Source organism: Paenibacillus sp. NPDC058367, assembly GCF_042723305.1.
In the GTDB taxonomy this organism is placed as follows: Bacteria; Bacillota; Bacilli; order Paenibacillales; family Paenibacillaceae; genus Paenibacillus_AQ.
Map to the genome: position 1 here is coordinate 788,152 of NZ_JBHXIZ010000003.1, position 57,671 is coordinate 845,822.

General features: G+C 44.8%; 53 protein-coding genes (2 of these 53 only partly in view). 9 read left to right on the top strand and 44 right to left on the bottom strand.

All coding sequences use genetic code 11. The features are described from left to right. On the top strand, positions 1 to 352 hold the end of the coding sequence (comER, locus tag ACFWMP_RS20355) for a late competence protein ComER (RefSeq protein ID WP_379424572.1). It extends 500 nt beyond the left edge of the window; only the last 352 of its 852 coding nucleotides appear in the window; the start codon falls outside the window, past its left edge; the stop codon is at positions 350 to 352. Between the two features lie 59 nt (positions 353 to 411). Here the strand turns inward: comER and leuS are convergent, their stop codons facing one another. The 6 genes from leuS to ACFWMP_RS20385 all read right to left on the bottom strand — a co-directional run bounded on the left by leuS (position 412) and on the right by ACFWMP_RS20385 (position 7,363). Further along, on the bottom strand, positions 412 to 2,862 hold the full coding sequence (gene leuS / locus ACFWMP_RS20360; RefSeq protein WP_379424573.1) for a leucine--tRNA ligase: 2,451 nt from the start codon (positions 2,860 to 2,862) through the stop codon (positions 412 to 414). A 516-nt stretch (positions 2,863 to 3,378) separates the two neighbouring features. After that, positions 3,379 to 4,446: an AI-2E family transporter gene (locus ACFWMP_RS20365; RefSeq protein WP_042191048.1), complete on the bottom strand. Its 1,068-nt coding sequence runs from the start codon at positions 4,444 to 4,446 to the stop codon at positions 3,379 to 3,381. 246 nt (positions 4,447 to 4,692) lie between these two features. Continuing rightward, a complete protein-coding gene (locus ACFWMP_RS20370; protein ID WP_036677557.1) occupies positions 4,693 to 4,902 on the bottom strand; it encodes a hypothetical protein in 210 nt (69 codons plus the stop codon). Between the two features lie 14 nt (positions 4,903 to 4,916). Beyond that, positions 4,917 to 5,438, bottom strand: coding sequence for a PRC-barrel domain-containing protein (locus tag ACFWMP_RS20375; protein WP_042191050.1), 522 nt, complete (start codon positions 5,436 to 5,438; stop codon positions 4,917 to 4,919). Between the two features lie 99 nt (positions 5,439 to 5,537). Next, positions 5,538 to 6,683 (bottom strand): cysteine desulfurase family protein, encoded by a 1,146-nt coding sequence (locus ACFWMP_RS20380; RefSeq protein ID WP_379424574.1) that lies wholly within the window; start codon positions 6,681 to 6,683, stop codon positions 5,538 to 5,540. A gap of 230 nt (positions 6,684 to 6,913) precedes the next feature. Beyond that, on the bottom strand, positions 6,914 to 7,363 hold the full coding sequence (locus tag ACFWMP_RS20385) for a 2-thiouracil desulfurase family protein (protein WP_341129594.1): 450 nt from the start codon (positions 7,361 to 7,363) through the stop codon (positions 6,914 to 6,916). 125 nt (positions 7,364 to 7,488) lie between these two features. Between ACFWMP_RS20385 and ACFWMP_RS20390 the strand changes: the two genes are divergently transcribed. Then, complete coding sequence (locus tag ACFWMP_RS20390) at positions 7,489 to 8,163, top strand: SOS response-associated peptidase (RefSeq protein ID WP_379424575.1); 675 nt, start codon at positions 7,489 to 7,491, stop codon at positions 8,161 to 8,163. A gap of 74 nt (positions 8,164 to 8,237) precedes the next feature. Here ACFWMP_RS20390 and ACFWMP_RS20395 read toward each other — a convergent pair whose 3' ends face one another. The 3 genes from ACFWMP_RS20395 to ACFWMP_RS20405 all read right to left on the bottom strand — a co-directional run bounded on the left by ACFWMP_RS20395 (position 8,238) and on the right by ACFWMP_RS20405 (position 11,103). After that, positions 8,238 to 9,335, bottom strand: coding sequence for a glycosyltransferase family 4 protein (locus tag ACFWMP_RS20395; RefSeq protein ID WP_379424576.1), 1,098 nt, complete (start codon positions 9,333 to 9,335; stop codon positions 8,238 to 8,240). Positions 9,336 to 9,360: 25 nt separating this feature from the next. Beyond that, on the bottom strand, positions 9,361 to 10,569 hold the full coding sequence (locus ACFWMP_RS20400) for a glycosyltransferase family 2 protein (protein WP_379424577.1): 1,209 nt from the start codon (positions 10,567 to 10,569) through the stop codon (positions 9,361 to 9,363). Between the two features lie 159 nt (positions 10,570 to 10,728). Further along, positions 10,729 to 11,103 carry a hypothetical protein gene (locus tag ACFWMP_RS20405; protein ID WP_379424578.1) on the bottom strand — a complete coding sequence of 125 codons (375 nt, stop codon included), beginning with the start codon at positions 11,101 to 11,103 and terminating at the stop codon, positions 10,729 to 10,731. Positions 11,104 to 11,302: 199 nt separating this feature from the next. On the opposite strand from ACFWMP_RS20405, the gene ACFWMP_RS20410 reads away from it, so the two are divergent. Both ACFWMP_RS20410 and ACFWMP_RS20415 read left to right on the top strand, forming a co-directional pair. Beyond that, on the top strand, positions 11,303 to 11,668 hold the full coding sequence (locus ACFWMP_RS20410) for a hypothetical protein (protein WP_042191062.1): 366 nt from the start codon (positions 11,303 to 11,305) through the stop codon (positions 11,666 to 11,668). Between the two features lie 33 nt (positions 11,669 to 11,701). Beyond that, positions 11,702 to 12,919 (top strand): sialidase family protein, encoded by a 1,218-nt coding sequence (locus tag ACFWMP_RS20415; protein ID WP_379424579.1) that lies wholly within the window; start codon positions 11,702 to 11,704, stop codon positions 12,917 to 12,919. Positions 12,920 to 13,131: 212 nt separating this feature from the next. Here the strand turns inward: ACFWMP_RS20415 and cymR are convergent, their stop codons facing one another. Then, complete coding sequence (gene cymR, locus ACFWMP_RS20420) at positions 13,132 to 13,551, bottom strand: cysteine metabolism transcriptional regulator CymR (RefSeq protein WP_042191066.1); 420 nt, start codon at positions 13,549 to 13,551, stop codon at positions 13,132 to 13,134. Between the two features lie 292 nt (positions 13,552 to 13,843). On the opposite strand from cymR, the gene mnmA reads away from it, so the two are divergent. Continuing rightward, positions 13,844 to 14,965, top strand: a complete 1,122-nt coding sequence (gene mnmA / locus ACFWMP_RS20425) for a tRNA 2-thiouridine(34) synthase MnmA (protein ID WP_042194388.1) — start codon at positions 13,844 to 13,846, stop codon at positions 14,963 to 14,965. Positions 14,966 to 15,193: 228 nt separating this feature from the next. Here mnmA and ACFWMP_RS20430 read toward each other — a convergent pair whose 3' ends face one another. The 18 genes from ACFWMP_RS20430 to ACFWMP_RS20515 form a co-directional block, all read right to left on the bottom strand. Further along, on the bottom strand, positions 15,194 to 17,041 hold the full coding sequence (locus ACFWMP_RS20430) for an oligopeptide ABC transporter substrate-binding protein (RefSeq protein ID WP_379424580.1): 1,848 nt from the start codon (positions 17,039 to 17,041) through the stop codon (positions 15,194 to 15,196). A gap of 19 nt (positions 17,042 to 17,060) precedes the next feature. Beyond that, the gene (locus ACFWMP_RS20435) at positions 17,061 to 17,966 is read right to left on the bottom strand and encodes an ABC transporter permease (protein WP_042191070.1); all 906 of its coding nucleotides are present in this window, start codon (positions 17,964 to 17,966) and stop codon (positions 17,061 to 17,063) included. A gap of 27 nt (positions 17,967 to 17,993) precedes the next feature. Then, the gene (opp4B, locus tag ACFWMP_RS20440; RefSeq protein WP_042191072.1) at positions 17,994 to 18,956 is read right to left on the bottom strand and encodes an oligopeptide ABC transporter permease; all 963 of its coding nucleotides are present in this window, start codon (positions 18,954 to 18,956) and stop codon (positions 17,994 to 17,996) included. A gap of 4 nt (positions 18,957 to 18,960) precedes the next feature. Next, a complete protein-coding gene (locus ACFWMP_RS20445) occupies positions 18,961 to 19,896 on the bottom strand; it encodes an ABC transporter ATP-binding protein (protein ID WP_379424581.1) in 936 nt (311 codons plus the stop codon). Beyond that, positions 19,883 to 20,899 carry an ABC transporter ATP-binding protein gene (locus tag ACFWMP_RS20450; RefSeq protein ID WP_042191077.1) on the bottom strand — a complete coding sequence of 339 codons (1,017 nt, stop codon included), beginning with the start codon at positions 20,897 to 20,899 and terminating at the stop codon, positions 19,883 to 19,885. Before ACFWMP_RS20450 ends, ACFWMP_RS20445 begins: the two co-directional genes overlap by 14 nt. A gap of 375 nt (positions 20,900 to 21,274) precedes the next feature. Beyond that, on the bottom strand, positions 21,275 to 22,579 hold the full coding sequence (locus ACFWMP_RS20455; RefSeq protein WP_076284834.1) for a replication-associated recombination protein A: 1,305 nt from the start codon (positions 22,577 to 22,579) through the stop codon (positions 21,275 to 21,277). A 245-nt stretch (positions 22,580 to 22,824) separates the two neighbouring features. Then, positions 22,825 to 23,106, bottom strand: a complete 282-nt coding sequence (locus ACFWMP_RS20460) for a CD3324 family protein (RefSeq protein WP_042191081.1) — start codon at positions 23,104 to 23,106, stop codon at positions 22,825 to 22,827. A gap of 395 nt (positions 23,107 to 23,501) precedes the next feature. Further along, positions 23,502 to 25,685: a HelD family protein gene (locus tag ACFWMP_RS20465; protein ID WP_379424582.1), complete on the bottom strand. Its 2,184-nt coding sequence runs from the start codon at positions 25,683 to 25,685 to the stop codon at positions 23,502 to 23,504. Positions 25,686 to 25,815: 130 nt separating this feature from the next. Next, entirely contained in the window at positions 25,816 to 27,114 is a 1,299-nt protein-coding gene (locus ACFWMP_RS20470) for an NCS2 family permease (RefSeq protein WP_379424583.1), read from the bottom strand. A gap of 238 nt (positions 27,115 to 27,352) precedes the next feature. Continuing rightward, entirely contained in the window at positions 27,353 to 28,108 is a 756-nt protein-coding gene (locus tag ACFWMP_RS20475; RefSeq protein WP_042191088.1) for a tRNA threonylcarbamoyladenosine dehydratase, read from the bottom strand. A 66-nt stretch (positions 28,109 to 28,174) separates the two neighbouring features. After that, positions 28,175 to 29,953, bottom strand: a complete 1,779-nt coding sequence (aspS, locus tag ACFWMP_RS20480; protein ID WP_042191089.1) for an aspartate--tRNA ligase — start codon at positions 29,951 to 29,953, stop codon at positions 28,175 to 28,177. A gap of 81 nt (positions 29,954 to 30,034) precedes the next feature. Continuing rightward, positions 30,035 to 31,288 (bottom strand): histidine--tRNA ligase, encoded by a 1,254-nt coding sequence (gene hisS, locus ACFWMP_RS20485; protein ID WP_042191091.1) that lies wholly within the window; start codon positions 31,286 to 31,288, stop codon positions 30,035 to 30,037. Positions 31,289 to 31,485: 197 nt separating this feature from the next. After that, positions 31,486 to 31,611: a hypothetical protein gene (locus ACFWMP_RS20490; protein ID WP_256716317.1), complete on the bottom strand. Its 126-nt coding sequence runs from the start codon at positions 31,609 to 31,611 to the stop codon at positions 31,486 to 31,488. Between the two features lie 366 nt (positions 31,612 to 31,977). Beyond that, the gene (locus tag ACFWMP_RS20495) at positions 31,978 to 32,427 is read right to left on the bottom strand and encodes a hypothetical protein (RefSeq protein WP_042191093.1); all 450 of its coding nucleotides are present in this window, start codon (positions 32,425 to 32,427) and stop codon (positions 31,978 to 31,980) included. A 44-nt stretch (positions 32,428 to 32,471) separates the two neighbouring features. Beyond that, positions 32,472 to 32,981, bottom strand: coding sequence for a type 1 glutamine amidotransferase domain-containing protein (locus tag ACFWMP_RS20500; protein WP_379424584.1), 510 nt, complete (start codon positions 32,979 to 32,981; stop codon positions 32,472 to 32,474). A gap of 148 nt (positions 32,982 to 33,129) precedes the next feature. Further along, the gene (locus ACFWMP_RS20505; RefSeq protein WP_379424585.1) at positions 33,130 to 33,285 is read right to left on the bottom strand and encodes a hypothetical protein; all 156 of its coding nucleotides are present in this window, start codon (positions 33,283 to 33,285) and stop codon (positions 33,130 to 33,132) included. A gap of 160 nt (positions 33,286 to 33,445) precedes the next feature. Continuing rightward, positions 33,446 to 33,889, bottom strand: a complete 444-nt coding sequence (dtd, locus tag ACFWMP_RS20510) for a D-aminoacyl-tRNA deacylase (protein ID WP_379424586.1) — start codon at positions 33,887 to 33,889, stop codon at positions 33,446 to 33,448. 21 nt (positions 33,890 to 33,910) lie between these two features. Continuing rightward, positions 33,911 to 36,091, bottom strand: a complete 2,181-nt coding sequence (locus ACFWMP_RS20515; protein ID WP_042194390.1) for a RelA/SpoT family protein — start codon at positions 36,089 to 36,091, stop codon at positions 33,911 to 33,913. Between the two features lie 306 nt (positions 36,092 to 36,397). Here ACFWMP_RS20515 and uraA point away from each other — a divergent pair, with 306 nt between their 5' ends. After that, a complete protein-coding gene (uraA, locus tag ACFWMP_RS20520; RefSeq protein ID WP_340972374.1) occupies positions 36,398 to 37,711 on the top strand; it encodes a uracil permease in 1,314 nt (437 codons plus the stop codon). A gap of 207 nt (positions 37,712 to 37,918) precedes the next feature. Here uraA and ACFWMP_RS20525 read toward each other — a convergent pair whose 3' ends face one another. The 6 genes from ACFWMP_RS20525 to ACFWMP_RS20550 all read right to left on the bottom strand — a co-directional run bounded on the left by ACFWMP_RS20525 (position 37,919) and on the right by ACFWMP_RS20550 (position 44,827). Beyond that, entirely contained in the window at positions 37,919 to 38,437 is a 519-nt protein-coding gene (locus ACFWMP_RS20525; protein WP_042191103.1) for an adenine phosphoribosyltransferase, read from the bottom strand. Between the two features lie 223 nt (positions 38,438 to 38,660). Next, positions 38,661 to 41,063: a single-stranded-DNA-specific exonuclease RecJ gene (gene recJ, locus ACFWMP_RS20530; RefSeq protein WP_340972377.1), complete on the bottom strand. Its 2,403-nt coding sequence runs from the start codon at positions 41,061 to 41,063 to the stop codon at positions 38,661 to 38,663. Between the two features lie 29 nt (positions 41,064 to 41,092). Then, positions 41,093 to 42,043, bottom strand: a complete 951-nt coding sequence (locus ACFWMP_RS20535; protein WP_042191108.1) for a cation diffusion facilitator family transporter — start codon at positions 42,041 to 42,043, stop codon at positions 41,093 to 41,095. Between the two features lie 165 nt (positions 42,044 to 42,208). Next, positions 42,209 to 43,108 carry a protein translocase subunit SecF gene (gene secF / locus ACFWMP_RS20540; protein ID WP_042191110.1) on the bottom strand — a complete coding sequence of 300 codons (900 nt, stop codon included), beginning with the start codon at positions 43,106 to 43,108 and terminating at the stop codon, positions 42,209 to 42,211. Further along, positions 43,098 to 44,348 carry a protein translocase subunit SecD gene (gene secD, locus ACFWMP_RS20545; protein ID WP_042191112.1) on the bottom strand — a complete coding sequence of 417 codons (1,251 nt, stop codon included), beginning with the start codon at positions 44,346 to 44,348 and terminating at the stop codon, positions 43,098 to 43,100. The genes secF and secD overlap by 11 nt, the downstream gene beginning before the upstream one ends. A gap of 227 nt (positions 44,349 to 44,575) precedes the next feature. Next, on the bottom strand, positions 44,576 to 44,827 hold the full coding sequence (locus ACFWMP_RS20550) for a post-transcriptional regulator (RefSeq protein ID WP_042191115.1): 252 nt from the start codon (positions 44,825 to 44,827) through the stop codon (positions 44,576 to 44,578). 196 nt (positions 44,828 to 45,023) lie between these two features. Between ACFWMP_RS20550 and spoVB the strand changes: the two genes are divergently transcribed. Beyond that, positions 45,024 to 46,619, top strand: a complete 1,596-nt coding sequence (spoVB, locus tag ACFWMP_RS20555; protein ID WP_042191117.1) for a stage V sporulation protein B — start codon at positions 45,024 to 45,026, stop codon at positions 46,617 to 46,619. Positions 46,620 to 46,624: 5 nt separating this feature from the next. On the opposite strand, the gene ACFWMP_RS20560 is transcribed toward spoVB, so the two are convergent. Next, entirely contained in the window at positions 46,625 to 47,389 is a 765-nt protein-coding gene (locus tag ACFWMP_RS20560; RefSeq protein ID WP_042191118.1) for a YetF domain-containing protein, read from the bottom strand. Between the two features lie 225 nt (positions 47,390 to 47,614). Between ACFWMP_RS20560 and ACFWMP_RS20565 the strand changes: the two genes are divergently transcribed. After that, complete coding sequence (locus ACFWMP_RS20565; RefSeq protein WP_042191121.1) at positions 47,615 to 48,007, top strand: TIGR04086 family membrane protein; 393 nt, start codon at positions 47,615 to 47,617, stop codon at positions 48,005 to 48,007. 95 nt (positions 48,008 to 48,102) lie between these two features. Beyond that, positions 48,103 to 48,942, top strand: coding sequence for a phosphatase PAP2 family protein (locus tag ACFWMP_RS20570; protein WP_256990033.1), 840 nt, complete (start codon positions 48,103 to 48,105; stop codon positions 48,940 to 48,942). Positions 48,943 to 49,036: 94 nt separating this feature from the next. Here ACFWMP_RS20570 and yajC read toward each other — a convergent pair whose 3' ends face one another. The 9 genes from yajC to ACFWMP_RS20615 form a co-directional block, all read right to left on the bottom strand. Continuing rightward, entirely contained in the window at positions 49,037 to 49,345 is a 309-nt protein-coding gene (yajC, locus tag ACFWMP_RS20575) for a preprotein translocase subunit YajC (protein WP_042191123.1), read from the bottom strand. Positions 49,346 to 49,394: 49 nt separating this feature from the next. Then, entirely contained in the window at positions 49,395 to 50,531 is a 1,137-nt protein-coding gene (gene tgt, locus ACFWMP_RS20580) for a tRNA guanosine(34) transglycosylase Tgt (RefSeq protein ID WP_042130504.1), read from the bottom strand. A gap of 21 nt (positions 50,532 to 50,552) precedes the next feature. Then, positions 50,553 to 51,581 carry a tRNA preQ1(34) S-adenosylmethionine ribosyltransferase-isomerase QueA gene (gene queA, locus ACFWMP_RS20585; RefSeq protein ID WP_042191125.1) on the bottom strand — a complete coding sequence of 343 codons (1,029 nt, stop codon included), beginning with the start codon at positions 51,579 to 51,581 and terminating at the stop codon, positions 50,553 to 50,555. 9 nt (positions 51,582 to 51,590) lie between these two features. Then, complete coding sequence (locus ACFWMP_RS20590) at positions 51,591 to 53,693, bottom strand: SpoIID/LytB domain-containing protein (protein WP_379424587.1); 2,103 nt, start codon at positions 53,691 to 53,693, stop codon at positions 51,591 to 51,593. Positions 53,694 to 53,725: 32 nt separating this feature from the next. Beyond that, entirely contained in the window at positions 53,726 to 54,733 is a 1,008-nt protein-coding gene (ruvB, locus tag ACFWMP_RS20595; protein WP_042191128.1) for a Holliday junction branch migration DNA helicase RuvB, read from the bottom strand. A 35-nt stretch (positions 54,734 to 54,768) separates the two neighbouring features. After that, positions 54,769 to 55,386 carry a Holliday junction branch migration protein RuvA gene (gene ruvA / locus ACFWMP_RS20600; protein ID WP_379424588.1) on the bottom strand — a complete coding sequence of 206 codons (618 nt, stop codon included), beginning with the start codon at positions 55,384 to 55,386 and terminating at the stop codon, positions 54,769 to 54,771. Continuing rightward, positions 55,383 to 55,886, bottom strand: coding sequence for a crossover junction endodeoxyribonuclease RuvC (gene ruvC / locus ACFWMP_RS20605; RefSeq protein ID WP_036677679.1), 504 nt, complete (start codon positions 55,884 to 55,886; stop codon positions 55,383 to 55,385). Before ruvC ends, ruvA begins: the two co-directional genes overlap by 4 nt. A 254-nt stretch (positions 55,887 to 56,140) precedes the next feature. Beyond that, a complete protein-coding gene (locus tag ACFWMP_RS20610; RefSeq protein WP_379424589.1) occupies positions 56,141 to 56,860 on the bottom strand; it encodes a BofC C-terminal domain-containing protein in 720 nt (239 codons plus the stop codon). 116 nt (positions 56,861 to 56,976) lie between these two features. After that, positions 56,977 to 57,671: the 3' end of a CocE/NonD family hydrolase gene (locus ACFWMP_RS20615; protein WP_379424590.1), read on the bottom strand. It continues 1,432 nt past the right edge of the window; the window shows 695 of its 2,127 coding nt (coding positions 1,433-2,127); the start codon falls outside the window, past its right edge; its stop codon occupies positions 56,977 to 56,979.

The following is a 57,671-nucleotide window of genomic DNA, read 5'->3' on the forward strand; positions in this document are numbered from 1 at the left end:
TTTCTCCAGCTGTGGACCTGCGTTCTTAAGCTATTTCATTGAGCGCTGGATAGAAGCAGCCGTTGAGGCCACTGGAATTGAAGAGACATTAATCAGCCGACTCGCTGGTGAAATGCTGCTTGGAACAGGCAAATTACTGACAGAAGGGGAGTTTACCCCGCAAGAGCTTCAAGAACGGGTCGCTGTTCGCGGTGGCATTACCGCAGAAGCGTTAAACCACTTACGTACCAGTCTAGATGGTGTATTTGAACGCCTCATCACGACAACGCATGATAAATATGATGAGGATGTTATTAAGCTTGATGAGCTATTCAGACACGACACTATTAATCAGGGTCCTAAAGAACGTTAGAACAACAAAGCCCGCAGCACGGATTTCTCCGATGCTGCGGGCAGAATTGCGTTCTTCGCTTAACCCACTACAATATTTACAAGCTTGCCAGGAACCGCAATAATCTTGCGTACGGTTTTACCTTCTACAGCTGCACTCACATTAGGAAGTGACAGTGCATGAGCTTGCATTTCTTCCTGACCCATATCCAGCGGAATCAGGGCGCGTTGTACGATTTTACCATTAACTTGAATAACGATTTCAACCTCAGCATCGACTGTCCATGCTTCATCATAAGCTGGCCAAGCCACGTAGCTGATGCTTCCTTCATGACCAAGCAGTTGCCACAGCTCTTCAGCAATATGCGGCGCCAGTGGTGACAACATTTGCACAAAGTGTTCGGCAGCTTCATGGGACAAGGTTTCTTGCTTGTAGGCATCGTTAATGAAAATCATCAACTGGCTAATCGCCGTATTGAAACGCAGATGTTCGAAATCCTCAGTGACTTTCTTAATCGTTTTGTGCCAAGTACGTTTGAACTCTTCCGTACCGCCATCTGCTGTGATTTTGGCATTGAGCTTACCTTCCTCATTCACGAACAGGCGCCATACACGGGACAAGAACCGGTGAACCCCTTCAACACCCTTTTCATTCCAAGGTTTGGTTGCTTCCAGAGGGCCCATAAACATTTCATAGACACGCAGTGTATCCGCACCGAAAGCTTCAACAATTTCATCTGGGTTGATGACATTTCCGCGTGATTTACTCATTTTTTCATTATTATTTCCAAGAATCATGCCTTGGTTAACCAGCTTATGGAACGGTTCTTTCGTTTCCACTACGCCGATATCATAAAGCACCTTGTGCCAGAAACGTGCATAGAGCAAGTGAAGTACGGCATGCTCCGCTCCGCCAATGTACAGATCCACTGGAAGCCATGCTTTTTGCTTCTCAGGGGAGCACAGCTCTTGATCGTTTTTCGGATCAATATAACGCAGGTAGTACCAGCAGCTGCCCGCCCATTGCGGCATGGTGTTGGTCTCACGGCGAGCCTTCATACCAGTCTCAGGATCGATCGTTTCCACCCACTCTGTTACATTCGCAAGTGGAGACTCCCCAGTACCTGATGGTTTGATCGCATCTACATCAGGCAGTACCAGCGGCAGCTGATCAACCAGAACAGTCTTCATTGTACCGTCTTCCAAATGCAGAATTGGAATCGGCTCTCCCCAGTAGCGTTGACGGCTGAACAGCCAATCACGCAGACGATAGGTTACTTTACCTTTACCTACGCCCTTCTCTTCAAGCCAAGCAATCATCTTCGCAATCGCTTCTTCATTCTTAAGTCCATTCAAGAAATCAGAATTGACATGCGGTCCGTCTCCGGAATACGCCTCTTCTTCAACGTTGCCACCTTGTACGACTTCCACGATATTCAGGCCGAATTGTTTAGCAAATTCCCAGTCGCGAGTATCGTGACCTGGAACCGCCATGATCGCACCCGTTCCATATCCGGCAAGTACATAATCTGCAATCCAGATCGGTGCCTTGGCACCATTCACAGGATTGATTGCATACGCACCCGTGAATACACCGCTCTTCTCTTTAGCCAAATCTGTACGTTCCAGATCGCTCTTATGAGAAGCTTTCACACGATATTCTGCAATCGCTGCACGTTGTGCTTCTGTTGTAATGGCATCAACCAGTTCATGCTCTGGTGCTAATACACAGTAGCTAGCTCCGAACAATGTATCTGGACGTGTTGTAAACACGGTCAGGCTAGCATCGTGACCTTCAATTTCAAAGTTCACTTCTGCACCTGTGGATTTGCCAATCCAGTTGCGCTGCATATCCTTGATGCTTTCAGACCAATCCAGCTCTTCCAGATCTTCAAGCAGACGCTCAGCATATTCAGTAATTCTCAGAATCCACTGACGCATCGGTTTGCGGACAACCGGATGTCCTCCGCGCTCACTTTTACCATCAATAACTTCTTCGTTGGCAAGTACTGTACCCAGTGCCTCGCACCAGTTAACAGGTACTTCTGCTACATAAGCCAAGCCTTTGTTGTACAGCTGGATGAAAATCCACTGCGTCCATTTGTAATAATCTGGATTTGTAGTGCTGATCTCGCGATCCCAGTCGTAGGAGAAACCCAGCGATTTGATCTGACGACGGAAATTATCGATGTTCTTATCTGTAAAATCACGTGGATGCTGACCTGTATCCATTGCATACTGCTCTGCAGGAAGTCCAAAAGCATCCCAGCCCATTGGGTGCAGCACGTTAAAACCACGCATCCGTTTGTAACGGGATACGATGTCCGTTGCTGTGTAGCCTTCTGGATGACCTACGTGCAGTCCTGCACCTGAAGGGTACGGGAACATATCCAGTGCATAGAAATTCGGTTTGGTTGGATCTTCACCTGTCTTAAAACTTTTGTTCTCATCCCAGAACTTTTGCCATTTGGGCTCAATAGCCTGCGCCCGGTAACCGCCGGCAGGTATACTGTTTGTTTGATTGTCGCTCATTGTCTGCTCCTCCTTGGAGTATTACTACTTAGATTTCTTAACCAAGCATAAACGCCATCGGCATCCTTATAAGGACGGTAAGCGTTTATGCGAGAAATATAAGACATGAAGTATTTCGTGAAACCTATACCCTCTTATATTTACAAAAAAACCTCCCATCCCTAGCGTATTATCGCTAGGGACGAGAGGTTATAATTCCCGTGGTACCACCCTAGTTAGCGGCTGAATATACTTTATTCTGCCACTCACTTTGCACCCTTTAGCGGGGGTGAGGCGACGGCGGTTCACCTAGGACATCCATTATGTCTAGTGGATATCCTGAAACTTGCGCCGTTACTCCGAGGTGAGTTCACTCCGTTCCGTTAACCGGCTCGCACCTTAGTGCCGGCTCTCTGCAATAACGGTATAGAATTAATACTCCTCATCATCGATCAACTATATATACCGACTGTTCATCAGTAATATTCCCCAACATTATATACAAAACTGTTGTCTATAGTCAATGTTTTACCCTATTTACACGGGCTTTCGTTTGATTAAATACGTCATAAAGTGTTGAATAACGACTTTTGCAGCTGCGAAGAACGGTACAGCAAGGATAAGTCCGATCATTCCCGCCAATTCACCGCCAACCAGAAGCGCAAAAATAATGAGCAGCGGATGCAAATGCAGCTTCTTTCCCACCACCTGTGGTGAAATAATGTTACTTTCCACGATTTGGCACACTGTGTTAACCACTGCAACCAACAGCACTAAACGAAAAGAAACAGTCGAAGCCATCACAATGGCTGGTGCAGCCCCCAAAAAAGGACCCATATACGGAACAATATTGAACACTGCCACCACACTGGCAAACAGTAAAGCATACGGCATTCCGATAATGGCATACCCGATATAAGCAAGCACACCTATAATAATGCAGACCAGAAACTGTCCACGAATGTAGTTGCCGAGTGCATCATCGATATCTTTTAACAAAGTTACAATAGACTTGCGGCGTGCGCGGGGCAGGCAAGACACCACCGTCCGCTCAAACACATCAAAATCCTTCAGAATATAGAACACTAGAAACGGTACGATGAAAGCATTGAACAGCACATTAATCGTTGTCCCTATATTATCGAGAAAATTAGAAATCCCTTCAGCGAGACGACTTTCCAGTTGAAAAAACCAGTTATTCATCCCCATCTCGACCCCGGGCGGGATTAGTCTAGAATTCATATGTCGCATCAGCCCCTGGGCTTGCAGCGTCATCTCTGGCAAATGTTCATTCAACTCTTCAAGCTGCTCGATAAACATCGGGATAAGGTTAATTGCGATCACTGCAATCGCCGTTAGGAATACTGCATATATAAGTAGAACAGCTACACTACGCGGCATCTTCCGTCCAGCCAGCATACTAACGACGGGATTCAGCACGTAGGAAATAATCATAGCTGCCAGAAATGGAGCGAGGATTGCCTTCAAAAATACAAATATCCCCTGCAGCATCGGACGAAGCAACCAAACAAAATACAAAATGATCAGGGAGAGCAGCACTCCGATCATCCAGCGGAACCACTTACTTTGGGACCATTGCTCCATGAGTGTACCCTCCTGCGACTGTAGCCTGGACTAGCTTCGTAAATAAGTATATGTATGGCCGCAGCAAAATAACCATCAAGCACACAAAATAACCCCACAAAGTGAGGCTTTTGCTTCGATGCTGAATCAGGTACTTTGCGGGGAGCCCCAAAAAAAGCGCCAATAACCCTGCAGCTGATTTCAACTGAAAGGAGATTGACGCTTTAAGTACATAGATCATTCTTGCTTACAAAGCAAGATTCATAGTTAAGACGACGCATGAATTTGCGGGAAATCCTGAGTCATATCATCCCCGGAGAAGAGATCGTCCAGCGAGCTGAGTGTGCCATCTTCTTCAACTTGATACACCGACATTTTCTCGCCGTTTACCGTCAATTCAATGAAACAGCCCCAGCAATAGAACTGGTGGGAACCAATCTTTCCGATATCTTTGGAGTTACAGTTTGGACACTTCATATAATACATTCCACCTATCCGTTAACAATATTAATGGCTTTTTGTAGCCGTTCTTCGCTCATTGCAGGAACCATTAGAGCATTCTCACCAATGGACATCTCATCAGAACAAGGCAGCCATTTGCGGCCTTCGATCAAATCAGTCACAAGCCCGTCACTGATTTCCAGCGCTCCTATTGTGTTTCCCAACTTTTGGTCAAAATAAACATCCGATATTCGTCCAAGTATAGTTCCAGTTGTAGTCAGTACTTTCAAATCCTTAAGTTTGTTCTTTCCTAGTAGAAAAGTACAAGGTATATGATCAGCATCTGTCTTATCAATCGACTCTTTACTACGAATCATGACAGCATCCTCGCCGTAGGCCACAATATCTTTCCATGCCACAAATTTCACATGGCCACCAAAAAAAGATTTGCTTTCCAGTTCAATACCCGTAATATTCCAGTTTGAATCGAGTAGGATATCGACAATCTTGCCGATTTCATTCCCCTCTTCAACTTCAAATACAGCCAAGCCGATCAGATCTTGTAGTCTCATGGCTGCCTCGGTCCCCTCACTTTGAGTGTACTTACGAGTTCTCAGAAAGCCAAAAGCCCGAATCGCCTCGATACAGATCGAAACCTAGAGTAACTAGTCTCATTTACGTAGGCGATTCAAAATGGTTTCAACTTTTCGAGCAACGTACTCGATTTCTTCAGTAGTATTACCCAAACCGATACTAAATCGAATCGCAGACTCTAAAATATTTTGGGGAAGTCCCATTGCTTTCAGAACATGAGATATTTCCAGGGATCCTGAGGTGCAAGCCGAACCACTTGCTGCCGCAATCCCCTCCATATCCAGGTTCATCAGCATAACATCTGTCCCAGCCCCTGGGAAGCTCAAATTCAGAATACTAGGCAAAAACTCCTCGGTATTACCGTTAAGCGAGTAACGCTCCCGTCCAATCAGAGTATCCAACTCCTCGAGTAGTCTACTGCGTAGGAGCTTCATATTCTGTTGACGTTCTGACAGATCCTTAACCGCTATTTCAACGGCTTTGGCAAACCCAGCTGCTCCTGCTAGATTCTCTGTTCCGGCACGTCTGCCGCGCTCCTGAAGGCCGCCATGAAGTCTTGGATGCAGTGGCGCTCCGCTTCGAACGTATAAACCACCGATCCCTTGAGGCCCATTGATCTTATGAGCAGTAAAGCTCATGTAATCTACTGGAAGCTCTCGGAGTGTAATAGGGAGTGCACCTAGAGCTTGTACAGCATCTACATGGAACAGAATTCCCCGTTCTCTAGCAAGCTGACCGATCTCCTGGATAGGCTGAACGGTGCCGACTTCATTATTGGCATACATTACGCTGATCAACACCGTGTCTTCCTGCAATGCAGCCTCTACGTCTGTAACAGATACCCTACCCGTCGAATCCACAGGGAGATAGGTAACTTTGAAGCCTTCCTTCTCTAGCTCTTCGCAGGTATGTAACACTGCATGATGCTCGATCTGGGTGGTGATAATATGTTTTCCTTTATGGGAAACTGCAGCTGCTGCTCCATAGAGTGCTAAATTGTCACTCTCGGTGCCGCCTCCAGTGAACACCCACTCGTCAGGTGAACAGCCCAAAAAGGCGGCGATATTATCGCGCGCCCCGTTCAATATTCTTTTAGCTGAACGCCCGAACTGATGTACACTCGATGCATTTCCGTATTGTTCTGTCATTATATTCAGCATGACCTTAGCCACCTCGGGATGAACCGGGGTTGATGCGGCGTGGTCCAAATAGATGGATTTCATATTCATTTCTCCGCTTCTAGAGTATAGGAAACTAGTTCTTCTAAAAATATAAGAAGGTATAAGTTTCACATTATACATTATCCTTATATTTCTCGCTTAAACGCTAACCGTCCTAAAAAGGACGCCGAAGGCGTTTATACTTGGAACTATTAAATTATACCGCGCGAGAAGTGAGTTTTCCACAAGCGAAAGAACACAATATTGTAATCATTTCCCTATGAAAGCTAGGATTATAGTAGCCAGTTCTCTTCAGAGGTTACCTCAATGCCATTTTTTCTAAGTAAAGCTGTAGTAACGCCGTTTCCGGCTATTTTCTTCCCTTTGAATTCCCCATTATAAATCATACTGCTGCCGCAAGAAGGACTGTTTTCTTTAAGCACTACCATCGTAGCTGATACCTCTTGGGCTTTTGCAAGCGTAATATAAGCACCCTCTAAATACATATCTGTAACATCTGTACCTGATCGATCCACTACTTTAGCCGTCCCTGCCAGCACATCCTCGCCATTCCCACCAATGATTTCGGCTGGTTCTCTAGGCGTTGAGAATCCCCCCAGCAACTCTGGACACACAGCAATCGCTTGATTCTCATTCAAAAGCTTCTGAATTTTCTCATCCAAACAATCCGTACCATTATATCTCACCTTCATGCCAGCTAGACAAGAGCTTACCAAAATCACCAATGAGCACCTCTTTCTTCATTCATTCCGCTTCGTTTATAATAAGAAATATTCCGAGCATAACATGATGAAATTAAGCTGTAAACGGAGTGAACTTCTAATCTACTGACTGGGGAGTGTAAATAATGTGCGGACGCTATACAATAACCGTCACTATGGAAGAGTTGATGGTCAGATATTTTGCGAATGATTCAACCATTATCCACTATTCCCCTAAATATAACGCCGCGCCCATGCAGCAAATTCCGGCAGTCATTAATACAGGTTCCAGCAATAAGCTCGGGGAACTGCGTTGGGGCCTGGTTCCTTCATGGGCAAAGGATGACAAAATCGGCAATAAAATGATCAATGCCCGGGCAGAATCGCTGCTGGAGAAACCTTCTTTCAAGCGCTTAGTAAGCTCACGCCGCTGCATCATCCCATCTGACGGCTTCTACGAATGGAAGGTGCAGGGCAGCAGCAAACAACCCATGCGGATCATGATGCGCGATGGAGGTATTTTCTCTATGGCCGGATTATATGATATTTGGATGGACCCTGAGGGTAATAAACTAAGTACCTGCACGATTATAACGACTACTCCGAACGAGCTTATGGCTGAAATCCATAATCGCATGCCGGTTATTTTGAAGCCTGAGGATGAGACAGAATGGCTGGATCGGGGCAATCAGGACACCACTTCTCTAATAAAGCTCCTGAAACCGTATGATCAACAACTAATGCGAGCCTATCCAGTTTCCACGGCTGTCGGAAATGTTCGGAATGATGCAAAGGAATTAATTGAAGAGGCACAGAAATAGAAGGATAATTTATAACGTAAGCATATAAATTCTTATATTAAAAAACATCTTAACCCTGCGGCATAACCGCAGAGTTAAGACCATCGACGCTCGATCTTAGACCGGCGTCTCATCAATTGATGAGACATCTGGAGAAATCTATCCGCATACAGCCCGGAGGAAAGATTGTTTCGAATATGCCATTCGCCATTCATCCTAATTCTGTCCCGCAGTGCTGGATCATGCATTAAAGATAAAGCAGCATTCACAGCTTCATCCAGCTGCCCTCTTGTGTATATTTTTCCAGTATGATTATTAATGACAAGTCTCCGAATGCCATCCGAATCCGTAGTAAGAACAGGACAACGACACAACATTGCCTCGGCTACGGCGTACCCAAATCCCTCGAGAATAGAGGTGGAACAGAGTAGACCACCCGAATCACCAATAATGCTCATATAATCTGCCATTTGCCCGTGAGGAACATTGGAATGCGAAATCAAACGTGAGGAAATCCCAGTCTCGGCTACAAATTGTTCGAAGCTCTCTTTTTGCTCCGGCTCAAACAAAGTATCGTCCTGAAAAATCCATAAATAAAGCTCAGGATGGATCGCCAGCAGCCGTTGTCCGATTTGTAGAAATTCTCTCCAGTTCTTATTCGTTTGAATTCGTCCCACCCAGCCGAGGATGGGAAAGCTTTTTGCGGGATAATTGGTATATCCAAACTGATCGCAATCGATCGGATTGTCAAAGCAATATTGAGGAATAGATGGAAATCCACCTTTAAAAAGCGTCTGCAAATGGGTGGTTTCTGGATAGAGCAGTGCATCGGTTAGCTTGTGAATCCGCTCATTAAAATTACTAATAACTTGCTCCGCTTCATCTAAGGTCCCCAATCCCTGCACCTCAAAAACAAGCGGCCCCTTGTAACCAAACCCTCTGAACCGCTCCGCTAAGTAAATATCCGTACACACTACAATCAAGTCAAAAGCTTCCCGAGTGAGCAGTCCCCTGATCTCGTCATCATTATTGGTAATATAGGTTTGAATATTAGGGATATTTTGCTGCCCTTTTCCAGGGTGTGTGTACAGCAAATGACACTCTACACCGCGATCATGTAATGCTTGGCAGCGCACTCGGTTCAGGGTCTGCATGCCGCCGCTCGGGTTGAAGAAGGTGAACAAAATCTTCATTACGATCACTCATTCACATATTATTTTAGGAAAAATAGATCTTCAACAAATCATACAAGTCTGTGCTTCGAAACAGCTCATTATAGTAGTGATTTTTAGTCGATGGGACATGTCTATGCCGGAATCCAATCAAGCTATGATCATCTGTATAATAATTGGAGATCGTGTCTCCACCGGTAGTAATCAAAGCCTCCAGCATGTATTCAATATCGAGTGCTCCAATGAAAATCTTGGGACCTAAAACTATCGTGTAGGGAGTGGCCAAGTGCTCTAGCGCTCCACAAATCGCGTGCGACTCCACAACTCCTGGCATGTAAACAAACTCTGTTGCAGGATGAGGGATTGAACCTATTAGAACAGATGGTTGACCCGTAAGGGATAAATCCAGCACCCGACACTCATAATTGCTATACGTCTGTTCATACAAATTCTCTATCCTCGCTATTTCCTCCGCACCAGCATTTACTACAGGAAATAAAACGGTAATCATAGGACGAATCCCTCTACGGAATCGCGCCTGATGGCGGGTCAAGTGGTACGTATATCTCCATCTCCGATGATTTTCAGTGGAATGTAACTGTGCAGATACACTAAAGGTAGAGTCCACGCGATAATTCACCAGCTCCACGGGGATAAAGCGAATATCACAATGTTCAGCAAGTCTCAGCCAGTAATCATAATCCTCCACCGGCTCCATTCCGTACCCCCCAACAAGCTTCGCAACCTGCGATTTGTACATGAAAGAAACACCAATAAGCGAGTAATCCAGCAATCTCTCTTTGGGCTGTGACTGGTAATTTCGCTGAGTAGCTAGCTGATGCTCGTTATGAAGTAGGTTTCCCTCGTTATCTATACTTTGAAAAGAACTGTACACGATTCCTAGCTCCTGCGGCCCCTTCACTAGTGCACCTCGAAGGATTTCGAGAAAACGGGGTTCATAAACATTATCGCTGGAGACCCAGCTCAAATACTGAATACTGGGTTCGCTAAATAAAAGATCAAAGCCCGTATTCAGCGCATGTGCAATACCCCTGTTCTGTACATAAGAGATAATAGTTACCCTTGGATCCTCGGCAATTATTGATCTCACAAGCGGTTCCATATCTGGCGCACCATCAATTACAATGATCAGTCGAAATTCGGTGAAGGTTTGGCGCAGAACAGACTCCAGAGCTTGCCGGAGGAATTCCGGCTTTTGGGTATACAAAGGCATAACTACTCCTACATCCGCCATGATTTTTACCTCTCTCTACATTGGAGTATAAAATTAGTATATTTAAATTCCACCTTTGTGCCTGTGTGAATGCCTCTAAGAGCTTTTATTGCGCCTAAAAAAAAGAAGCAGCCACCCAATTCTCATCGGTGGCTGCTTCTTGATTTCCCAAAAATACTGTTATACAGGTAAAGAAAGTGCAGTAATCTCCGTTAATTCAGATTGAAGCACTCTTTGTTCTGTAACAAGATTTCCGAACTCGTCCAATCCGTACATGGAGCACACCACATTAGCCAATGGATAAGGACTACTTACCTGAACCTCGTAAGCGACATTCCCTGCAATGAAGAACTCTCTGATATCAGAACTCATTGCTGGAACATAATAACCTGTGACATAAAGCGGTGTTAGTGCAAGCGTTGAATACGGAACGCCGAAAACTTCGACGATCATCATTGCACTCGCGTTACTTGTGTTGCGAACGCTGACCACTACATTACTTGCTGCAGTACCAGTAGCTCTCGTATTAGTAATAAGACCTGTTGTAAAAGCCATTTCCATCACTCCTCCCCTCATTTTCTATCAATTTATTCAGGATTAATTTGTAAGTTGCGAGGCAAGAGGAAGGGGAGATTCATGGAATAATAGCATACCTCTCATATTTCCAATTTCCGCGATTTTTCTGATTCCCTTGTCCAAACACAATGAATCTCAATTCATATATATATAGCAAACTAATAAAGAGGTGAAGCTCATGGCAACAACAACAGGCATCATTACGAACACAGGGACTACCCCAGCATCCAACGTGGTCATTAATATCGATAATGACAACCTTAGTTTTTCATCTAACGTAGTCTATCACGTTTACGTATGGAATACCTTGGTTAGTAAAGGTTTAGTCTACTCCAACTCATTAAATGTTAATGCGAACACCAGCCAGTTTCTCAGTTTTAATATCGCAGGCAATTCAGCTTATGAAGTCCAATTTCTCGTAACTGGAAACGCACCGGCAGACACGATTATCACGGTGTTCGGAACGGATTCGTCAGGAAACGTCATCCCCCATCAAAGAGTGCTGCAATCCGAACTTACTTTCATAGCTCAGCTGAACCCGTAAGTACCGAAAACTCTATGACGAAAGGAGCTTTGCATGGTTAATATTCAACTTTCGCCGAGCACAAGCACTCAATTCGAGCCCACCATCGCGGTAAATTGGCTTAATCCTTCGGTTATGGTCGCCGTAGCTGTAGATCTTCGAACAGGCCCTCCCAATATAGGTTTGTACAAATCTATTGACGCAGGTGCCACTTGGACAACAACGTTATTACCGTTACCGACAGGATTTGCAGGCATCGAAGCACCACATATTGATTATATTTTTCCGACCACGTTCGTAGTATTGGCTCACGCCTTCGATTCAGATGGTCTCAGCGGGTCGATCGTTTCCTATACCTCTGTCGACAACGCCTCTTCATTCGGACCGCCAGTCATCGTGAATCAAGGGTTTGGACAGTTTGTGAATGATGACCAGGTGGTCGTTGTCACCGACAAGGCTGGATCAAGTCCCTTTTTTGGAAATGTATATACTGGTTATACGCATGATTACAACACACAATTCATACCAGGAAATACGATATTCTTCAATCGTTCCCTAGATAGCGGTAATACTTATTTCAGTCCTGCCCTGCTGTCTTCGGTCGAAGAATTTGAAGAATTCCCCGGTATAGCAATTACATTAAACGGGATTGTTGTCGTGGGATGGATCAATCAGCCTCCCGGTAATACTGATCTTAAAATTCGCACATCCCCAGACGGCGGGGTCAGTTTCACCCCTGAAACCATGGTCGCCAGCGTTGTAGTCCCACCAGATCCATTGCCGGGATATACATTTAGATGTCTGACATACCCTTCCCTCGCAGCGGATATTTCTAATGCACCGACGACGCAAGGTAATGTCTATGCTGTATGGCAAGATTTTCGAGAAGGTTATTCCGATATTTTTCTTGCTACTTCCACCAATTTCGGTGTGGATTGGGGTACACCAATCTCCATTACGGGCAGTCCAGCGGGCTCCCAAAACTTTTTCCCAGCCATCACCGTGTCCCCTGCGGATGGCGCAATATTCGTTACCTATTACACTAATCGAGTCAATCCCCTCAACCTTGATGTTTATCTAGCTACATCTAGAGATGGGGGGATGACGTTTACAAACACCCGTATAACGACAACTTCCTTTGACGTCACCGGTATTCCCCTAATTGGGGACTACATCGGCAATGCCATTGTCCCCCAAACAGGCCGTCTAGTGAGCGTATGGACGGACACGCGGACCGGTACTGAGAACATCTGGTTTGGTGATAATCAATAAGCTATTAATAAACTTCTGATGATTAATTAAAAGGATGCCGAACGAATATAGGGCATCCTTTTTTTTGCGTAACGAGAGTAACCTGGACCTTTCTCCCGGTAATCGAGATGACAAGCTTCATTGACTACTTTTCCCATTAAAAAAGCCCCCAAAAAGGGGGCTTAAACATCGATAATGCTATAACTTTAAGTTTTTTATTCCAAATACATTAACTATATATAGAACATATAGTTGTCAGCCAAGCTCTCTTCTTTATAATTAATCAAGTCATGAAGAGTCGTGGAATCTAGTACGTCGGCGATGCTATCGCGAATACGCAGCCATAAATCGCGTTTTGCTGCATCATCTTCTTCAGTAAAATCTACTGGAGAAATTGGGCCCTCTAGCACACGAATGATGTCACCCGCTGTGATAGCACTAGCCTCACGTGATAAAATGTATCCACCGTATGCACCACGAATACTTTTTACCAGTCCTGCGTTACGCAGAGGAGCAATTAGCTGCTCCAGATAGTGTTCAGAAAGTCCATTTTTCTCAGCGATACTCTTAAGTGAGGTCGGTCCTTCACCAAATTTCAGTGCAAGCTCCATCATAATTGTTAGTCCGTAACGTCCTTTGGTTGATATTTTCAAAGGGGCACCTCTTTCGGTTTAGTGTCTAGTTATTGTATACTATTGATTCGGTAAGTCATGCGTTTGTCATATCAAGGTATTCCGATGATTACTCTTAGTTTATGTTATCATATTCGAAGTCACAAATGAAATGGCAAACGAAACATTTTGCAAGAATGTTCACCCCTGGTGGACATTTTTCTATTCTCAGCCTCTTATTTTAGGCTTTACAGTAGACAGGTATGTTATAATACATTTTGAGCCGGGTGTTCCATGAATGACCGGTATTTTGGGTACAGAAATGGTGATTACGATGACAAAAGCAAAACAAGACACCCGTGTCGTCGTCGGCATGTCCGGAGGGGTCGATTCCTCCGTCACGGCGCTTCTGCTCAAGCAGCAGGGCTATGACGTCATCGGCATCTTTATGAAAAATTGGGACGATACCGACGAATTCGGAGTATGTACAGCCGAAAGCGATGCAGAGGATGTTCGCCGCGTATGCGAGCAGATTGATATTCCTTACTATACCGTTAATTTCGAGAAGGAATACTTCGACAAAGTATTTTCGTATTTCCTCGATGAATATAAGGCCGGCCGGACGCCGAATCCAGACGTCATGTGCAACCGAGAGATCAAGTTCGGAGAGTTCCTGAACAAAGCCCTTCAGCTTGGCGCCGATTATGTAGCGACTGGACATTATGCGCGTGTTATTGAAGAAGATGGAATGTACAAGCTGCTCCGCGGTGTAGACAACAATAAAGACCAGACCTATTTCTTGAATGCGCTGGGACAGTATCAACTGTCTAAAGCAATGTTCCCGATTGGTCATCTTCCGAAACCGGAAGTCCGGAGAATTGCCGAAGAAGCCGGACTCTATACTGCCAAGAAAAAAGATAGCACAGGCGTTTGCTTCATCGGTGAGCGTAACTTCCGCGAATTTCTCAGCCAGTATCTTCCAGCACAATCGGGTGATATGGTAGATATAACAACTGGAGAAATCAAAGGCCGCCACGATGGACTTATGTACTATACATTGGGTCAACGCCAAGGCCTTGGCATTGGTGGCTCCGGTAACGGTGAACCTTGGTTTGTAGCCGAAAAAGACCTTAGCCGCAACATTCTTTATGTAGTTCAAGGAGACAAGCACCACAGCCTGTACTCCACTAGTCTGATTGCCTCCGGTGTAAACTGGATTAAAGGGCAAGAGCTAGGTCTTGAGCCTCTAAAATGCACCGCCAAATTCCGCTATCGCCAGCCTGATCAGGGCGTGACCCTTACAGCACGGGAAGACGGAACGATAAACGTAGACTTTGATGTTCCACAAAAAGCGATAACACCTGGCCAAGCCGTTGTCTTCTATCTCGGTGAGCAATGTCTCGGTGGCGGAACGATAGAATATGCCGAGAAGGTTGTTCCTTCAGCGCAAGCTTAAGTGTATTCTATAACTTACAACATTAACTCTAATATACGAAAACACAAGAAATAGCTGTAGTATGTACTGTTATATTACATTCTTAGCTCTAACATTTAGGTTTTAGTTGCATGAAATACAACTAACCGACTTTGAAGCGAATAATAACCAAATGAACGCTTCAAATAGAAATAAACAAACAGCAGTTCAGGAAGCTCTCCCTGAACTGCTGTTCTGTGTTGTTTCTATTTACTGAGCTACTGCAGCTTTATCCGCAGAAACTGCGATATCATTATAGTAAAGTCCAGTTCCATCACCAATCGCATAATTCAGGACACGGTTGTTAACTGGGACTACTACTGCACGATAAAGTGTTGGGAATACTGGAATTTCGTTTACCATGAGCTGTTGCCACTCTTTATAGATCTCTTTACGTTTGTCTACATCAAATGCAGCCTCGGAAACCCCTTCGGCGAGCAAACGATCATTCTCTGCACTTGCATAACGAGGGAAGTTATAGATTGCATCTTTACCGTATAGACCTGTTGGGTCGACGTCAATCCCTACACCCCAAGCGCCTTGATACACATCAACGGTAGGATCATCCTCACCATTTTGACCAATACGATCATAGAAGGTATTAAACTCTACCATTTCCAAAGTTACATTCAAGCCAATTGCTTTCCAGGATTGTACATAATATTGAGCCAGCGGTTCAGCAATGTCTCCACCAGTCATCGAAATGAAATTAATCTTCAGCTCGCTGCCATCTGGATTCGTTCTAAATTCACCATTAAGCTTATAACCTGCATCATCCAAAATTTTCTTGGCGGCTTCTTGATCGTAAGCTACACCCGGATTAGTAGCATCATGGAATTCCGGATGGGAAGGTGGAATTAAAGTTGTCGCATTCCAGCGAAGACCATTATAGAATTTCTTACCCACTGTATCATTGTCTACAGCAGCCCACATGGCTTTACGCAGGTTCACATCCGCCATTTTAGCTTTAGGATCGGTAGCAACGACTTTTTTCTCTGCATCCCATTTCCCCAGCTTAAATCCAATATACGTATAAGCACGGTCTATCGCACCCAGGAATTCAACGTTTGACATCTTTGCATTATCCGGGAATTGATCAACAGGGAAGGAATCCACTAAATCAACTCCACCAGATTTCAACTCCTGTACAATCGTTGTAGGGTTGATAACCTTCAGAATTACCTTATCCAGTTTAGGAGCTCCACGCCAGTAATCGTCATTCTTAACGAATACTACAGATTCACCAGGAATAATACTTTCCACTTTGAAAGCTCCAAAGCCAATCGGCTTTTGACGTAATTCAGGAGAAGAGGAAATTTTGGCAACATCCATGCCACCAAAGATATGTTTGGCTAACGGATAAATCCATACCCCACCTGTTAACAGAGAAGGTGTAGATTTCAGATAAGTAATTTGCAGTTTCTTATCACCCAGCACCTTAATTCCAGAAATGGTCTTGGCCTTACCGGAGTGGTACTCATCCATACCTTCAATATTCGTAAAGTCAGAACCATAACGTGGTCCATCATATTTCGGATTACCAATAACCTCATGCGCGAACAACCAATCTTCTGCTGTTACTGGCTTGCCGTCCTGCCAGTTCACATTGTCGCGAATCGTAAAGGTAAAGGTACGTCCATCCTCCGAGACTTCATACGTTGCTGCACCATCATTTGTATATACATAATCTTTATCCCATGTTAACAAACCTTCATCAAACCAATTCAACACTTGTGCATCCGGATCTCCGGAATAGAAGTTCCAGTTCAAAGTACCTTCAAATGGACTGTCGGAAACGAGACCAAAAGTAATCGAGCCTCCATCAATAGCTTCACCTTGATTTGTCTTAATGTTACTGAAATCTTTAATGTTATAAAGTCCGTCTTCTGCTTCAGGTGCTGCCGTCGCTTCTGCGGTTTCCGCAGGAGCACTGGCACTTGGTGCTGCTGTTGACTCAGCCGCTCCGTTGTTGTTCTTGGAGCCACAGGCTGCAAGGGCGAACAACATTACAAACATTAATGAAACTAGTAGTGCCTTTGAACGGATGGGTTTTCTCATTTAATCATTTCCTCCCTTATTATCCTTTTCTTTGTCTTGCGTCGGTCGCACGTTTGAGCGCTTGACCCACATTATTTATACTCAACATCAACACCAAGATCAGCAGTGATGCGGGTAACCAGATCCACCATCTGAACTCAAGTGTCTGCGGATTTCTCGCATAGCTCACTAGAGTGCCCAGACTGGGTGTACTTTCCGGAAAACCAAAACCTAGAAAGGATAGGCCTGATTCCAATCCAATATTAGCTGCCAAATTCAAAGTCATCGTGACGATAATGATTGAGCTTAAGTTTGGCAGCACTTGTGAGAACATAATTTTAAGATTGGAGGAACCTAATGTCTTTGATGCCTGAACGTAATCGAGTTCCTTCTCTTGTAGCGTTTTGGAACGTATTAACCTGGCAATCCCCATCCATAGAAAGGCAGTCATGATAAAGGAGAAGGTTAACGTATTGTATTTAGGAACTGCACTTACAAAAGCTATAACAATCATTAGAAAGGGTAGAATCATGAAGAAATCTACAACACGCATCGAAATATTATCTATCGTTCCCCCAAAGTATCCAGAGAACAAACCTACTAGAATCCCAATGATTCCCGTAAAAAAAGTAACCATAAAAGCAATCGACATGGAATTTCGTGTGCCTATAATTAATTGACCGAATACATCCCGCCCTCCATAATCGGTCCCCAGCCAATGTACAGCCGAAGGCTTCTCATACAGTGCGAACAAGTCAACCGTAACAATCTCTTTTTGATCTAAAAATAAGGAAATCCCATAAACGGCGGCAATAATCGTAAATAGGAAAATCAGTGAGACCAAAGCCAGTTTATCCCGCACGATCTCACGCCAAACAATCCTGAAGCCTGATGGACTTTTATCTGTTTCCTGCAGCAGAGCTAACTCTGCGCTTGTCTTTGCCATTTTATTCACCTCAAAGTGTTCATCTTCTTATTTAATCCGGATACGCGGATCTACGATACTTAAGATAATATCTGATAACAACGCACCGACGATGGCAGCAATCCCATATAGAAGAACGAGAGCCGTTACTACGCTGAAATCCCGAATTGTTATCGAACTGAGGAACAACATACCCATACCCGGATAACTAAAGATGCTTTCAACGAACACCGTTCCGCCGATCAGTCCAGTAATCTCATATCCGAAAAATGCAGCAATTGGCAGTAAGGAATTTCTCAATATATGTCGATTGTAGACGCGCGACTCTGAAGCACCTTTTGCTCTTGCGGTGAGGATGAAATCCTTTTGTTTCGTATCAATAATCTCATTCCGCAGGTATTGTACTGTCCCCACCGTTGCAATCAGCGCCATTGATAACGCGGGCAGTAGCAGATGATAGAATTTACTCCAGAAGTGGCTTAGTGTACCCGGAACTTCTCCAGGACTAACACTGCCGCTAGTAGGAAACCAATGAAGATGAAATCCGAAGAGCCATACCATTAAGAGAGCGAAAATAAACAATGGTGCGGCAAAGCCAATATAGGTGTATCCAGTAATGAGGCGATCCAGCCATGAATCGTTATAACGACCGCTAGTAATACCAAGTGGAATAGCAATAAGGTATGTAAGGATCAGCGTGACAATCGCCAGCCAAAGTGTATTCATGAGGCGTTGACCGATAAGCTCTGATACAGGCATTTTGAAACGGAAGGATTGACCAAAATCACCTTGAATCGCTTTAGTGATCCAATCCCAGTACTGGATGTACCACGGATCATTTAAGCCTAGTTTTTCTCTCATCGCATCGATGGCCGCAGGATCAATATTTGGATCAAGCATCCCTGATAACGCATCTCCCGGCATCGCCTTCGCCATTAGAAAAACAAGAATACTTAATAGAAATATTTGAGGAATCATAATAAGAATTCTACGAACAATAATCTTCCACATATTCTCAACCTTTCTCAGGCAAGGCTACCAGATGAGTCTCGGAAATGGATTTCAATGGATAAGGCATGCCTTGTTCATCAAAATAATTCCGGTGCGCTTGTTCATATTCCAGACTTACTGATTTTCTAAACTCCGTCTGCTTCTCTCTTTGCTTAGGATCAATATCAGGAATGGCAGCAATTAGACGTTTGGTATAAATATGGCGAGGATTGTCAAAAATATCTTTAGCAGTCCCTTGCTCCACATGACGTCCTTTATACATAATCCCAATGTGATCACACATATGCCTAATGATTCCGAGATCATGACTGATGAACAGAAACGTAAGATTCAGTTCTTTTTGAATATCCTGCATAAAATTGAGCACCTGTGCCTGTACGGAAACATCCAGCGCAGAGACAGGTTCATCCGCAATAATCAACTTCGGTTTGAGCGCAATAGCTCTTGCAATACCGATCCGCTGCCGTTGACCGCCTGAGAATTCATGCGGATATTTAAGAATATTTTCAGGGCTTAATCCAACCTGCAAAAGCAATTCCTGCACACGTCTTTTTTCTTCGCCCGGAGACATCTTTTCGAAATTACGTAAGGGTTCAGCAATAATATCCAGCACACGTTTCTTAGGATTCAAGGAAGAGTACGGATCCTGAAAGATCATCTGAATGTCCTTGCGGATATTTTTTTGCTTACGTACACCCTTTGAAGCCAAATCCTGTCCTTCAAAAATCACACTGCCTCTAGTAATAGAATTGAGTCCAATGATTCCACGACCAGTAGTCGTTTTACCTGATCCGGATTCACCAACCAAACCGTAGGTTTTGCCTGCTTCAATAGTAAAACTAACATTATCAACTGCCTTGACTACGCCAATTTCCCTTCGAAAAACGCCGCCGTGGATTGGAAAATGAACTGCTAAATTTTTAACCTCAAGAAGTCCCATTGTAGATTGCCTCCTCGTTAGTATCCGGGAAATGAAAGTTATTATGGCAGGTGCAGCGAACAAAATGCCCTGGAGCTACTTCATGCAGCTGCGGATTTTCCTCATGCTCCCATTCCGGAATCCAAGGTGTTCGGGCCGCGAAACGGCATCCTTTACGCGGAAGATTCTGTAATGGTGGGACAATTCCCTGAATCACATGAAGTCTAGACTTCTCTTCTTTAACGGTTGGAATGGAGTTCAACAAGGATCTTGTATATGGATGCTTCGGATTAGACGTTAACGTATAAATATCTGCGATTTCTACGATTTGCCCGGCGTACATTACCGCAACCCGGTCAGCCATTTCACTGACAACCCCTAGATCATGGGTAATTAAAATAATGCCTGCTTGCATATCGTTTTTTAATTTTTTTATAAGTTCAAGAATTTGCAATTGGATGGTTACATCTAGTGCCGTAGTCGGCTCATCGGCGATCAAAAGCTTGGGGCCGTTGGCAATCGCAATAGCAATCACAACCCTCTGCCTCATTCCACCAGATAATTCGTGGGGATACTGCTGATATGTATGTTCGGGACGGGAGATTCCAACCTTGGTCAAAAGATCAATGACCTTCTCTTTTCTTTGCTTCTTCGAAAGCTTGGAATCATGCAGGATGAGTACTTCTTCAATCTGTGAACCGATAATCATGAGTGGATTTAATGCGGATAAAGGATCTTGAAAAATCATGGACATTTCTTGACCGCGCAGCTTGTTGAGTGCAGCAGGAGACATAGTAACGATATCCTGACCCTTGTATTTGATTTGTCCGTCTATTTTGGCCCTTGTGTGCAATCCCATAATTGAAAAGGCGAGCGCACTTTTTCCTGAGCCGGATTCTCCAACAATGGCAAGAATCTCATTTTTGCGAACGGACAGGGTAACATCGTCTACTGCAGCATAATAGTCATCTACGATTCTGAACGATGTGGACAAATTCTTAATTTCTAGTAATTCTTCGCTCAAATTAATCCCCCTAACGGCAAAAGTTTCAAAATTTACCCAATGAAATATTATGTAAATTTTGATATAACAGCATTCTTTTCATGAAACATATCAAACATCGACTGTTATGATTATTAACACCATTAAGAATAGTACAAGTACTTCCATCGGAATTAAAACTTGTTTCTCCGTAACTTTGTAGTTCATTTTAATTAACTTATGGTAAATTATCAATCTTTTCCTATAAAAAAAATTCGTTCATGTGATTAAAAGTAACGCAGACAACAAAAAAAACGGCTCTAGGCCGCCTTTTTTTGGAATAAATATTTTTTTGTGTTACATTAAATTTATTTGCTTATTAGCATTAAAATGGAAGATACTACAGTCACTGGTGGATTATTGTTCTCGTCGGAGTCGTTGGTTATGACGGATTTTAATTTCATTCCCTTGCTCGGTCGCTTGATAAAAGACACGCTGAGAAATCTCCTTAGGCAGATACTCCTGCTTCACATAATGCCCCGGAAAATTGTGCGGATATTGATACCCTTCATGCCCTAGAGCAGTAGCACCTTTATAGTGTGTATCACGTAAATGTAGCGGTACCTCGGCGGATTTAATCTCATCCATACTCGCCATTGCATTTGAAATAGCAGTATAGACGGCATTAGACTTCGGACTCTCCACCGCGAAAAGAATGGCTTGCGCAATGTTCAGCTTCGCTTCTGGCCAACCGTTATTTCTATAGGCTTCAAGCGCACTCACCGCTTGGACCATAGCCTGGGGATTAGCTAAGCCGATATCCTCACTGCTCGCTGCAATTAGTCGACGAATAAAAGTCATCGGGTCCATCCCCAATTTCTCTACCGCATACAGAAACCAGAACAAGGCAGCATCACTAGAACCTCGAATGCTTTTGTGAAAAGCAGATAGAACATCATACTGCGTCGATTCATCTGCCTTCACAATGGGGCGCCGAATCGACTCTTCCGCCACCTCCAGCGTGATATGCACACTCCCGTCTACCTCTGGAGCAGTAGTTAACGCTGCAAGTTCCAGAGCATTTAAAGCCCGCCTGATATCTCCATTAGCCATGGTAGCAATATGCAGTAATGCTTCTTCATCGACCTGAAGCTCCATGAATCCAAGCCCTCTATCCTTGTCTGCTAAAGCTCTGCGCATCGCGACCAGACTGTGTTCACTCGTTAGCGCCTCTAGCTGAAACAAGGTAGAACGGCTCATAAGTGCTCCGTTAACGTAATGGAACGGGTTCTCCGTAGTTGCGCCAATAAATGTAATGGTACCTTTTTCTACTGCTGGCAATAGCGCATCCTGACGTGAACTGTTAAACCGATGTACCTCGTCCAGAAAAAGAATCGTCTTAGAACCGTAAAGTGTTTTATTATTTTGAGCTCGTTCAATGACCTCCCGCACATCCTTCACAGAAGCCTCCACCGCATTCAGGCGTACGAATTCACCTTGTGTGTGATGAGAAATGATATGAGCTAATGTTGTTTTGCCACATCCAGGAGGTCCATAGAGCAAAATCGAAGAGACCTGGTCTGCCTCGATCGCTCTTCGCAACAGCTTTCCCCGGCCTATGATATGTTCTTGACCAATATATTCATCCAGATTCTCCGGTCTCATTCGGTCCGCAAGCAACCGTCCGCTCCCGTTGTCCTCTCCCATAGAAAATAAATCCATAACTCCACTTCCTTGCTATATTCTTATAAAAGCCAATGTACATCTCCCATTATCATACCATAGACTTATTTTTCACAAAAAAAATAAAAAGAGCATGATCTCGTCTTAGAAAGGCGGGAGCCATGCTCTTTTTTCAAAATATACGAAAGTATAGGTTCCACGCTATACTTTATCCTTATTATTTCTCGCATAAACGCTTACCGTCCTTATAGGGACGCCAAAGGCATTTATGCTTGAACTGTACGCTAGCAATTTATTGCCAGCCGCATTTTTGATATGATTTTTCGAATGCTCTCTTCCGACAGATGATACTTCTTCTGAAGCTCTGCTACGGAATCGCCTTTTCGATGACAACTGAAAATTTCCTCATTGCGGTTTGCTATCTCTTTCCTCGAACCGCTGTTCTCGCCCCATCTAACCCGCTCTTCCGTTTTCTTCGGGATGTAGAGCAGTTCACCTTGGATGTATCCCTGAAGCTCTTTGAGCAAGCCAGGGGGGAGCACATCCTTCCCATTTACATAACTCAACTTGCATTTCCTCCTTCAACAGGTGTGTTCCTATGCGTCCGTCAACTACTGATAAAGTAATTTCCACGTCACCTGCCTCCTTTCTTCTCCTCATATTTGGAAAAATCCGTAATTTCATTATATAAAAACCTCTTGGTAGCGTCTACATTCTAATTCACATTTCGTAATCCTAATGAATAATCGGTACATATATCTCATGTTTTGAAATAAGGAGGCCTTACGGCCTCCTCGCTTTAAGCGGGTTTCCGTCTTAGACGGAAACCACCTCGTATACTGAAATCATTTCACTCAGCCTCCTTCCAGAAGTGTTCTTGCCCGGCCGGACACTTATTATTAAGCCATACCCGTAGGGGAGTTACAAGTTCAAAAACAGTTATAACTGTTCTCCACCAGACTTAGTTCCCCTCAGAATCGCTTTCAACCGCCGTTTGCACATAGGAAGGCATTTCCCCATTATGGAGTAACCACAGCTCGTGAAGCGCTCGTGTACAGCCTACATACATCAGCTTCGCATCCCATGCTGTCGCTCCGTAATGGTCTTGATCGGCATCTGCTAAGATGACCGCATCAAATTCCAAACCTTTAGATAAATACACAGGTAGTACCGATAATCCACCCTGATATTGCGTCATACTACCGTCGATCAGATGAATATCTTCAAAATGCTGCTCTAGTTCAGCGTACAGCTCTGTGGCTTCACGTAGACTACGTGTCAGCACAGCCACCGTACGATATTCCCTTCCAGACAGGGACTTCAGTGCCGATTGTATAGTACTCAAACGAGCATTTCCTTCAGCTTCCCGTTCTCCGACTATTTCTCCGTAGGAGACCATCCGAACAGAGTCACCACTACGAAAGACAGGAACAGCCAACAACGAACTTTCTACTCCCGAGGATAGAATTCCATTAGCAAAGTCTATAATTTCCATGGTTGAACGATAGCTGCGTGTCAACGCATGGTAAGCCGTGTTCTCAGGGGCAAATAAGGTCTGCATCTCTTCCCATGCGTGTACGCCTTTATAAGCGTGTATACCCTGCGACAGATCGCCTAGAATGGTAAAGGAATGTCCACGCACGTATAAATCCAGCACGGCAATTTGGAAGGGGGAGAAATCCTGGGCTTCATCGATCACCACATGATCAAAACGAGCGCCGCCTTCGTTCCCATTCAAAAGATAATAAATATATAACAGAGGTGGTAAATCCTCTTCACGTATAATCCCTTTTTTCAGCTCTTTTGCCGTTTCCTTCAGCACAGCTGCTGGAATATTCTCAGGTGGATCCACCGGCCAATCTTCCGGGACTTTAGCCGCACGAAAGATTTGCTTGTAGATCGTCAGCGGATCATACTTAGGCCATTTTGCACTGTATGCTTTTTCTCGTGCAGCACCTTTTTTCTTGCGATCCTTCATAGCTGCAGCTGAAGGACTCTTCTTCAGCTCCATCTCAATCCAGCGATGTATCCGTGCCATTACACGTTCCTTACGCTTCGCTGGCGGATAAGGAGCGTACTCCTCATTATGCCAGCGCAAGATCATGGAGCGGCGCAGTACAGCACCTTCCCATGGGATAAAATCACCCTCAGGTACCGAGCTGCTTTCCAATAGCTTGATGCTGGACTCTATTATTCCCATCAACACCGTAGAACCCTTGAAGCGTCCAGGTGTCTCTTCTGTAATCACAGGCATGCCGCCCGGAGTTTCGAACCAACGATTCATCGTCTCCGTAGCATCTTGCTCTGGAAGCTCCAGACCTAGTACATTTGCAGCCCAATCCGGGAAGGTGCTCTGGGCAATATTTCCTACACCAAGTTCAGGCAGTACATCCGAAATATAATCCAGAAACATTCGGTTCGGTGCAAAAATAATCATTTTTTCTGCAGAGACCTGATCTTTGTATTGATACAGCAGAAAGGCTAAACGGTGTAGTGCAACTGTAGTTTTACCACTTCCCGCTACGCCCTGTATGATCAATGCTGTATTTTTGGCGGCCCGGATAATCTTGTCCTGTTCCTCCTGAATGGTCGATACGATATCGCGGAGACGATTATCTTTGTTCTCACCCAGGCGATAGACGAGAAACTCATCTGACACCACAGGTGCGTCACTCTCCCGGTTGTACGTATCTGCGACGCGCTCCAGAATCTGCTTCCGGATCACCACGTTGCGCTTTAGGTATACCAGTCCTTCTATCAGCCCCTCAGGAGCTTCATAAGAGGCAGGCTCCGTACCACCGGTAAACGAATAGAACAGGCTTGCTACCGGTGCGCGCCAGTCGATGACTAGCGGACGGTCGCTTACCTGCTCGCGGTCTACGCCGATTTTGCCTATATAGAGTGCCTTCCGCTGCTTCTCATCATTGCCCTGAAAATCAAGCCGTCCGAAATAAGGCTCCTGCCGAAGCTTGGCAAGATCTTTGCGCTTCTGATCACGGTTCGCTTCTAACACCTGTTCCGTATAATCATGTCCCGTGTACACCGGAGTCTGGTTAAGTTTCTCCAGTAAGGTGTCAATCTCAGTAAGCGCTTGATTCAGCCTGTCTTCTTCCTCTTGATAGGCACTTTGAAAGTTGTCTTCCAATTTCAGTTACCTCCTAAAAGTTTATCGAGCTTAAATTTTCATTCTCCTCATTCCCTCTTCTCACGCAAAAAGGATACCCATTGTAGCATAATCAGCACTAAAATACCAAATCTTTCAAGCGAACATACGACTACAGCACAGCTTGCAAAATAAAGTTAGCTACAAATAAACCCGCAATCCCATACAGCGCAGGAGGTACTTCCTTGCCCTTGCCCACCGCAAGCTTCACGATCGGATAAGTAATAAATCCAAAAGCCATACCATCTACGATGCTATAGGTGAATGGAATCATGACCATGATTAGGAAAGAAGGAAAGAGCTCTGTTAAATCTCCCAAGTCCATTTCACGCACATTCTGTACCATAAGCCCACCGATTACAATCAAGATCGGAGCGATAGCACTATCTGGAATGTAGGAGAGCAGAGGGAGGAACAGGAATGTCGCCCCGAACAGCAGCCCTGCCACGAGTGAGGTCAGTCCCGAACGTCCACCTGCAGCAATACCTGCATTAGATTCCGCAGCGGCTACTACAGGACTGCTTCCGAAGAGACCTGCAGCGATATTGGCAATAGAGAGTGCTCGTAAGCTACTCTTGAAGCGCTCAGGACGCCCTGCCATCATAGTCTGTGAGGCGACTAGCCCAATATTTTCAAATACAACAATTAAGAGCAGTAAGAAAACAGCAATCCAGAACACAAGGCTCACTATGCCGCTCCAGTCCATTCCCAGAAATAAGCTTTCATATCCCGTAAATACATGACCGGATGCCTGCTTCTCAGGCGCGTGAGCCGCTCCCAGCAAGTAGGCTAGACCTGTACCAACCAGCATACTGATAAGCAAACCACCGTTGGTCCCACGGATAAACAGTACTAAAGCGAGTAACAAGGTTACACAGGAAGTGATAACTGCTGGATCGCTAAAATGTCCTATAGCAACAAACGTGGTCTGATGCGCAATCACAATCCCGCTTTTTTGCAGTCCTATAAAGGTCAGAAAAAGCCCTATCCCGACTGTAATGGCATGCTGTAGGTTTTGAGGAATCGCCTCACTTAGAATACGATAAAGCGATGTGAAGGCCACGATAGCGAATAACACACCGGTTATTACAACTACAGTAAGTGCCTCTCTCCAACCTAAATTCATTGAATGTACAAGTGTGTATGTGAAAAATGCGTTTATCCCCATCCCTGGTACCACGATGATTGGTGTCTTCCCACCAAAGGCCATCAGTAGACAGCCTGTAATGGCAGTCAATAGTGTAGCCACCATTGCTGGTCTAAGCGGCATACCCGCGTCATGAAGAATGGTCGCATTCACCATTACAATGTATACCGAAGCAAAATATGAAAGGATCCCTGCAGCCCACTCCCGTTTCCAGTCATTCTCAGGTGCAAGCCCTACACTATTTCGCCAAAAATTTGTTTTCATGTACAAAAACCTCCACTGATATTAAGTTCCGCAGGCGGATATTACCCGGATAATAAGGCTTATAATCAACAGTTCATCCCGGTTCAACTATTATGCCTATTTGTGGTCTGCATCTTGCAGACCCGCCTGTTAACCACAACAAAAGGGCGTACGCAACTGGATTTCAGCTGGTCGCCCTTTTGGTCCATTTTACTACTACTATCGCTATAATTGAAACAGCTTCAGCTCAGCGATTCACTTACACGCTGACGCCTCCAGCCTCAAGCAAATCACGCACGGCAACACTGACCATGATCAGGCCTGCTACCGGCGGAACGAAGGCGTTACTAGCTGGTGGTTGTTTCGCTTTACGTCGATCCGGCGCATTCTCCGGAACGATCTTATCCGTAACATCCTGACGTGGCTTCATTGGCGGCTCCGTAGAGAAAACCACCTTCACGCCTTTCTTAATTCCTTCCTTACGCAGCTTCTGACGAATGACACGCGCAATAGGGTCATAAGTTGTCTTGGAAATGTCCGCTACCTGGAATCTTGTAGGATCCATTTTGTTGGCAGCGCCCATGCTTGAGATCATTGGAATTCCACGGGACAGACATTCTTTGATTATGTGAACCTTATAAATAATCGTATCCGAAGCATCAAGTACATAATCAGGTTTTAATTTGAACAATTCCTCATAGGTTTCTTCCGTATAGAACATGTTGAGCGCAATCGCTTCGCATTCCGGATTGATCAGCTTCACACGGTCTACCATCAGTTCAGCCTTCTTCTGCCCAACCGTAGTTGTGAGTGCATGAATCTGGCGGTTTACATTGGTGATGTCTACAGTGTCCTTATCTATCAGAATCAGTCTGCCGATGCCGGTACGCGCCAAAGCCTCAACTGCTATACCGCCAACACCACCGATGCCAAGCACCGCTACCGTGCTGTTCTTCATTATTTCCAGACCTTCCGGTCCGATCGCCAGTTCCGTGCGTGAGAACTGATGTAGCATGAGGTTCAGCCTCCTTCAAAAGCTTTGGCGAAGCAGAAATCTGCCTCGCCCGCTTCGATTAGTTAATTATTCTTTTTCTTTCTTCGGTTTAAGTGCCAGCTTAATGTGCAGCTGCTCCAATTGTGAACCATCTACTGGCGAAGGTGCATCCATAAGTAGATCTGTTGCACTTGCCGTTTTCGGGAATGCGATAGTTTCACGCAGATTTGTACGACCGGACAGCAGCATAACTAGACGATCTAAACCGAAAGCGATACCACCGTGTGGAGGTGTACCATATTCGAACGCATCCATCAGGTAGCCGAACTTCTCATAAGCAACCTCTTTCGTAAATCCAAGGGCTTCGAACATTTTCTCCTGTACTTCGCGTTTGTAAATCCGCATGGAGCCTCCGCCTACTTCATAACCGTTCAGAACGATGTCATAAGCTTGTGCACGGATCGCACCTGGATCTGTGTCAAATAGATGCAGATCCTCTTCACGTGGACGAGTGAACGGATGGTGTTCTGCTACATAACGTTTCTGATCTTCGTCATATCCAAGGAGTGGGAAGTCTGTAACCCAAGCGAACTTGAACACGTTATCGTCAATCAGACCGAGCTGACGTCCAATTTTAACACGAAGGGCGCCTAGAACGTCTGCTACAACCTTTTTATTATCAGCGGAGAAGAGGAGAAGGTCGCCTTCTTCAGCGCCTGTACGTTCCTTCACAGCCGCAATTTCTTCTTCGGAGAAGAATTTCACAATCGGCCCTTTGAATTCGCCGTCTTTCACTTGAATCCATGCCAAGCCTTTCGCGCCATAGCGAGCAGCATAAGGTCCAAGGTCATCGATTTCTTTACGAGTCCAAGTGCCACAGCCTTTAGCATTTAGACATTTCACTTCGCCGCCTTTTTCGATTACAGAAGCGAATACCTTAACACCGCTAGTAGCAACAATATCGTTCATTTCTACAAGCTCTAATCCAAAACGGAGATCAGGTTTGTCAGAACCGTATTTGCCCATAGCATCAGCATAAGTCAACCGTTGGAACGGAAGCTCAATATCTGCTCCTACAGTTTCCTTGAACAGACGCTGCATCAGCTTCTCCATCATACCAAGCAATTCATCTTGTGACAGGAATGAAGTCTCAATGTCGACTTGAGTGAATTCAGGCTGACGGTCAGCACGCAAATCTTCATCACGGAAACAACGAGCAATTTGGTAATAGCGCTCAACGCCGCCGACCATCAACAATTGCTTGTAGATTTGTGGAGATTGCGGCAATGCGAAGAATTCGCCTTCATGCACACGGCTTGGTACCAGATAATCACGCGCGCCTTCCGGTGAGCTCTTAGTTAGGATCGGTGTTTCTACGTCGATGAACCCTTCACTGTCAAGGAAATCGCGGAAGATCTTAGAAGCTTTCGAGCGAAGCAGCAAGGTTCTTTGCATCTCTGGACGACGAAGATCCAAATAGCGATATTTGAGACGCAGTGACTCGTCTACTTCCACACCATCTTCGATGAAGAACGGAGGTGTCTTAGCTGCGTTCAGCACTTCAATGTCCGTAATTTGCACTTCAATTTCACCTGTTGGCAGGTTGCGGTTAATGGTTTCCTCATCACGTTTAACAACTTTACCTTTAACAGCCAGGACGTATTCACTACGAACCTTATCAGCAATTTGTAAGGCTTCGCCAGAGTAGTCTGGGTTAAATACAACTTGTACAATACCGCTTCTGTCACGCAGATCAATAAATAATACGCCCCCAAGGTCACGGCGAGTCTGCACCCATCCGTTCAAGGTTACCGTCTGTCCAATATGTTCTGGTGTTAATTGTCCACACTGATGACTTCTTTGCATAATTTATCATTCCCCTTCATGGTTAAAAATACATTTTTAATCTTTCTCTATACAGTCACCATAAGACGTTAGTCAGATGGTCTAAACCAGTGCCTGACCCAGCTCATCCAGCTTCACGGTGCGCTGCTCCCCTGTATTCATCGACTTCACGGTAATTACACCATTCTTCAGCTCATCTTCGCCAAGAATCGCAGTATAACGTGCCGACATACGGTCTGCGGATTTCATCTGTGCCTTCATTTTCCGGCCCAGGTAGTCACGTTCTGCTGAGAACCCTTGGCTGCGCAGAATATATAGCTGCTTAGAGATTTCGATATCAGCTTCCTCACCGAGAGCTACGAAGTACACATCCAGTGGCTTCGCCGTCTCCAGCTCTACCTTCTGATCCTCCAAAATGAGGAGAATTCGTTCAAGTCCAATCCCAAAACCAATACCCGGTTGATCCGGTCCACCAATTTCTTCAACCAAACCGTTGTAACGGCCTCCGCCGCCCACGGTATCAATCGAACCAATACCTGCTGCTTTATATTCAAACGCTGTATGCGTGTAATAATCCAGTCCTCTTACAAGTCGAGGGTTAATGGTGAATTCCACACCCATGATATCAAGGTGCATCTTCACCTTTTCAAAATGAGTCGTGCACTCTTCGTCCAGACTATCCAAAATGGAAGGCGCATCTGTAAATTTATCTTGATCTACCTTACAATCCAGCACGCGAAGCGGATTACGCTCAATACGACGCTGACAGTCACTGCAAAGGGTATCCTTCATTGGTCTTAAGAAACCCAATAATTTCTCCCGATAAGCTGCACGGCTAGGTGCGTTACCGACAGAATTGATTTCCACTCTTACATCCTTAAGGCCAAGATCCTTATAGAATTGATAGCCTAAGGAGACTACTTCCGCATCAATAGCCGGATCCACAGCTCCAAAAGCCTCAATACCAAACTGATGGAATTGACGATATCTACCTGCCTGTGGACGCTCATAACGGAACATAGGTCCGATATAATACAGCTTACTTACATCAGGTTCACCGTAAAGCTTGTTCTGAACATAAGCTCTAACGACACCAGCCGTTCCTTCTGGACGCAGCGCCAGATCACGATCGCCTTTATCCTTGAACGTGTACATCTCGCCTTCTACAATATCCGTTGTTTCGCCTACTCCACGCTCGAATAACCCCGTATACTCGAACATCGGTGTACGGATTTCACGGTAATTGAAACGACGGCATAAATCTCTAGCCTTCCCCTCAATATACTGCCATTTCTCCACAGCTCCCGGAAGCACATCCTGCGTTCCTGTAGGTTTCTCGAATCTTTCTTTAGCCACAGTCTATCCCTCCTAAAAAATACCCCTCTAAATCTGCTCTCTTCATCACTTCATCATGCTAAACAAAACAAAAAATCCCCCGCCCTGTTTATAAAAAACAGGGACGAGGGATTATCATAACCAATAATACACCCGTGGTACCACCCACATTCCGGATCAGAACCATTCTGAATCCGCTCAAAGCGGTTAACGCCCGCCTACGCATAACGGCTACTGATAGCGGCAATATACATTGCCCACTTTCGCCGTACGTTCTCGGGGAGGTCATTCATTCGCTCATCAACAGAATCCTTGCAGCCAAGCAGAAACGATAGATCATCCATTGTACTGGATATCATCTGAATCTACAGGGGATTCCTCTCTGGAGTTGTGGGTCCTCGAATTACTTGTTCCCGTCATCAAAACCATATGATAAAATCGTATATTTTTAAATTCTACTGAACTACTGCGCTAAAGTCAAGGCAGGAAATGCGAAGATGAATAAAAAATTCGACAACTTTCAACTTTTGACCTTTAACTTCAACCGTTACAAAAAAAATGACCTGCAGCCAAATGCTGCAGGTCCATCATCATATATTATTAAAAAGGGGGTCATGCCTTTATTATAAACACGCTATATTAAGGAAACATGTATGTAATATTACGATTATATTACATTCATGAAAGCGGTTTATTTTAATAGATTGTTGTTAATCAAATTGCTCTACAAATGCTCCTTTGCCCCGAAGGGTCTCCACAACCTCATTATAATTCTCTTCTGCAACACTTAGGTCCATCACATAACGAAGTTCACTTAAATCCCCATCTTCGAGCTCTCCATCTGCTACATCCGCACTAACCTGGTCTTCATCCACGCTATAATGGGTCTCAGGCTCATCACGCGTTTCGGAGGCGGCAACACCTGGGGCCAACATAGCTCCAGCTGCCGGAGTGCTACCCGTTCCAAGCGTCCCTACTGTACCTGCGGCTAACGTCGTATTACTAAACGGAGCTATCGGAAACAGAATTCTACGATCTTCCCCAATAGGGTCCGTGAGTGGCCATACCTCCAAGCCATCTACCTTGTAACTAATCAATGCTATTTTAGCACCTTCTGCTTCATTTTCCGTTCTAAAATATGCTTGGATTTTTCTGGTCATTACCATTACCTCCTTTAGATTATAAGACTCAGTGTTATAAATTGCTATTGCAGGACCTTCAATATTTCACGAACGAAGGCAGGCTCATCTTTCGGGGTACGCGAAGTAATGTAATTACGATCAACTACCACTTCTTCATCTTTAAACTCCGCACCAGCGTTCACAACATCATCTTTCAACGGAGGATAACAGGTGATGGTACGTCCTTTAAGCAAGTCTGCACTGATCAGAATTTGGGGTCCGTGGCAAATAGAAGCGATAGGCTTACCAGCTTCGTTTGCTTCTTTCACAAACTTCAAAATATCTGCATTTTGCCGTAAATTTTCTGGTGAAGAACCACCAGGAATTACTATCGCGTCATAATTACCTGCTTGAACGTCAGTTATGGCTTTATCGGCTGCGTAGGAGACTTCCTTCTTTTTGCCTAGTAAGGTCTCACCCTTCTTTAAACCAATAATGTCAGCTTGATGTCCTGCCTTTATAACTTCATCGTAAGGGACCTTCATCTCAGAATCTTCAAAATCATTAGCTAGTAAAAATGCAACATTACTCATGTGATAAGTTCTCCTCTCTGCTTGTGCAAATGAATAGGTACTTATTTATCTTTCTTGTCGTCTATTACCCTTCTCACAATGATTTCTAACCTCTAATTAGAAAATATCCCCGGTTAACCGCATCAAAAAGCCGCCTCCACCACCCATTTCAGGTACGCGGTAAGAGATTACGGCTTCTTCCTTTGATCACTTGAGATTCAATATCATCTTCCGTCTTTTTGGCTAATGCATAGGCTTCTACAGGACTCCCTGTCGCTAGTGCCGGGATACTTTTCCATACCCATGCCTTCTGTGAATGTCTCATTACTAAGCTCCTTGCATCGTGCGAGATAACTGTCTACCTTTAGTTTATCCAGCTCCAAGAGGCTCTATCCGCACAAGTATCTTACTCACAGCTCATCCACAATAAAAAAAGATGTCGAAAGTTAGCTCCGATAGAAGCAATTTTCGACATCTTTTTTTCATTAACTGCGGCTATCTAAAATGAGAGTAACCGGGCCCCAATTGGTCAGCGACACATCCATCATCGCTCCAAAAATACCCGTCTCCACTTGAAGGCCTCCAGCTCTAAGCTCTTGGTTAAAGTAATCATAAAGTCGTTCGGCCTCCGCGGGAGCTGCTGCTCCCATGAAATTCGGCCGTCTCCCCTTACGACAATCCCCGTATAAAGTAAACTGGGATACTGAAAGAATTGCTCCCTCAGTCTCTGTGACACTGTAGTTCATTTTACCAGTATCATCTTCAAAAATTCGCAGTCCTGCTATTTTATCCGCCAAATATTTGGCATCCTTTTCTGTATCCTCATGCGTAACGCCAACTAGCAGCATTAAGCCTTTGCCAATTTCTCCGGTCACTGCCTTATCCACGGTTACTTTGGCGTCCTTACAACGCTGTACTACAACTCTCATCGTACTACTCCGCTCCTTGCCCTATTGCATGATCCGATTCACTGTATATACATCCTTGACTCGTTTCACTTTATCTACAACGGATTGCAGATGTTCCGTGTTACGAATGAGAATGGTCATATGAATCATTGCCATTTTATTCTTGTCAGAGCGCCCAGTGACTGCAGAAATGTTCGTTTTACTCTCGGAAACTGCCTGCAGCACTTCATTGAGCAGTCCATTACGATCATGACCTGTAATCTCAATATCCACACTGTAGTTTGCTTCCATCGTACCTTCCCATTCCACTTCAATCACCCTTGCTGCTTCTTCTCCGTCACCTTCACTCGGAATGTTAGGACAATCCTGGCGATGTACAGATACACCCCGGCCCCGTGTAACATACCCTACAATGTCGTCACCCGGTACCGGATTACAACATCGTGCAAAACGGACAAGTAAATTTTCAATTCCCTTTACACTAACACCATTGGTCGGTTGATTACGTTTTTCGCCGGAAGACTTGATCTCCTTCATCTCTGAAGTAAGCTCTAAATGATTAGCAGCTTCTTCCTGCTCTTTGCGCAGCTTTTCCGTCAAACGGGAAGCAATCTGCGAAGCGGTAATCCCACCAAATCCAACGGCAGACAGCATATCCTCAACATCGTTAAAAGCAAATTTCTTCGCTGCTTCTAAAAGCTTATCATCAGAAATCCATTCAGAAACCTCGACATTCAGACGCTTCAGCTCACGTTCAATCGCTTCGCGACCTTTTTCGACATTTTCCTCACGTTTTTCTTTTTTGAACCATTGCTTAATTTTGCTTCGCGCATGTGAGGATTGAGCAATCTTGAGCCAGTCGCGGCTTGGTCCGTACGAATGCTTCGATGTCAGTATCTCTACAATATCGCCCGTCTTCAACTTGTGATCCAACGGTACGATCCGCCCGTTCACCTTAGAACCAATCGTACGATTACCCACTTCCGTATGAATACGGAATGCAAAATCAAGTGGTACAGAACCCGCAGGAAGCTCAATAACCTCGCCTTTAGGCGTAAACACGAACACAAGATCCGAGAAAAAGTCCATTTTGAGTGATTTTACGAACTCTTCGGCATCCTTGGCCTCATGCTGAAGCTCCAATATTTCGCGAAAAAAAGGCATCCGATTCTCAGGATTCACATTATTGCTGGTTCCTTCTTTGTATGCCCAGTGTGCTGCTATCCCGAATTCAGCCGTGCGATGCATTTCCCAAGTGCGAATTTGCACTTCGGTTGGCTCTCCGCCAGGACCTACCACTGTAGTATGCAAAGATTGATACATATTGGCTTTGGGCATAGCTATATAATCTTTAAATCGACCTGGCATTGGCTTCCAAAGGGTATGAATAATTCCGAGGGTTGCATAACAATCCTTGATATTATCCACAATGATACGGATGGCCAGCAGGTCATAGATCTCATTAAACTGTTTGTTTTTCGTACTCATTTTGTTATAGACACTGTAGATATGCTTCGGACGACCTGAAAGATCACCTTCAATGCCCATTTCATCCAGCTTGGCACGAATACGGCCAATTACGCTGTCGATAAATTGCTCACGTTCAGCCCGCTTCTTATGCACTAGATTAGCAATGCGATAATACTGCTGCGGATTCAAGTAACGAAGCGCAATATCCTCCATCTCCCACTTAATCGCGGAAATCCCCAAACGATCAGCTACAGGACAGAAAATCTCCAGCGTTTCATAAGAAATACGTCGCTGGCTCTCTTCAGATTGATACTTTAACGTACGCATATTATGCAGGCGATCCGCTAGTTTGATAACGATGACCCGGATATCCTGCGCCATCGCAATAAACATCTTACGGTAATTCTCGTTCTGCTGCTCTTCCTTTGAGCGAAAACGGATGCGTTCCAGCTTAGTTAAGCCATCGACAAGCATCGCGCAGGTATCGCCAAATTTCGCGCGGATTTGTTCCAATGAGACCGTCGTATCTTCCACAACATCATGCAAAAGCGCCGCAACAATAGATATAACATCCATTTGCATATTGACGACAATATCTGCCACCGCCAGCGGATGCAGAATGTATGGCTCCCCCGACTTGCGGATCTGCCCGTGATGAGCCTGATCGGCAAATTCATAAGCTTCCCGGATGCGGAGAAGATCTTTATCTTTTATATAGGCGCCAGCCTTATCAATTAATCGCTCTATGCCCATTCTCGTCGTATCCGTTTCCTTTCTATAATAAAATGAACCCGCAATCATTCTGAAATCTGCAGGTTCCAATCATTTCGCAAGCAACTTACGCTCTTGTTCAAAGTTGTCTATAATTATGACGCTTACGAGGGATTACGTCAACACTTGCCATCTCATGGTATTCAAGAAGTAAAAGTTATGAAAATCGGACAAATTAATAACACTTGTGAAAATGTTGTTGTAAAAATGTCCAGTTCTATTTAATCTAGTAAAGGCGGATTTTCGCTGGACAACATCATATCCATTAAGAAAGAGGAGTGAACTCCATTGCAACGCGAAATTCAAGTTAATGAAAAACTTCCATGGGGCCCCGGTTTTCTGTTAAGCCTACAGCATTTGTTCGCCATGTTTGGCAGTACAGTGCTAGTGCCTAACTTGTTCGGGGTTGACCCTGGCATGATTTTGCTGATGAACGGTATCGGCACACTGCTATACATTTGGATTTGCCGTGGTAAAATACCTGCCTACCTTGGCTCCAGCTTTGCATTTATCGCACCCGTATTATCAGTGCTTGCTGATCATAAAGATGATCATATGAAAGGGTACTCGCTTGCTTTGGGCGCTTTCATCATCACAGGTGTTATCTTTGTGCTCGTTGCTTTGATCATCCGTTATGCAGGAACAAAATGGATCGATGTTGTCTTCCCTCCAGCAGTAATGGGAGCTATCGTAGCAACGATCGGACTTGAACTTGTGCCTGTTGCCGCGCGAATGGCAGGACTTATTGCCCCTGAAGGTGTTGCAGTTGCAGACTGGACTCCAGATGGCAAAGCAATCACACTTTCTATGGTGACACTGGGCGTAACCGTAATTGGAGCTGTACTCTTCCGCGGTTTCCCAAAAATCATTCACATCCTCATCGGTATCGTAACTGGTTATGGTTTAGCTTATATTATGAAAATGGTGGATACGGCTGCAATATCTAATGCGAATTTTTTAGCGCACCCTACCATTGTTACTCCATCCTTCGATTGGAATGTAATCCTGACTATCATCCCAGTATCGCTAGTAGTAATCGTTGAACATATTGGACACTTACTTGTAACCAGCAATATTGTTGGCAGAGACTTGGCTAAAGATCCTGGACTTGACCGCTCCCTGATGGGGAACGGGATATCTACAATTATCTCCGGTTTTATCGGTTCTACTCCAAATACAACCTACGGTGAGAATATCGGGGTTATGGCATTAACTAAAGTTTATTCTGTATATGTGATCGGTGGCGCAGCAGTGATTGCAATTCTGCTATCGTTCTCCGGTACTTTTTCCTCCGTTATCGCTAATATCCCAACACCTGTAATGGGCGGCGTATCACTACTGTTGTTCGGTGTAATTGCCGCATCCGGTCTGCGAATCTTCGTAGAGCAAAAAGTTGATTTTTCCAAAGCCACTAACATGATTATGGCTACGTTGGTGCTTGTTGTCGGAATTAGTGGTACAACCCTTACTATAGGTAATGTAAAACTCAGTGGTATGGCTCTAGCTACAATTGTTGGTATCGTTCTAGCCATATTCTTCAAACTCATTGAAGTTCTTGGACTGTCTAATGAAGGTGGAGAAAGCGATAAAGCTGCTCACTAATTTATTTATGAATTAATAATTCAAAAAGACTGCTCCAGATCCATTTTATGGATTGAGCAGTCTTTTTTCGAATCTCTTTTGAGCAAAAAATTGCAAAGCAGCAACCCTCCGCTAGTAGTGACAGAGAATTGCTGTTGTTTGCACTTTTCCACATTATTCGATACATAAATCCCAATTTATTTCCCGGGAAAAGACAAGTTTATCGTATTAATCTTCGTAATCAACTAATGTAATAACTTCAATTCCAGAAAGCTTATTACGTCCAGCAAGCTCAACCAATTCAATCAAAAACGCTGCGCCTACCACTTTACCACCAAGCTGCTCCACAAGGTTAACTGAAGTAGCTATAGTACCTCCTGTTGCTAACAAATCATCAGCAATCAATACATTTTGTCCAGGCTTAATGGCATCCGTGTGAACAGCAAGTGTGTCTTTACCATATTCAAGATCATATCCAACCTCGATAGTCTCATACGGCAGTTTACCACTCTTTCGAATCGGCACAAAGCCTACGCCCAATGCATAAGCAAGAGGTGCACCAACTACAAAACCACGTGCTTCCGGTCCAGCGATCACATCGATTTCTAAGTGGGATACAAGAGCTTTCAAGGCATCAATCGCTTGGCGATATGCATCACCGTCTTTTAACAAGGTGGTGATATCTTTAAAACTAATACCTTCTTTTGGGAAATCAGGAATCACGCGAATACTATCTTTAAAATCCAAATTTTTCATCTCCTAAAAGTTTGTTAGCATATGCTACTTTGAGTCCGGATCGACAAAACTTACTTCGTAAGCGTCTGCTTTGTTTTGTTAGCATATGCTACTTTGAGTTCGGTTCGGCAAAACTTACTTTGTAAGCGTCTGCTTTGTTTTGTTAGCATATGCTACTTTGAGTCCGGTTCGGCAAAACTTACTTCGTAAGCGTCTGCTTTGTTTTGTTTAGTCTTTATGATACGCCTAAACGGCGTGATAACATCCAATCCTGCAGTTCAGACAAGCTACCTTCCATGAAGTACTGCTCCATTTCCGCCATCTGCCCCAGTCTGACAAAATGTCTTGATGCTGTAAGGCTTTTAGCTGTAGGCTGCGTAATAAAGGTCACACTTCCGTGACTTCTTTCGATAAAATCCAGCTCCTCGAACACATCTAGCATATTACTAAGCATTCGAATACTTAATGAGGATTGTCGACTTAGCCGCAGCAGCACTTCATGTTCTGGCGTTGCAACAGCAGTGATCGAAGCCAGCAGTTTATAGAGTATTTTAAAATGATCCCGTGTCGGAATGATAAGTCGTTCTCGGCCATCCTTTATAGAATGCAATAACGCAATATTATCAGCATTAGGAAAAGCCTTTAGTAACGCGTCTAGTTGTTCAGGAGTCTCCGGCATATCCAGTAGACATAACAGTGAGACATGCCCTGATTCCTGAATCGAATCATCCTTAATAGCGGCGCTAATGCCAGCTTCTTTATCATATACCCAGAAGGACATTCCTATCAATTCAGTCTGTGAAGACATACGTCCACTCTGAAACACTGCTGCAGCACGATATGGGCCAGCACCGCTATAGGGAAGCAGCAGCTCTCTAATATGTGCAGCCTGCCGTACAGCGTCAGCAGCACCACGAAGATCAAATAATTGAGCATCCTGAACTGATAAATCCTGTAGCATCAGCTGTGGTTTCCTCGAGCCATTCCATTCGTTGATCGACAGTTCAGCCAGCACATTGATCGGGGTGCCCACAGGGAGCAGCTTAGCCAAATCCCCTTTACCAAAAGCTAAGGCTTCGATCGTACTCTTACCCTGTTGCAAGACGATCTTCAAGTGTTTTCCGTCTTGCCCCATGGTGCGTGTCTCTTTCACTGTAGCCCCGCGAATGATGAACTTTGGCAATGGATTCGACATCCCGAAAGGTGCAAGCCTTTCCAATTCAAGCGCGGTCTGTAGGGACAAATCGGAAATCGACACTTCTGCATCAGCAGAAGTAACAGGAACGAAATGCTCCGGTGTTAACACAGTAGCAGCGTATTCATTTAATGCCGCAGCGAAGGCTTCTAAGCCGTCCCGATGCAGACTCATTCCCGCAGCTGCTGGATGACCACCGAAATGATCCATTAAGTTAGAACAAGAGGATAAGGCCGCATATATATCAAGTCCAGGAATAGAGCGGGCAGAACCTTTGCACATGCCGGTCTCCGGATGAATATCCAGAATAATTACAGGTCGATAGTAACGCTCCAGCAGTTTGGAAGCCACTATGCCTACCACACCCACATTCCAACCTTGTTCAGCAAGGACTATGATGTCTGGTATTTCTCCACCCTGAGTCACCTGCTCCAGTTTTGCAGTGGCCTCCACTACAATTCTTTCTACGACCAATTGGCGTTCTTTATTAAGCAGATCAAGCTCCCCAGCCAGTTGCTCTGCCTCATCAGTATGCTCGGTTGTAAGCAACGCCACTGCCCGTCCAGCATGATCCAGACGACCACTCGCATTGATACGAGGCGCCATTCCAAAAGCGATATTAACCGCGCTCACAGTACTCATGGTTACGCCGCTAACATCGAGTAAGGCACGAATACCTGGGAATCGAGAATTTCGCATACTCACCAAGCCGTTTCGAACAATCTCACGATTCTCACCCAGCAGCGGCATTAAATCCGCTACAGTACCGATAGCAGCTATCTCTGCCCATTCTTCGGGAGTTTCCTCCCCTAGCATAGCCTGGGCGAGCTTATAAGCTACACCTACACCTGCCAATCCTTTGAACGGGTAGGGGCAGTCGGGCAGCTTCGGATTAATCAACGTATAAGCCTCTGGGAGAAGCTCTGGTGGCTCATGGTGATCCGTAACAATCACATCAATCCCGAGTTCATTAGCGTAAGCAATCTGATGATAGGCGCTAATGCCAGTATCTACAGTAATGATCAAGGATACACCCTGCTGTAAAGCCCAATCCAAAGCATGATTATGCAGCCCATAGCCCTCATTAGAACGGTGCGGGATATAAATATCAAAGGAAGCGCCTAAGTAACGCAGCAAATGAATCATTAATGCTGTACTGGACACACCATCGGCGTCGTAATCACCGTAAATCAGAATATGTTCTTCTTCTTTTAAAGCCTTTCTAATTCTGGGAACCGCTTCGGCCATTCCTTTTAGAAGGAACGGATCATGCGGAGCTTCCACACCGCCATCCATGAACGATAGAGCCTCATGTGGCGTATCAATTCCTCTAGTCACTAATAGTGAGGATAAGAGCGGAGAAATAGAAAGGCTCCGGGCCATATCCCTTACGACGTCGGGATCGGCTGCCGGAGATTGCCATCTTGTTTTTGAATAAAGCAATAGCGCTCACCTTTCTCTCACCTTGCGAACTACTGAAGCAGCGTCGGAATATCATTATCCACCAATTCATAATTACTTTTGTATGGATAGCCAGGATCATAAGGAACTACGTCCATATGTACCTCACCAACATGAACAAACCTGTGCTGCAGCAACTTTCTTGCACATTCCGAAATATCCTGTGCTTCCATCACCGTAATACGCGGATTTACACTGATCTTCACTTGCAGATTCACATAATTCCCTTGCTCAAGTGCCTTCAAATGTTCTACACGAATAACACCATGAACACGTTGTACGGTTTCAATAAAATTAGCTGCCTCCTCAGAAGGTAGCTCCTGCGCATTCTTAACACTAACAGTATTAACAATGAGCAAATAACCTTTACGTAGAATTAAGCATCCTGTTAAAAGTGCAGCAATAGGGTCCATATAGAGTAGAGGATGCCAATAGGTACCCCCCATTGATAACGATATCCCAACTAATACTGTGATAGAAGTATACAAACTGAAACGATGACTATTGGCATAAGCAGCATGACTGCCATCACCTATTTTTTTAAAGTACCGATATTGATATTGAAATACAGCTTCTTTAAGTACAATAGATAGTAAGACAGTTACAAGTGCAAGTTCTCCGCGAGTGGATGACTGTCCCTCGGTTAAGTCACGGATTGCAGAGAAGGCGATTTGCAGCCCCCCCATAAGAATTAATACCGAAAAAAGTATAGCTAAAAGCGGCTCCTTATTCCCTCGTCGCTCTTCTATCCGCTGCTTGCTCTTTCTGCTTTGTTCAGAGCGCCATGGGAGAATATCCGCCAATTTAGCTGCAGCATCTGCTCCAGAATATAATGCATCGCCCATTAAAGCCTTGCTACCTGAAATATAGCCAAAACTCCCCTTAGCTACTGCCAAAGTAACATCGCTGATGATCCCTGTCCAAGCAACCGTCTTGCTTTGCGGTGATCGTTCTTTATTCATACGAGGCCCCCCTTACCACTAGCAAGTAATCTCATGATGATACAATACACATGACATACTACCCCAAAGATTTCGAAAGCCGCGTCGCATTTGACGCGGCTTTCTTAAATTATAAAGTTGATGTTTTTTTCATTCAAGTGTAGCCATGTTATTTCTCTAGAGACATTACCCTTTAGCCGGGTTCTTTACCTTTATCTTTTCACGCTTCTTAAGCAGTAGCCAGACCGGACTTGCAATAAAGATAGAGGAGTACGCTCCGAATAGCAATCCGATAACCATCGCAAGCGAGAACATCTTGATGGACTCGCCTCCAAGAATCAACAGGAAGAACGCCGCAATAAATACGGTAAATGCTGTGTAAAGAGAACGCATAAGCGTTTGAGCCACACTCTTATTCACAAGCTCTTTTAAATCCTCATAGGTTTTTTGTTTACCAAAACGCAAATTCTCACGGATACGGTCAAAGATAACGATCGTATCATTGATGGAATAACCGATAATCGTAAGCACCGCAATAATAAACGTCAAATCCACTTCCAAGCGGAAGATGGAGAAGATTGCAACGACCATAAAGGCATCATGGATCAATGAAACAATAGCTGCCAATGCAAACCGCCATTCAAAACGAATACTTACATAAATGATAATCCCTAGACAAGAAATGAGAACCGCATAGATCGCATTGCGTGCAAGTTCTTTAGACATTTCAGTATCCACGGTGTTAATCTCAAACGATGCTTTTTCGTCCAGCTTCAAGATCTCTGCTTTAAGAGCTTCATCTTGTTGCTCATCGAGCACTTGATCATAACGAACGTTAACCCGTTCACTTCCTATCGTAATGCTTGGCTCACTTGAAATCCCAGTTTTTTCAACTGCTGAATTAACCTCTTCCAATGTCAAATTCTTAGACAGAGAGATATCAACATTAGATCCCGCTTTGAAATCAACGCTGTAATTCAATCCAAAGGTTGCTAGGAAAATCAAACCTGCCACTGTAAGGGCGATAGAAAAAACATAGAAAAATTTACTCAAATGTACGAAATCAAGCTCTTTCTTAAAGCGCACGAATATCACTCTCCTTAACACCGAAACTCTTCGGTTTGTTCAGCTTACCCGCTTTAACAAGCTGGCTAAGCAACCAGTGGGAGAAATAAAGATTCGTAGCGATACTCAGAACGATTTCCACGATCAGTACCAATGCGAAACCTTTGACTGCACCTGTACCGAAGGCGAACATGACACCTGCCACAATAACAGTTGTGACATTGGAGTCCATTACTGTCCGGAAAGAGGATTTATTACCTGCTTTAACAGAGGAAAGTACACTTTTACCACTGCGCATTTCTTCTCTTATCCGTTCATTTGTAATGATATTGGCATCGACGGCCATCCCTATACCCAGAATAAATGCGGCTATACCAGGCAACGTCAATGTGAAGTCAGCTAAGACAAAGACTACAATTAGCAGCCATGTATGCAAGATCAGCGCAAAACTAGCCAAGAGACCTGGCAAGCGATACATACCGATCATGAAGATAAGAATAATCAAAGAACCCAAAAGACCGGCTTTGATCGTTTGATCAAGCGATTGTTTACCAAGTGTTGCACCCACACTTTGGGAGTATTTCTCAGTAAGTTTCAGTGGCAACGCACCAAGATTAATAGTGTCAGCCAGTTCACGTGCTTCTTTAATTGTATACTGACCGGAAATAGACGCACTACCATCGGTAAGTACTGCTTGTACCGTAGGATCAGATAGTTTGTTCTCATCCAAATAAATTGCGAGATTCTTTCCTAAGAGGCGTTTGGTAATCTCTGCGAATTTATCCTTGTCCTTTATTTTGATACTGATGATTGGCTGATTCAGGTTATCCCGTCCAACCTCTGCCGCACCTTCAACAAAATCACTACCTACCAGTTCGATCTTGCTGTAAGTACCTTCAGCGTCACCTTCAGCAGCACTACGGAAAGTCAGAACTGCAGGCTCCTTCATCTTCTTACGAACCTCGGCTTCATCAGTAACGCCTGCAATTTTCAGACGAATACGGTCAGTACCTTCAGTTGTAACCTCTGGTTCACTGGTTCCGAGCGCATTGGCCCGTTTTTCCAAACTTTCTGCTGTTTTCAACAGTGAAGCTCGGGACAACGCTGCTCCCGCTTCCATAGGCTCTGCATGGTACAAAATCTCAAATCCGCCTTTCAGGTCAAGACCAAGTCTAACCTTGTCCAGCAGTCCAGGAGTAGTAAATGCCATGACGCCTGTCAAAACGAGCACGGTAATAATAAAGCCCATTAGTCTCTTCATGCTCTAGCTAGTTCCCCTTTCATTCACTCAATATTCCTATTATAGCTACACGTGAAATGACCGTCAATTCACAGCATAGTCATAGCTATACTCACACAAAGAAACGGCCGCCCCTGCACATATCAGCAAGACATCCGTTTATATAGGAGATGTGAAGTTATTATTATTCTCTTACTTTACTGCTTTATAAGGCTTTTCGCAAAGAAAAGAAGCGAGATGTGTATTGTTCAGTTCAACCCCCGATAAGCTGCAAGAGTCAAATAAGTCATGTAACTATTGGCTTTTAAGGAATAAATATCATTTACCAGCTTATGTAAGGGAGGCATTCCGTCCTTATCATAATTACGACTGATACAATCCCAAATATCCTTGCTGGTTACATACTCATAGCCGAGGAGCCGGAATTCTTCAGCTTTGCTGCGGCACATGGCTTCGATTTCTTCACTATGTTGATCATGATTCCACTGTTCCGATTCCACGTGATGACACCTCCAAAGATCGCTCGTGTTCGTATGCTTACCATAGGTATTCGACCCAAGTTCTCTGCTTTCCTCCTTCCGTCACAAAAAGTTACAACTACTAAAACAAGGCATGCCGGGATAGGGGTATAGCATATCCATAAGAATAGACAAGTTGGCCAGCGTTTCATTTCATTTGGGGAAGAAGGCGTGACCTTTGAGGAAACAGAGCTTTATACAAGGAACTTTAATCTTGCTTGCCGCCGGCATCATTAATCGAATGCTTGGATTTATACCCCGAATTGCTTTGCCACGCATCATTGGAGCAGAAGGTGTGGGTCTATATCAGCTCGCGTACCCTTTCTTTATCGTGCTGGCTACTGTTATTACAGGCGGACTTCCCCTAGCAATTGCAAAGATGGTAGCGGAAGCAGAGGGAGAGAACCGCCCTGAGAAATCGCGGCAAATTTTACGGACTGGCCTTACTCTTAGTGTCGGACTAGGAATCTTCTTTACCATTGTTGCGCTGGTCAGTGCTTCATGGGTCTCCAATGTGATCTTAACAGACCACAGAGTTTATTATACTTTTATTGCCATGATCCCAATGATCGCAATTGTTGCTGTATCTGCAATATACCGCGGTTATTTTCAAGGCAGGCAGAACATGATTCCTTCCGCACTTTCTTCAGTTTTTGAGTCTATCGTGCGAATATTTTTTATGCTGTGGTTCTCTTGGCTGCTGTTACCTAAAGGTATCGCTTTTGCAGCTGCAGGGGCGATGCTAGGCGTAACGGTGGGAGAGATTGGCGGAATGTTAGCCATTCTGTGGCAATATTATGTCATCACGAAAAAGGATAAAAAAACACCCCCCATCCAAGAACAGCAAACGATTGAGAAGGAAGTTATACCTCCTGATCCAGATGCCGTACAATCAACTTCCCCCATACTACGGCGTTTATTAGGTGTATCAATTCCTGTTACGGCAAGCCGGCTTGTCGGTTCTTTTTCCTATCTACTGGAATCTATAATTACCGTACGTAGTCTTGCACTAGCCGGAATCGCAACAGCCGCCGCGACTGCTCAATATGGGTCTTTACAGGGAATGGTTATCCCCTTACTGTTGCTTCCAGGTGCGTTAACTTCCTCTCTCGCAGTGTCTTTGGTTCCCTCCTTATCCGAGGCTGCCGCGAGAAAGGACTTGCCTACCATTCACAAACGAATGCACCAAGCTCTTCGACTCGCTCTTGTAACAGGGGCTCCCTTTGCTGTTCTTATGTATGTACTGGCAGTCCCACTATGCAACTTGTTATACGGAAATCCGGACACCGCTCCTATGCTAAAACTAATGGCCCCTTTCGCTTTGTTCATCTATGTTCAAGCCCCCTTACAAGCTGCACTTCAAGCTATGGACAGACCGGGAAGGGCACTCATCAATACTCTTATTGGGGCAGTAGTCAAAATCATTCTGATTGTTATATTAGCTTCACAACCAGAATACGGAATCTACGGCGCAATCATCGCCATTATTGTGAACAGCGTTCTTGTTACTCTACTGCACGGGTACAGCGTAGTCAGTCTAATTTCATTATCCTTACGAATAACCGATACCATTAAGACCTTATGTGCAATGATCATTATGGGAGCAGGCGTGCGTTATGTATACATCTCCATTCCCATTGCAGAAGCACAATGGATTCAATTTTTATTTGCCTCTGCGATAGGAATGGCCCTGTACTTCGGTCTCAGTCTATTAGCTGGCCTAATTTCCCTTCGTGATTTGGATCGACTGCCTTTCATTAAGCGTTGGCTTTAGAATGGTTATCGATTATCCAAACGGTCAACATAAACTCGGCCTTTATGGTCTATGGAGCAAAGAAATACATCCCGAAAATCTGATACACCCTTTTGGCGGATCTGTGTTCTTAACCAGAACCTTGTTTTTCCTATCATCTCTAAATTATGATCCTGGACCTTTCCATCCATAATCAATGGAATAGGAAGCCCTTCATATCTGATTTTGTTCTTTGGCAGTTTAACTTTCTGACTGCTTACATCTGCATCCTCATCGGTCTTATTATTCTCAGCAACTGAACTGCTATTGCCTGTTTGATTGGAAGATGAAAGTCCTTTGTCTTTCTCGAAAACGGTAAGCTGTCCACTGGGCTCCAGAATCGCAAATTCCACATCAGCAGGACTGGCGATGTTCTGACCACGCAATTGCTGCAATAGATCATCAATATTGTACCTTTGTTTACGCATCTCTCCCCGGTGCAGCTTGCCTCCAGAAATAAGTATGCTCGGTTTACCGTCCATTAACAGCCGAATCTTTCTACTCTTAAGACTGAGCTGAGCAACCACAACTTGAATGATAACCAGTGTGGCCATCGGAACCAGACCTTCGTAAATCGGGCGATTAATATCCTCAATCACAAAAACAGCAATCTCAGCAATCATAATTGAGATCGTTAGATCAAATACAGATAGCTTACCGATTTCCCTCTTCCCCATGATACGCATGCACAGGAATATGAAGAAATACATCAGCACGGTCAAGAAAATATGGGTAGTGATATGCTGGGACATATAGCTTCGCTCCCCTCCACTCTCACCCGCAGACTTGTTTTCTCGGGCGGATTAATGTAACCCTATTCTGACCGCTCAGCACAGGGAACATTCGGAAGCTCACATATTAATTAATGGTAAAAAGGCTACAATGCCCATTCTTGTACTATTGGGGCAAGCCTTCCCATACAATGAATAATAACTTATGTAGATTATTTTTCTAAAAAAACTTTAGGAGGTTGTACCATGTATTTAATCCGGCGCCTGTTCTCATGGAGAATAGCCAATCCTGTATTGTCTGGCCTATGTCGATCATTCCTTTGGATGCTGCTTGGCGCGTTTGTCCTCTCTCTTTTATTATGGGGCAGCGGTCTGAAGGAGCAGGATCTCTCAATGTACACTTATATAGTGCACGGCATAGCCGCAGCATTCGGAGGACTAACCGCCGGTCGCAGAGCCACGAACAAAGGCTGGTATCAAGGAAGTCTTACAGGAATCTTTTACGGGATTATCGTTCTGTTAATTGGATTTCTGGCACTGGATAGCTCACCCTCTGGTGTTGACCTTCTTTGGGTTCTAGCTGCGGCAGCAATTGGTGCACTTGGCGGAATGTTTGGGGTTAATTTACAGAAAAGCTAAAATTATTATTCCATAAAATTCGAAACATTCCTTGGAAATATGTTAAACTGTGATCATCTGACTTCATAAAGAGAATCAAGGAGGCTTCGAATGCTTTGTTTTACCAATCAATGAATCATATTGTTTTGTACACAGTTGCATTAGTAGTGATATTAGTATGGATTGGCGCTCGTCGAAATCCAATCATGGCATTAGTTGAAATCGGAAAAGAGATGCTGCGATCCTACAAGTTTTTGCTACTGATGGTAGGCATGTTTGGTGTACTGGTCTTGAATAAATACGAACTACAAATTGAAGAAAAAATGCATCTTACCTCAGACTATACATCATTTGTATTTGGGCTAGAGGGGCATTTTGTCCAAGCTGTTCAGGATATATTCTATAGTCCATGGCTAACGCCTATCATAGTTTTCTTCTACATTTTCATGCTTCAATCTGTACTAGCAGCTTCTCTAGGTGTCTATCTGTTAGATAAGAACCGTGTGATGCTGTACGCTACCTGCTATGCTATTATCATTAACTATGCTGTAGCAATTCCATTCTACCTATACTTCCCTGTAAATGAGGTATGGTCCTATGTACCTGCAGGCGTTAGATTTACTATGCTGGATGTATTTCCGAAGTTTGAGCAAGAGTACCGCCCTCTATCCGGTCTCAACAACTGCTTCCCGAGTCTACATACGTCCATTTCCGTTACGATGGCATTACTGGCATTCCGTTCAGGAAACCGCCGGTGGATGGTCATTACGAGTATTTCCGCAGTCGTAATCGTCTTTGGTATATTCTATCTGGGCATTCATTGGCTTACAGATATGATAGGCGGCACTCTGCTAGCAGTCCTAGCTTCAACAGTTGGTGTACAGCTTGCCAAATTAACCTTACGGGGACGTGAAGAATCGCTCACCGTTCGCAGCCGAATAACGGATATGCGTTAAACCCATAGATCACGATGAAAGATGAACATCAAAAAAGCGGTGTCATTCTCTTAATGAGAAGACACCGCTTTTTATGTACTTTTAAATAACGAAACTATACTTTCTCCTCCACGTCCGTGGCAACGGAGTGACTAATGGAACCGCGATCAAAGGTCAGTTTAGTTACATCATTGACCCGTAGAACCACGATATCATCGGAAATCTCCATGATCGTACCGTGAAGACCACCAATAGTAACGATTTTATCGCCCTTTTTCAGAGACTTCAACATTGCATTACGTGTTTTGGTCTTCTTCTGTTGCGGACGAATCAGCAAGAAGTAGAATACTACAAACATAAGTACGAATGGACCTACAAGACCCAGTATACTACCTCCGCCTGTTGCTGCTGCATATTGAAACATATTTCTCCCCCCTTTCAAAGCACATTAAAACATGGACCTCAACGAAGCTTTAGAAGCCTTTAAGATTATCATATAATCCGTATTTAGCAAAAAACTCATCGCGAAAATCAAGCAGCCGATCTTCCTTGATGGCTTCGCGCACTTTACGCATCAAATCCAACAGGAAGTGCAAGTTATGGTATGTCGTCAATCTAAGTCCGAAGGTTTCATCGGCTTTGATTAGATGGCGCAAATAAGCGCGGGAATAATTCCGGCATGTATAGCAGTTGCACTCCGGATCAAGCGGCCCAAAATCGCGGGCATACTTTGCGTTGCGTACAACGAGTCTTCCCTGACTGGTCATCGTTGTTCCATTACGAGCAATACGGGTAGGCAGAACACAGTCGAACATGTCCACTCCCCGGATTGAACCTTCCAACAGCGCATCCGGTGAACCAACGCCCATCAAATAGCGAGGTTTGCCTTGTGGCAGCAGGGGAACTGTATAATCCAGCACTTCATACATTAGCTGCTTGGACTCTCCGACGCTGAGCCCTCCAATAGCATACCCCGGGAAATCCATGGAAGTCAAATCTGCCGCGCTCTGACGGCGAAGATCCTCATACATACCTCCTTGAACGATAGCGAACAGCCCTTGATCATTCGGGCGAGCATGACTTTTCAGGCAACGTTCTGCCCAGCGTGTTGTACGCTCCAATGATTTTTTCACGTAGTCATATTCCGCTGGGAATGGAGGACACTCATCGAATGCCATCATGATATCAGAGCCAAGTGCGTTCTGAACTTCCATAGCTACTTCAGGAGACAAGAACTTCTTATCCCCATTTAGATGGGAACGGAAATGAACGCCTTCTTCGGTAATCTTGCGCATGTCACTAAGCGAGAATACTTGAAATCCGCCGCTATCCGTTAGAATGGGACGGTCCCAGTTCATGAACTTGTGCAGTCCGCCTGCTTCACGAACAATATCATGGCCAGGTCTCAGGAACAAATGGTACGTATTGCTCAAAATAATATGAGCATCCATCTCTTTCAGTTCTTCAGGACTCATTGTCTTGACTGTAGCTTGTGTGCCGACTGGCATAAATGCAGGTGTCTCAATCACACCATGTGGAGTATGGACTCTTCCAAGTCTTGCTCCGGATTGTTTGCACGTTTTGATGTGCTCATAAGTAATTGCTGCCATAAGTTAACCCATCCTCTTACCTTAGTAAATAAACATTGCATCTCCAAAGCTAAAAAACCGGTATTTCTGCTCTATCGCTTCTTCATAAGCAGCTAGAATATGTTCCCGACCTGCCAAAGCACTAACCAACATCACCAAAGTAGACTTCGGCAAATGAAAATTAGTAATTAACGCATTAACTACACTAAACTTATAGCCCGGATAGATGAAAATATCCGTCCAGCCACTACATTCCACTAGCGGACCGCCTTCGCATTGTCTTCCGACTGTTTCAAGTGTCCGACAAGAAGTTGTCCCTACCGCTATAATGCGACCACCTTGTTCCTTGGTAGCATTTATAGTATCTGCTGTTTCTTGAGACATTACAAAATACTCTGAATGCATAACATGCTCTTCAACCTTCTCAACAGACATCGGACGGAACGTTCCGAGACCTACATGAAGTGTAATATAAGCAATATTTACACCCTTGGCTTCAATCTGATCCAACAGTTCTTTGGTAAAATGAAGCCCTGCTGTAGGAGCAGCAGCTGATCCTTCATGCTTAGCATAAACGGTCTGATATCGTTCCCGATCATCGAGTGTTTCCTTAATATAAGGAGGCAGTGGCATTGTTCCCAGCCTGTCCAGAATCTCCTGAAAAATACCCTGATAAATGAACCGAAGCGTTCGTCCACCCATATCAGCCTCGTCCTCAATAACAGCACGAAGCTCATCACTAAAGATGATAACCGCTCCTGTCTTGAGCTTTTTACCTGGCTTTACAAGAGCTTCCCAACGATCGTCTCCCAGATTCTTAAGGAGAAGCACTTCAGCTTTAGCCCCCGTATCTTCTTTAGCCCCAAACAATCTGGCAGGAATGACTCTCGTATCATTCAGAACAAGCGTATCTCCCGGTTGAAAATAATTAATAATATCGGTAAAATGCCGGTGAGCCAGCTCCCCATCCTCCTTATTTACTAAGAGCAGTCTAGAAGAGCTACGGTCAGAGAGTGGTGTCTGGGCAATTAATTCTTCCGGTAAATGAAAATCATATGCGTCTACATTCATGGTCTGTCTTCATTCCTTAACTATAGTAACGTTCTGATAATAGTGTTGCAATATCTGCTTGTAATCATACCCGCTGTCAGCCATGCCTTTCACGCCCCATTGCGACATGCCGAGACCATGACCGTATCCTTGGCCAATGAACAGAAAGCCCGAACTGTTAGTAATCGCTCTGGCTGAGGAATCCCCACCCATCACTACAGTTCCACTACCGTTCACATTAACCTTACCTGATGCAGAGAGTAAACCTGCGCTCTGTGAACTTCCAATCGTGCTGGTAGCACCGTCAGCGCCTAATACAGTATAACTTCCGGCTGGTACAATATCAAACAATGTACTTGGCAATCCATTGAACGCAGAACGGAACATATCAGGATATTTCACATCCAGTGCCTGACCATTTGCTTTCACCTGAATCGCTCTTCCAGAAGGGCCGCGCTGAGTGACCTGCAAATTAAGGATGCTAGAAGGGAGCGCGCTAGTTGTTTTACCCTGCAAGCTTTTTAAAAGGTCGGCAGAGGTGTATGGCCCTTTGATCCAGCTATAACTACCGGACTCATAGACTTTGTCTAGAACAACAGCATTCTCGCCTGGATTCAGTTTACCTACCGCACTTACACTACTTTCAACAGCAGGAAGGGGGCGTACATTGACATCTTTAGTGGTAGCTGTCGCTATATCCAGTCCCGCTGCAGTTTTATTTCCTGTCAATTTAATGTTATCCTCACGTGCGTATCCAGAGGTACCATTAGCGAGCAGTAAATAATACCACTTCTTAGCGGTCGCGGTAGCTGCGACATCCTCTTTGCTGGGAACGCTGGCGAATGCATCTCCACCATTGCCCCATACCTCTGATGGATCAGAGGTTATTCCGCCACTGTTCGAGGAGAACACAGCCTCTATAACTTTACCACCACTCATCAATACTTCACCGGCAGTAGCATCCACTGCCTTAATAATAACTGGAGCCTCTGATCCGATTCCGTTATATACCTGACTCAATGTAGAATCTACTACATTCGCTACTTCGAAACGGTTGCCTTGCGCCATTGCATAGCTTCGGGCGGCGACAGCCTGAGCCTTTAGAGCTTCATCCGGCCAGCTGGAGGAAACCTCTCCTCCAACCACTGCATACAAATATTGTTCCAGTGGCACTTCATTGATAACCGCTAGGGAACCTCTCAAATTACTTAGTTCCATATTTCCACGGTAGGTACGCTTGGATCTTTCTTCGAGCTGAATTCCAGCCTCACTGCCAACGGCCAAAAATTTAGCATCATTTCCGGAAACCATATAATGATTAGCCTGTGTCTCGCTGCTAAGGTCCAGCCCAGCATCCAGACGCATGATTAACCCAGGTGAAGTTGCAGCAGACATAGCAAGCTGTGGCAATGCTGCTGACACTGCGGTCTGAACAGCACCCAAATCTTTGTCATTCGCAGCTTCGCCTACCCATACCTCAAACTGAGCACTGCCATCACTTCCTGAGAGAAACACCTTCCAGGCATCAAAACCAGCAGCTGTAATACTACTCAGAGCAGTATCAGCTTCTTGTTCCGAAGTATAGCGACCCGCCGATAAATGCTTATCCCCTTTCACCGCAGGGGTTTGATCAGCAGGAATGCCGAGTCCTGCCTTTACTACACGGGCAAGTCCATCCTTGGCAGCAGCTTCACTGGCATAGACACCTGTATACAACTGATATACATTGGTTCCATTTCTAGAAATCATATAAATTTGAGGCTTATCAGAGGTGGACTGAAGCTTTTTAGCCGCATCGGCAGCTGTTTTCCAGCTTGAAGTCTCCATTACCTTTACTCTATAACCATCCACACTAACACGAATTCTGCTCTGGGCAGGCACCGATAACAAAGGAGTGCTCCCTGGTTGGTTTGACATCAAAGTGAAGCTTTGTGTCGATAACATAGTTACTACTGGCACGGTAGATTTATATTTACTACCAATATCGGCATAAAGGGCAACTCGTATCGTACTATTAGAATCGGCATGACTGGCACCCGCAGGGATCAAGAGACTTCCCACAGCAATCGCAGCTGCTAGCAATCCTTTGCTTAGTGGAGCTATTCCTCTCCATTTCATCTTCGTATGCTTCATCCAGCATCCTCCTTTTAAATGTAGTTACTGACTCAATGCTGCTCCGGAGGGAGCGGAAGGCCTAAGTGATGATAAGCGGCCGGGGTTACAATTCTTCCACGAGGGCTCCGCTGCAAGAATCCTATCTGCAGCAGGTAGGGCTCATAAACATCCTCAATCGTCTGACTCTCCTCACCAATTGTAGCAGCAATCGTATCCAGTCCTACAGGACCGCCACGAAAGCTTGAAATCATCGCTCTTAACATCTTGTGGTCGATGCTGTCCAGCCCACGTGGATCCACTTGTAGCATCTTCAGGGCTTCCCCAGAAATCTCAGGGGTTATAATCCCATCGCCGCGCACTTGAGCAAAATCACGGACTCGCTTCAATAGTCGGTTCGCAATCCGCGGCGTTCCACGGGAACGAAGCGCTATCTCTTCCGCCGCATCTCCGACAATCTCAATCCCTAAAAGATCTGCATTTCGAGCAACAATGAAGCTTAGCTCATCTATGGTATAGAACTCCAAGCGGCTGACCACTCCGAAACGATCACGTAGTGGCGCTGACAGCAGGCCAGCACGGGTGGTAGCACCTATAAGTGTGAAAGGCGGCAAATCCAAGCGTACCGAACGGGCACTTGGCCCTTTGCCGATCATGATGTCCAGCGCGAAGTCCTCCATCGCCGGATACATAACCTCCTCCACCGTCCGGTGTAAGCGGTGAATTTCATCGATGAACAGCACATCGCCTTCCTGCAGGTTCGTCAGCAGGGCGGCTAAATCTCCCGGCCGCTCTATCGCAGGACCGGACGTTGTTCGTAAATTCACACCCAGCTCATTGGCGATAATGTTCGCGAGTGTTGTTTTACCGAGACCTGGAGGCCCGTAGAGCAGCACATGATCCAGCGCTTCACTTCTCATTTTGGCCGCTTCGATATATATTTTCAGGTTTTCTTTTACCTGATTCTGTCCGATATATTCTCCCAGATAACGAGGGCGTAAGCTTAATTCTACGGCTTGCTCGTCCATCATCAAATTAGCGGATATAATCCGGTCATCCATTCCTATCGCTCCCTTTCTTCAGGATGTGTTCGGCTTTACTTAGCAATATATAATAGCCCAAGTGCTTTCTTCATCAACACATCTACAGTCCCTGTCTCTGCGCCCTCTTTTTTCATAGCGAGCCACACACGGTCCAATTCACTTTCGGTATAACCCAATCCCTTAAGGGCATCCCTAGCCTCTTGCCAAGCTAACCCATCCGATGCTTCTTCCATTGGAACTGCAAATAATCCCGTTTGCATGGTAGCCATACTGAGTCCGTCCAGCTTGTCCTTCAAATCTAGGATCATCCGCTGCGCCGTCTTCTTGCCAATGCCCGGCAGTTTCGTTAAGAAGGTTATATTCTCTTGGTAAATTGCCGAGATCAACTGATCTGGAGTTCCACCTGTCAGTATTCCGAGCGCAACCTTCGGACCGATCCCAGATACCTCAATCAACTTGCGGAACAATTTTTGCTCCTCCCGAGTCGGGAACCCGAACAGAAGCGTCGCATCCTCACGTGTTTGATAATGAATATAGATCGTTACAGGTCCTTCTACTTTAGCAAATGCATAAGGGTTCGGGCAGAACACCCGATATCCTACGCCCTGCACATCCAGCACCACATATTCCGACTCTAAATGAACGACGGGTCCTCTTAAGAAATCTATCATTTTCGCAATACCTCATTTAATTTAGAATTAAGACTGCTCGAATGGGCATGACATACCGCTACCGCGAGTGCATCCGCTACATCATCCGGTTTAGGGATCGCCGATAATTTCAGTAGCAGCTTCACCATTTCCTGTACCTGCCGTTTCTCTGCCTTACCATAACCAACTACAGCCTGCTTCACCATCATAGGTGTATATTCCGAGACGGGTAAGCCACGCTGTACAGCAGCTAATATCGTCACTCCGCGGGCCTGTGCTACTGGCAATGCTGTTGTAACATTACGTGCGAAGAACAACTTCTCTATCGCTACAGCATCAGGTTTATATTTATCAATGAGCTGACCCATGCCTTCATAGACATGCAGCAGACGTTCTTCCTCAGGCGTGTGAGCCTCAGTCTGGATACAACCATATTGGACCGGGGTCAACTTATGACCTTCCTTATCCACAAAGCCAAAACCGACAATCGCCAGCCCTGGATCAATTCCCAAAATGCGCAAGCACGATCTCTCCTCTATAACAGGCAGTTTATTCCACCGTTTTCATCCATTACTCCGCTATGAAGCGAACATATGTATTCCTTCAAACCATTATAGCAAAAATACCCCTTCCGGGAGAAAAAAAGTTTACCCTCTAATGCGAAATGGCAACTTTAGGCCTACAATGAGAACCTCAAACTTTCTTATATTTGCAAAAAAAAGCTGCCCTATAGCCATTAATAATGACTTTAGGACAGCTGATATGCTTAAGGATGCTATTGCTTATTCTGCATGACATGTTCGGCAGCCTCACGCGCATAGTCACTGAAGGTGGACAATACGCTGTTGTACTCTTCAATATCTTGTACACGAATGCCCTCATGAAGCTCTTTCCAAATACTTTCCGGCAGGGAGGATTTCAAGGAACCCATATCCATTTGAAAAAAGGTCTTCAGAACCTTTTCCTGTACCGGAGGGCCTTTAAACAATTTCAAATTTCCAAATGCATCGACCCCGATATAGGCTTCTTTTTTCGTTAGGGTCGATAGATCATTCACTTTTTGTTCCAGCCACAAATCTCCATCACTGCTGATGAAGCCGCTCCATGCAGGGTGTTCCTGAATTATCTTTTTAAGCTGAAGCGGGTTCTTTACACCTGGCAATGTCTGAACTTCTTCCCCAGATACATACGATATTTTTAAATGAACGGTTCTGCTGAGTCCGCTTTGAGCGATCGTCTGCAACAGTTGTTCGTTTTTTATGGTGCCCTTCTCTTTCTCCTCACCGCTGTCCACGCCTACTTTAAATACAGCTGCGGCCAACTCGCTTTCGGCACTATCCGTCCAACTAGAATCCGTCAGCAGTCCACTGATTTCCTCAGGTACCTGCATACTTCGCCATGCCAGTACAGTAAGAGCTAAACAAGCTGCCCCTACCCAAAGCGCCTTTTTCCAACGTCTCCATCGCTGCCAAAGTTGTTTTTTTATGCGCGACACGTTAATCCCTTCATTCTGGTTTTTCCCTATTGTGACCTGAGAAGGGATCATTTATGCGCTTTTCTGTGAATAATCGCTATTTTATCCTAATTGCAAGGTTGACCTTGCAGTATCGTTCAAGCGTTAGGAATAACCGGCAGCTTCACATGGCTTGGATATTCACTATTATGGTAAACAGTCTGCAGCACTGTAATCGCCTCTGAATCTTCATACGGGTTATCACCAGTATTCGTATTCGGGAAAGCAACGAATTTACTGGAAGAGGTAATCGAAAAACGAATTCGGTGTCCTACCGCAAATCTGTGAGCAATATTCGGCATGAAAATATCGTATGCCTCCACTTGCCCTGGCGTGAGCAGTTCTGGTGCATCAAACCCATGACGATATTTAGCTCTGACAATATAGTTAGATAACCGGATAGAGTCTCCATGTTCATTCACATCACTAAGCGTAACTACCCAATCCGTATCCTTACCTGTGCTAGCGGCGTAGATGACAGCAGACAATTCGCCAGCAATAGTCAATTCTTCCGTCAACACCTCACTAGTGTACACAAGAATATCATTTCGGAGCTCATATTTCCGCAAATTTTCAGGCTCCCGCTCACCGCTATCATTCATAGGATCATTTGGGTTATAGACATAAGTATCTTCTGGAGAGTGTTCCTCTGGCGCTGTGAGCAGCTTCCCGTCTCCTTGTCCTGAATTAGCACGGCCAGCACTGGAAAGATAAAACGGCGTAGTTGTAGCTTCAACTGGTGTCCAATCCTCCGACGTTCTCCACTGATTCTCACCAACGACATAATAAGAGG

Bases quoted from the DNA above. Each gene is read 5' to 3' on its own strand.
- leuS (WP_379424573.1), bottom strand. From the start codon at position 2,862: ATGAGCGACAATCAAACAAACAGTATACCTGCCGGCGGTTACCGGGCG.
- ACFWMP_RS20365 (WP_042191048.1), bottom strand. From the start codon at position 4,446: ATGGAGCAATGGTCCCAAAGTAAGTGGTTCCGCTGGATGATCGGAGTG.
- ACFWMP_RS20370 (WP_036677557.1), bottom strand. From the start codon at position 4,902: ATGAAGTGTCCAAACTGTAACTCCAAAGATATCGGAAAGATTGGTTCC.
- ACFWMP_RS20375 (WP_042191050.1), bottom strand. From the start codon at position 5,438: ATGAGACTACAAGATCTGATCGGCTTGGCTGTATTTGAAGTTGAAGAG.
- ACFWMP_RS20380 (WP_379424574.1), bottom strand. From the start codon at position 6,683: ATGAAATCCATCTATTTGGACCACGCCGCATCAACCCCGGTTCATCCC.
- ACFWMP_RS20390 (WP_379424575.1), top strand. From the start codon at position 7,489: ATGTGCGGACGCTATACAATAACCGTCACTATGGAAGAGTTGATGGTC.
- ACFWMP_RS20395 (WP_379424576.1), bottom strand. From the start codon at position 9,335: ATGAAGATTTTGTTCACCTTCTTCAACCCGAGCGGCGGCATGCAGACC.
- ACFWMP_RS20400 (WP_379424577.1), bottom strand. From the start codon at position 10,569: ATGGCGGATGTAGGAGTAGTTATGCCTTTGTATACCCAAAAGCCGGAA.
- ACFWMP_RS20405 (WP_379424578.1), bottom strand. From the start codon at position 11,103: ATGGCTTTTACAACAGGTCTTATTACTAATACGAGAGCTACTGGTACT.
- ACFWMP_RS20410 (WP_042191062.1), top strand. From the start codon at position 11,303: ATGGCAACAACAACAGGCATCATTACGAACACAGGGACTACCCCAGCA.
- ACFWMP_RS20415 (WP_379424579.1), top strand. From the start codon at position 11,702: ATGGTTAATATTCAACTTTCGCCGAGCACAAGCACTCAATTCGAGCCC.
- mnmA (WP_042194388.1), top strand. From the start codon at position 13,844: ATGACAAAAGCAAAACAAGACACCCGTGTCGTCGTCGGCATGTCCGGA.
- ACFWMP_RS20430 (WP_379424580.1), bottom strand. From the start codon at position 17,041: ATGAGAAAACCCATCCGTTCAAAGGCACTACTAGTTTCATTAATGTTT.
- ACFWMP_RS20435 (WP_042191070.1), bottom strand. From the start codon at position 17,966: ATGGCAAAGACAAGCGCAGAGTTAGCTCTGCTGCAGGAAACAGATAAA.
- opp4B (WP_042191072.1), bottom strand. From the start codon at position 18,956: ATGTGGAAGATTATTGTTCGTAGAATTCTTATTATGATTCCTCAAATA.
- ACFWMP_RS20445 (WP_379424581.1), bottom strand. From the start codon at position 19,896: ATGGGACTTCTTGAGGTTAAAAATTTAGCAGTTCATTTTCCAATCCAC.
- ACFWMP_RS20455 (WP_076284834.1), bottom strand. From the start codon at position 22,579: ATGGATTTATTTTCTATGGGAGAGGACAACGGGAGCGGACGGTTGCTT.
- ACFWMP_RS20470 (WP_379424583.1), bottom strand. From the start codon at position 27,114: ATGAAAACAAATTTTTGGCGAAATAGTGTAGGGCTTGCACCTGAGAAT.
- ACFWMP_RS20475 (WP_042191088.1), bottom strand. From the start codon at position 28,108: ATGCTACATCAGTTCTCACGCACGGAACTGGCGATCGGACCGGAAGGT.
- aspS (WP_042191089.1), bottom strand. From the start codon at position 29,953: ATGCAAAGAAGTCATCAGTGTGGACAATTAACACCAGAACATATTGGA.
- ACFWMP_RS20490 (WP_256716317.1), bottom strand. From the start codon at position 31,611: ATGGATGATCTATCGTTTCTGCTTGGCTGCAAGGATTCTGTTGATGAG.
- ACFWMP_RS20495 (WP_042191093.1), bottom strand. From the start codon at position 32,427: ATGACCAGAAAAATCCAAGCATATTTTAGAACGGAAAATGAAGCAGAA.
- ACFWMP_RS20500 (WP_379424584.1), bottom strand. From the start codon at position 32,981: ATGAGTAATGTTGCATTTTTACTAGCTAATGATTTTGAAGATTCTGAG.
- ACFWMP_RS20505 (WP_379424585.1), bottom strand. From the start codon at position 33,285: ATGAGACATTCACAGAAGGCATGGGTATGGAAAAGTATCCCGGCACTA.
- dtd (WP_379424586.1), bottom strand. From the start codon at position 33,889: ATGAGAGTTGTAGTACAGCGTTGTAAGGACGCCAAAGTAACCGTGGAT.
- ACFWMP_RS20515 (WP_042194390.1), bottom strand. From the start codon at position 36,091: ATGGGCATAGAGCGATTAATTGATAAGGCTGGCGCCTATATAAAAGAT.
- ACFWMP_RS20535 (WP_042191108.1), bottom strand. From the start codon at position 42,043: ATGAATAAAGAACGATCACCGCAAAGCAAGACGGTTGCTTGGACAGGG.
- secD (WP_042191112.1), bottom strand. From the start codon at position 44,348: ATGAAGAGACTAATGGGCTTTATTATTACCGTGCTCGTTTTGACAGGC.
- ACFWMP_RS20560 (WP_042191118.1), bottom strand. From the start codon at position 47,389: ATGTCCCAGCATATCACTACCCATATTTTCTTGACCGTGCTGATGTAT.
- ACFWMP_RS20565 (WP_042191121.1), top strand. From the start codon at position 47,615: ATGTATTTAATCCGGCGCCTGTTCTCATGGAGAATAGCCAATCCTGTA.
- yajC (WP_042191123.1), bottom strand. From the start codon at position 49,345: ATGTTTCAATATGCAGCAGCAACAGGCGGAGGTAGTATACTGGGTCTT.
- tgt (WP_042130504.1), bottom strand. From the start codon at position 50,531: ATGGCAGCAATTACTTATGAGCACATCAAAACGTGCAAACAATCCGGA.
- queA (WP_042191125.1), bottom strand. From the start codon at position 51,581: ATGAATGTAGACGCATATGATTTTCATTTACCGGAAGAATTAATTGCC.
- ACFWMP_RS20590 (WP_379424587.1), bottom strand. From the start codon at position 53,693: ATGAAGCATACGAAGATGAAATGGAGAGGAATAGCTCCACTAAGCAAA.
- ruvB (WP_042191128.1), bottom strand. From the start codon at position 54,733: ATGGATGACCGGATTATATCCGCTAATTTGATGATGGACGAGCAAGCC.
- ruvA (WP_379424588.1), bottom strand. From the start codon at position 55,386: ATGATAGATTTCTTAAGAGGACCCGTCGTTCATTTAGAGTCGGAATAT.